The following is a 57,671-nucleotide window of genomic DNA, read 5'->3' as shown; positions in this document are numbered from 1 at the left end:
TTCTGATTACCCTACAGGTTGTGCTGTTCAGAATGAACGTAGCTAAACGCTATGATTCAGGAGTACAACAATGAGTTCATTAAGTCAGGCTGCGAGCGCCGCTGAAAAGCGCACCAATGCTCGCTATTGGATAGTGGTGATGCTGTTTATCGTCACATCCTTTAACTATGGCGACCGTGCGACGCTGTCGATCGCCGGTTCTGAAATGGCCAGGGATATCGGCCTCGATCCTGTTGGCATGGGTTACGTTTTCTCCGCGTTTTCATGGGCCTATGTGATCGGACAGATCCCCGGTGGCTGGCTGCTTGACCGCTTTGGTTCTAAACGCGTCTATTTCTGGTCCATCTTTATCTGGTCCGTGTTTACCCTGCTGCAGGGCTTCGTGGATATCTTTAGCGGTTTTGGCATTATCATCGCGCTGTTTACCCTGCGCTTCCTCGTCGGCCTTGCCGAATCGCCCTCGTTCCCGGGCAATAGCCGTATTGTGGCCGCCTGGTTCCCGGCGCAGGAGAGAGGGACGGCGGTATCGATTTTTAACTCCGCGCAGTATTTTGCTACCGTTATTTTCGCGCCGATTATGGGGTGGTTGACCCATGAAGTGGGCTGGTCGCACGTATTCTTCTTTATGGGCGGACTGGGTATTGTCATCAGCTTCGTGTGGCTGAAAGTGATCCACGATCCGAATAACCATCCAGGCGTGAACCAGAAAGAACTGGACTACATCGCCGAAGGCGGCGCGTTGATCAACATGGATCAAAAGAGCAGTGCGCAGAAGGTGCCTTTTAGCGTAAAAATGGGCCAAATCAAGCAGCTGATTGGCTCGCGAATGATGGTCGGGATCTATATCGGTCAGTACTGCATCAACGCCTTAACCTACTTCTTTATCACCTGGTTCCCGGTTTATCTGGTGCAGGCGCGCGGCATGTCGATCCTTAAAGCGGGCTTTGTCGCCTCGATTCCGGCGGTGTGCGGCTTTGTCGGCGGGGTGTTGGGCGGGATTATTTCCGACTGGTTGATGCGCCGTACCGGCTCGCTGAATATTGCGCGCAAAACGCCGATCGTGCTGGGCATGCTGTTGTCCATGACCATGCTGATGTGTAATTACGTGAATGTGGAATGGATGATCATCGGCTTTATGGCGATGGCCTTCTTTGGTAAAGGCATCGGCGCGCTGGGCTGGGCGGTAATGGCGGACACCGCGCCGAAAGAGATTAGCGGCCTGTCCGGCGGTCTGTTCAACATGTTCGGCAATATTTCCGGCATCGTAACCCCTATCGCTATCGGCTATATCGTCGGCACCACCGGCTCTTTCAACGGCGCGCTGATTTACGTCGGTATCCATGCGCTGGTGGCGGTTCTCAGCTACCTGGTGCTGGTGGGCGATATCAAACGTATCGAACTTAAACCGGTTGCGGGGCGTTAATCATGAATACCCAATCCAGCCCAATCGTTACCGAAATGAAGGTGATTCCGGTCGCCGGGCACGACAGCATGCTGATGAATATCGGCGGCGCGCATAACGCCTGGTTTACCCGCAACATCGTGGTGTTAACCGATAACGCTGGCCATACCGGCGTCGGCGAAGCGCCCGGCGGCGAAGTCATCTATCAGACGCTGGTGGAGGCGATTCCGCAGGTAGTTGGGCAGGAAGTCGCTCGCCTCAACCGCGTGGTGCAGCAGGTACATAAAGGCAACCAGGCGGCGGATTTCGACACCTTCGGCAAAGGCGCATGGACCTTCGAATTGAAAGTCAATGCGGTGGCGGCGCTGGAAGCCGCGCTGCTCGACCTGCTTGGCAAGGTGTTGAATGTCCCGGTCTGCGAACTGCTTGGGCCCGGCAAACAGCGTGATGCGGTGACCGTGCTGGGCTACCTGTTCTATATCGGCGACCGCGAAAAAACCGATCTCGGATACCTTGAGCGGACGCCAGGCAACCACGAATGGTATCGCCTGCGTCATCAGCAGGCGTTGAATAGCGACGCGGTGGTGCGACTGGCGGAGGCGGCTCAGGATCGCTACGGTTTTAAAGACTTTAAGCTAAAAGGCGGCGTATTACCTGGCGAGCAGGAGATCGACACCGCTCGCGCGCTGAAAAAACGCTTCCCTGACGCGCGCATTACCGTCGATCCGAACGGCGCCTGGCTGTTGGATGAAGCTATTATGCTGTGCAAAGGGCTGCAGGATGTCCTGACCTATGCCGAAGATCCGTGCGGCGCGGAACAGGGCTTTTCCGGCCGGGAAGTGATGGCCGAGTTCCGTCGCGCAACCGGGTTACCGGTGGCGACCAACATGATAGCCACTAACTGGCGCGAGATGGGGCATGCGGTGATGCTCAACGCCGTCGATATTCCGCTGGCTGATCCGCACTTCTGGACGCTCTCTGGCGCGGTGCGGGTGGCGCAGCTGTGCGATGACTGGGGGCTGACCTGGGGCTGCCACTCGAACAACCATTTTGATATCTCGCTGGCGATGTTTACCCACGTCGGCGCCGCGGCGCCGGGCAAGCCGACCGCTATCGATACCCATTGGATTTGGCAGGAGGGCGATTCGCGCCTGACGCAAAATCCGCTGCAAATTATCAACGGCAAAATCGCCGTGCCAGACGCGCCGGGACTCGGCGTGGAGCTGGACTGGGAACAGGTGCATAAAGCTCATGAGGCCTATAAGGCGCTGCCTGGCGGCGCGCGTAATGATGCGGGCCCGATGCAGTACCTGATTCCCGGTTGGACATTCGACCGTAAACGCCCCGTTTTCGGCCGTCATTAATTAAAAAGGATTACGTCATGACTACATCATCTTCAACGCCAATTGTGACCGCTATGCAGGTTATCCCGGTCGCCGGGCATGACAGCATGCTGATGAACCTGAGCGGCGCGCACGCGCCGTACTTCACCCGTAATATCGTTATCATCAAAGATAACTCCGGGCATACCGGCGTCGGCGAAATTCCCGGCGGCGAAAAGATCCGCCAGACGCTGGAAGACGCCGCGCCGCTGGTAGTGGGGAAAACGCTGGGTGAGTACAAAAATGTGCTGAATGCCGTGCGTAACCAGTTTGCCGACCGCGATGCCGGCGGCCGCGGCCTGCAAACCTTCGATCTGCGCACCACTATTCACGTGGTGACCGGGATTGAAGCGGCGCTGCTGGATCTGCTGGGCCAGCATCTGGGCGTGAACGTTGCTTCTCTGCTTGGCGACGGCCAACAGCGGAGTGAAGTCGAAATGCTGGGCTATCTGTTCTTCGTCGGCAACCGCCACGCGACGCCGCTGGCTTATCAAAGCCAACCGGATGAGCAGTGCGACTGGTACCGTATTCGTCATGAAGAGGCGATGACGCCGGAGGCGGTAGTTCGCCTGGCGGAGGCCGCTTACGAAAAATATGGCTTCAATGACTTTAAACTGAAGGGCGGGGTACTGGCCGGTTTTGAAGAAGCCGAAGCTATTAGCGCGCTGGCGAAGCGTTTCCCTGGCGCGCGCGTGACCCTCGACCCGAACGGCGCCTGGCTGCTGGATGAAGCCATCCAGATAGGCAAGCAGCTGAAAGGCGTACTGGCCTATGCGGAAGACCCATGCGGCGCTGAGCAAGGTTTCTCCGGCCGCGAAGTGATGGCCGAATTCCGTCGGGCGACCGGGCTGCCGACCGCAACCAACATGATTGCCACCGACTGGCGGCAGATGGGCCATACGCTGTCGTTACAATCGGTGGATATTCCGCTGGCTGACCCGCACTTCTGGACCATGCAGGGATCGGTGCGCGTGGCGCAAATGTGTCATGAATTTGGCCTGACCTGGGGGTCGCACTCTAATAACCACTTCGATGTGTCGTTGGCGATGTTTACCCATGTGGCCGCGGCGGCGCCGGGTAAAATTACCGCTATCGATACCCACTGGATCTGGCAGGAGGGCAACCAGCGTTTGACCAAACAGCCGTTTGAAATCAAAGGCGGTATGGTGCAGGTGCCGACGACGCCAGGTTTGGGGGTTGAGCTGGATATGGACCGCGTGATGCAGGCTAATGAGCTATATAAGAAACATGGCCTGGGCGCTCGTGATGACGCCATGGCGATGCAATATTTAATCCCGAACTGGACCTTTGATAACAAACGTCCTTGCATGGTTCGCTAAGATAACGCCGACCCTGTTGGGGTCGGCAACTGCCGGTCGCCGGGGTTATTCATATTAAGGACACTTATGAAGATAGTGATCGCGCCGGATTCTTACAAAGAGAGCCTGAGTGCGCTGGATGTCGCTACCGCGATAGAAACGGGGTTCCGCGAGATTTATCCCCATGCGGAGTACGTTAAAGTCCCGGTTGCCGACGGCGGAGAGGGTACCGTTGAGGCGATGGTGGCCGCGACGCAGGGACATATCGTACAGGTCAGCGTTACCGGGCCGTTAGGCGAACCGGTCGAAGCCTTTTACGGTCTGTCCGGCGATATGCGCTGCGCCTATATTGAAATGGCGGCAGCCAGCGGACTGGAAAGCGTGCCGCCGACGCGACGTAATCCGCTACTGACCACCTCCTGGGGAACCGGCGAGCTGATTCGTTACGCGTTAGATGCGGGAGTCTCGCAGATTATTATTGGGATCGGCGGCAGCGCGACCAATGACGGCGGCGCCGGCATGGCGCAGGCGCTGGGGGCGAAATTGTTGACCGCGGAGCAACAGCAAATTGCGCCGGGCGGCGGCGCGCTGGAGACGCTGGCGCGAATCGATCTCAGCGAGCTGGATCCAAGATTGGCGGATTGCCGGATTGATGTCGCCTGCGACGTCACCAACCCGTTAACCGGCCCGCAGGGGGCAAGCGCGGTGTTCGGCCCGCAAAAAGGGGCGACGACGGCGATGATTGAACGTCTTGATAGCGGCCTGCAACACTTTGCGCAGATTATCGACCGCGATTTGGATATCGACGTGCTGAGCCTGGAAGGGGGCGGCGCGGCGGGCGGTATGGGGGCTGCGTTGTATGCGTTTTGCGGCGCCAAATTGCGCCCGGGGATCGAGATAGTGACCGATGCGCTGCGGCTGGCGGATTTAGTGGCTGATGCTGATTTGGTGATTACCGGTGAAGGGCGCATCGACAGCCAGACCATTCACGGTAAGGTACCGGTGGGGGTGGCGAAGGTCGCGAAACGCTTCAACGTGCCGGTGATTGGGATTGCCGGCAGCCTGACCGCCGATGTTGGCGTCGTGCATCAGCATGGTTTGGATGCGGTCTTTAGCGTGCTGTATACCGTCTGTACCCTGGACGAAGCGCTGGCGAACGCCGCCGCCAACGTGAGAATGACGGCGCGTAACGTGGCCGCGGTATTGCAGATGGGCGGCAAGCGGTAACCCGGGCAGCGCAGTGGGATTTGTAGCCCGGATAAGGCGCGTAACACCGCGATCCGGGAACCGTCCCCGGTGGCGCTTACGCTTACCGGGGCTACCAACCGAGTACCGGATCGTAACACCGCGATCCGGGAACCGTCCCCGGTGGCGCTTACGCTTACCGGGGCTACCACCGAATACCGGACCGTAACACCGCGATCCGGGAACCGTCCCCGGTGGCGCTTACGCTTACCGGGGTTACCACCGAATACCGGATCGTAACACCGCGATCCGGGAACCGTCCCCGGTGGCGCTTACGCTTACCGGGGCTACTAACCGAGTACCGGACCGTAGGGCGTAGCCCGGATAAGGCGCGCAGCGCCGCTATCCGGGGTTTACACTCCCATCTTGCACGCTTCGCGGGCGACGTTATCCATCTCGTCTAGCAGTTCCAGCAGTTCCGGCTCCAGCTCTTCCGGCGCGATACCGGCGCGCAACTGGCTTTCAAGGGTATGGCACAGTTTTTTCAGCCGCGGTACGCCGCTATAGCTGCAGCTACCGTGCAGCTTGTGGATTAAATCCAGCAATCCTTCCGGTGTTTCGCCGACCAGCTGCTCTTCAACTTTATTGCGCACCTCCGGCATAAAGGCGAGCAACATTTGCAGCATTTCCCGCGCGAGGTCTGGCTTCATGGCTGCCTGACGCAGCGCCAGCTGCCAGTTGAGCGTGACGTTATGGTCGATAACCGGCTCAACCGGTTCGGCGATTTGCGGCGTGACGACGTGCATGCCGGGCTGATAACGCAACAGCAGGGTGCTGAGTTTATCTTCTTCAATTGGCTTCGCCAGATAATCGTTCATCCCGGCAGCCAGCAGTTTCTCGCGCTGACCCTCAAGGGCGTGAGCGGTCACGGCGATCACCGGTGTCTGCTGCTGATGAGGGAGTTGGCGGATCAATTCACAGGCGCGAATACCGTCCATATCCGGCATCTGAATATCCATCAGAATGAGATCCAACTGCGATTGTTTTGCCTGCTCTACGGCATCCTGGCCGCTATCACACAGAATGACATGCTGCACCAGATCGTCCAGCAATGCGCCGATAAGCTTGAGGTTGGCCGGGTTGTCGTCTACCGCCATGACCGTCATCGCCAGTTTATCGCTATCGATATAGGGCTGCGGCACCGGCGGCTGCGCGCGGCAAGAGGCCATCAGCACCGGGAAAAGCCGCGTGGAGGTCAACGGTTTGAGCAGGCAGGCGGCGACGCCGTTTCTTTTCAGCTCTTCGGCGCTGACCTGCGCGTGACAAGGCAATCCCAGTACCAGGGTATCGGAAAGCGAGCAGGCGCGGACCAGCTTCTCCCGCTGATTGCTGAGATCGCGCATCGACACCGGAATACCGGCCAGTAAAATATCGTAGTGGGCATCCGGCAGCGCTGACAGCGTCGGGCTGTAGACCACCTCTAATGGCGTGGTTGCCAGCAGTTCCATCGTGCTTTGCGCAGCGGTGGCATTGGCTTCAATGTAGGCCAGCTTCTTGCCCGCCAGGCAATGGGTATCGAAACCGTCCGTAACGGCGTTCGGGTTCAGGTCAAGGCTGATATGGAACCAGAAGGTGGAGCCACGGTTCGGCTGACTATGGAATGAGATATCACCGCCCATCTCTTTGACCAGGCGCTGGGTGATGACCAGACCCAGGCCGGTGCCGCCGTGGCGGCGCGAGATACTGGCGTCGGCCTGGCGGAATGCCTGGAACAGCCGCGACTGATCGCGCTCCGGAATACCGATGCCGGTATCATGGATCTGTACTTCAATTTGCACGCGGGAATTGCTCATCGCCCGCTGTTCCACCAGCACATCAATGTTGCCGTGCTCGGTGAATTTAATGGCGTTACCCACCAGGTTGGTGATGACCTGCTGCAGACGTAGCGGATCGCCAATCACATTATCCGGGACATCGCTTTTAATGTTGAGGGTGAGTTCGAGCCCTTTATCGTGCGCCGAATGGGCCAGCAGGGTCACCACTTCATCCAGGGTATTGCGCAGCAGGAAAGGAATGCTTTCCAGTATCAGCTTGCCCGCTTCCAGCTTGGAGAAATCCAGCACGTCATTAATGATGGCCAACAGATTGTTGGCAGAACGCTCAATGGTGGTGAGGTGGTCGCGCTGAGTGGCGTTCAGATCGGTTTTTAGCGTCAGTCGGGTAAAGCCAATCACGCCGTTAAGCGGGGTTCGTAGCTCATGCGACATATTGGCCAGGAACTCGGATTTGATGCGCGCGGCCTCCTGGGCGCGCTTTTTCGCCAGATCCAGCTCGACGTTCTGAATCTCCATCTGCTCCAGCGTTTCGCGCAGATCCGAAGTCGCCTGATCGACATTGTGCTGCATCTCCTCGTGGTATGCCGCAAGCGACATCGCCATCGAGTTAATGCCGTTTTTCAGCATATCCAGCTCGCCGAGCATAAAACCTTCAACGCGGCTATCCAACTGGCCGCGACGGATGCGGTCAACGGTGTTGACCATATTGCGAATCGGCCCGGTCACGTCGCGCATCAATCGCCAGCCGAAAATCAGCGCAATGCCGATACAAAACAGCATCATGACGCTTGAGATAAATATCTCTTTGTACTGCTGTAAGCGAACGGATTTGAGGTCGAGCTCCAGCGCCACATAGCCAAGCATGTTGCCCGGCATTTTAGCATCGCTTTCCGGCGACTCATCGGGCAGATAGCTTTCTGACACAATAGGCGTGCGCAGCACCATGATATCGCCGTGGCGGGTGACGCTTAGACGGCGAGGGAAGGGGGCGCCGCGCGGGAGCTGTATTTCTCGCGGATCGAGCTGGAAGTTAGAGGTAACGAAAAGCCGGTTTTTTGCATCATAGATTGAAATGGCCCGCACGATATCGGAATGGCGGCGGTGAAGCACGCTGATAAGTTGGCCGATCGCCTCGCGATTTTGCAAATTCATGCCGTATTCACTGGATACCGCCAGCGGTTCGATAATACTGGCGCCGGCATCCTCCAACTGCCTCTGCAGGTCGTTATAGCGGTGGGCGACGAAGAAAATACTGAGCAGCAAACCAATCAAAACGGTCGGCGCCAGAATAAGAATCATCATGCGAGCACGTAGGCTGTAGTTGGTCATGCGGTTCCATTATGGGAGAATATACATATCAACCTTCAGACGGCTTCTGAATCGATAGCCCGAATGATTTCATGTATAGAGTCAGTATATTTTTGAGATAATCCTCTACAATGGCGCAATTCTACTCTGCAAAACGGCGTGTGACGACGCGCCAGATCATAACCGTGACGGTAAATGACCTTGATCCTTTTGGCCAGGGCGTAGCCCGTCATCAGGGTAAGGCGCTGTTTGTCCCCGGCCTGTTGCCGCAAGAGCAGGCGGAAGTCGTGCTGGTAGAGGATAAAAAACAGTATGCCCGCGCTCAGGTTAAACGCCGCCTCAACGACAGCCCACAGCGCGTCGCGCCGCGCTGTGCGCATTTCGGCGTCTGCGGCGGATGCCAGCAGCAGCATGCTAGCATTGAACTACAGCAGCTAAGCAAGCGCGCCGCGCTCTCCCGCCTGATGAAACGTGACGTTGACGACATTATAGCCGCTGAACCCTGGGGCTATCGTCGTCGGGCGCGTTTGAGCTTGAATTATCAGCCGAAGACCCAACAACTGCAGATGGGTTTTCGTAAGGCCAACTCCAGCGAAATCATCGATGTGGTGCAGTGCCCTGTTTTGGTGCCCCAACTTGAGGCGTTGTTGCCTGCGGTGCGCGAGTGTTTAACCAGCCTGCAGTCACAGCGTCATCTTGGCCACGTTGAATTGGTGCAGGCGGACAACGGCCCGCTGATGGTTTTACGCCATACTGCCGCGCTGACGGCGGTGGATAAAGAAAAACTGGAACGTTTTTCGCAAACTCACGGTCTATCCCTGTACCTCGCGCCGCAAAGCGAGATACTTGAACATATTCGCGGCGATGAGCCATGGTACACCTCAGACGGACTACGCTTAGTGTTCAGTCCGCGCGATTTTATCCAGGTCAACGATGGCGTAAACCAGAAGATGGTAAGTACGGCGCTGGCCTGGTTAGATATTCAGCCGCAGGACCGCGTTCTGGATCTGTTTTGCGGTATGGGTAATTTCACCCTGCCGCTGGCCAAAGCGGCGGCGAGCGTGGTGGGCGTCGAAGGCGTGCCCGCGCTGGTGGCAAAGGGGCGGGAAAATGCCGCTCTCAATGGGTTGCAAAAAGTGACTTTCTTTCATGAAAACCTGGAGGAAGATGTCACCCGGCAAGCCTGGGCGAAGCACGGCTTTGATAAAATTCTACTCGATCCGGCTAGGGCCGGGGCGCCGGGCGTGATGGCGCATATTATCAAGCTGGCTCCGCGGCGAGTGGTCTATGTTTCATGTAACCCGGCGACGCTGGCGCGCGATAGCGAGGCGTTGCTTCAGGCGGGATATCGCATTCAACGTCTGGCGATGCTGGACATGTTCCCGCACACCGGGCACCTGGAATCGATAGTATTGTTTGAGCGCGAGCTTACATAAAATTGTTCAGCCCGCATCGAGGCGACAGTGAAGATGCCTGGTGGCGGTGTGGACTGAAGGATGAAGTAGATACCCTCAATAACTCGAGTTGCAGGAAAGCTAACGCACATGCAACTTGAAGAATGACGGGTATAAATATGGCTTGCTGACTTCGGTAGGCTGAGTCCCTTAAGGAGAGGACAATGGTTGCGGTAAGAAGTGCACATCTAAATAAAGCTGGTGAGTTTGACCCGAAGAAATGGATCGCGAGTCTGGGGATTTCCAGCCAGCAGTCGTGTGAGCGCTTAGCCGAGACCTGGGATTATTGTCGCGCAACAACGCAGGGGCACCCGCAGGCAGATCTCCTGTTATGGCGCGGCGTGGAGATGGTTGAAATTCTCTCCATGCTGAATATGGATATCGATACCTTGCGGGCCGCTTTGCTGTTTCCGCTGGCGGACGGCAACGTCGTCAGCGAAGAAGTCCTGCAAGAGAGCGTCGGCAAATCCGTCGTTACCCTGATTCACGGCGTGCGTGATATGGCGGCGATTCGCCAGCTCAAAGCCACGCACACCGATACCGTCTCCTCAGAACAGGTCGACAATATTCGCCGCATGCTGCTGGCGATGGTCGATGATTTCCGCTGCGTGGTTATCAAGCTTGCGGAACGTATCGCTCACCTGCGCGAGGTAAAAGATGAACCCGAAGATGAGCGCGTACTGGCCGCAAAAGAGTGTACCAATATCTATGCGCCGCTGGCGAACCGCTTAGGGATCGGTCAACTGAAGTGGGAACTGGAAGACTACTGCTTCCGTTATCTGCATCCAGCCGAATACAAGCGTATTGCCAAACTGCTGCACGAACGCCGTATCGATCGCGAACATTACATCGATGAGTTCGTCGGCCATCTGCGCTCAGAAATGAAAACCGAAGGCGTGAAGGCTGAGGTGTACGGGCGTCCGAAGCATATCTACAGCATCTGGCGCAAAATGCAGAAGAAGCATCTCGCTTTTGATGAGCTGTTTGACGTGCGCGCGGTTCGTATCGTCGCCGAACGTTTACAGGATTGCTACGCGGCGCTGGGGATCGTGCATACCCACTATCGTCATCTGCCTGACGAATTTGATGATTACGTCGCTAACCCGAAACCGAACGGCTACCAGTCTATTCATACCGTAGTGCTTGGGCCGGGCGGGAAAACGGTCGAGATCCAAATTCGCACCAAACAGATGCATGAAGACGCCGAGCTCGGCGTGGCGGCGCACTGGAAGTATAAAGAGGGCGCCAGCGCCGGGGCGAGCGGCGGCCGCGGCCATGAAGACCGTATCGCCTGGCTGCGTAAGCTGATCGCCTGGCAGGAAGAGATGGCCGACTCCGGCGAAATGCTCGATGAAGTGCGCAGCCAGGTCTTTGACGACCGGGTCTACGTGTTTACGCCGAAGGGCGACGTGGTTGACCTGCCGGCGGGCTCCACTCCGCTCGACTTTGCCTACCATATCCATAGCGATGTCGGGCACCGCTGCATCGGCGCGAAAATTGGCGGGCGCATTGTGCCGTTCACCTATCAGCTGCAGATGGGCGACCAGATTGAGATAATTACTCAGAAGCAGCCCAACCCAAGCCGCGACTGGCTGAACCCGAACCTCGGCTACGTGACCACCAGCCGCGGGCGCTCCAAAATTCACGCCTGGTTCCGTAAACAGGATCGCGACAAGAACATTCTCGCCGGGCGGCAGATCCTTGACGATGAGCTCGAGCATCTGGGGATCAGCCTGAAGGATGCCGAGAAACATCTGCTGCCGCGCTACAACTTTAATGAACTGGATGAACTGCTGGCGGCTATCGGCGGCGGCGATATTCGCCTTAACCAGATGGTCAACTTCCTGCAGGCGCAGTTCAACAAACCGAGCGCTGCGGAACAGGATGCCGCCGCGCTGAAGCAGCTGCAGCAGAAAACCTATACCCCGCAGAACCGCAGTAAAGACAATGGCCGGGTGGTGGTTGAGGGCGTCGGCAACCTGATGCATCACATCGCCCGCTGCTGCCAGCCGATTCCCGGCGACGAAATCGTCGGCTTCATCACCCAGGGGCGCGGGATCTCGGTGCACCGCGCCGACTGCGATCAGCTGGCTGAGCTGCAGTCTCACGCGCCGGAACGCATCGTTGATGCGGTATGGGGCGAGAGCTACTCGGCGGGATATTCGCTGGTGGTGCGCGTGGTTGCCAACGACCGCAGCGGCCTGCTGCGCGACATTACCACTATTCTTGCCAACGAGAAGGTGAACGTGTTGGGCGTGGCCAGCCGCAGCGATACTAAACAGCAGCTGGCGACCATCGATATGACCATTGAAATCTATAACCTGCAGGTGTTGGGCCGGGTGCTCGGCAAGCTGAACCAGGTGCCGGATGTGATCGACGCGCGTCGTCTGCACGGCGGTTAATTTCGTCGCGCCGGATGGCGGCATAAATGCCTTATCCGGCCTACGGTCCGCGGCTTTGTCTTAAAAGCGCCCGGGCGACAACCGCTGCACGGCGGTTAATTCGTCTGTAGGCCGGATAAGGCGAAGCCGCCATCCGGCAATTTCGTAACGTCGGATAAGGTGTCAATGCCTTATCCGGCCGACTATTTTTTAAATTTCCAGGATTGTCACATGACTCAAATTGACCGCCTGCTCGGCATCATGCGCCGCCTGCGCGACCCGGAAAACGGCTGCCCGTGGGATAAAGAACAGACCTTTGCCACTATCGCCCCTTACACCCTTGAAGAGACCTATGAAGTGCTGGACGCCATTGCGCGCGAAGATTTTGACGATCTGCGCGGCGAGCTTGGCGACCTGCTATTCCAGGTGGTGTTCTATGCGCAGATGGCGCAAGAAGAGGGGCGTTTTGATTTCAACGATATCTGCGCCGCCATCAGCGACAAACTGGAACGTCGCCATCCGCATATTTTCGGCGATGCTTCAGCCGGGAACAGTGCGGAAGTGCTGGCGCGCTGGGAGCAGATCAAGAGCGCGGAGCGAGCGGAAAAGGCGCAACACTCGGCGCTGGATGATATTCCGCATAGCCTGCCGGCGCTGATGCGCGCGCATAAAATTCAGCGTCGCTGCTCGGCGGTGGGCTTCGACTGGACCTCGCTTGGGCCGGTGCTCGATAAGGTGCATGAAGAGATAGATGAAGTCATGCATGAAGCGCAGCAGGCGGTGGTTGATGAAGCTAAACTGGAAGAGGAAGTGGGCGATCTGCTGTTCGCCACGGTGAATTTATCCCGCCATTTAGGAGTCAAAGCCGAGGTCGCGTTGCAGAAAGCGAACCTCAAATTTGAGCGCCGCTTCCGCGAAGTTGAGCGTATTGTTGCCGCCAGAGGTCTGGAAATGACCGGCGTTGACCTCGAAACCATGGAAGAAGTGTGGCAGGAAGTAAAACGCCAGGAAACTGATCTCTAACGAGTTTTCGTGATCAAGCGCTATTTGTGTGATTTTATAAATAACAAGCGCTTGATTTACGTCAAAAACATTTCGCCAAAAGCGGCTATTTTCTCATTCCGTTATGTTGTTGAAACACCATGTAGCCTGCCTCTTCGAGTTGTTCGAGTCGCAACGCAGGTGCGGCTGGTAGAAAGAAGAGGAGGGGAGAATGAAAGTTTGTGGCGTCACGCATGTTCGGGTATACTACTTTCCCGTCCTGGTTATTCCATCGTTTTACCCTAACTTCTCAGGTTCAGCATGACAACGAACTATATTTTTGTGACCGGCGGGGTCGTATCCTCTCTGGGTAAAGGCATTGCCGCAGCTTCCCTGGCAGCCATTCTTGAAGCCCGTGGGCTCAATGTAACTATCATGAAACTGGATCCGTACATCAACGTCGATCCGGGCACCATGAGCCCAATCCAGCACGGGGAAGTGTTCGTTACTGAAGACGGCGCTGAAACCGATCTGGACCTGGGCCACTACGAGCGTTTCATCCGCACCAAGATGACTCGCCGCAACAACTTCACCACTGGTCGTATCTACTCCGACGTTCTGCGTAAAGAGCGCCGTGGCGACTATCTGGGCGCAACCGTACAGGTTATCCCGCACATCACCAACGCCATCAAAGAGCGTGTATTGGCTGGCGGCGAAGGCCATGACGTGGTGCTGGTTGAAATCGGCGGTACCGTAGGCGATATCGAATCCCTGCCGTTCCTCGAAGCTATTCGCCAGATGGCGGTAGAAATCGGCCGTGAGCATACCCTGTTCATGCACTTGACCCTGGTGCCATACATGGCGGCGGCGGGTGAAGTCAAAACTAAACCGACTCAGCACTCTGTGAAAGAGCTGCTCTCCATCGGTATCCAGCCTGATATTCTGATTTGCCGCTCCGATCGCGCGGTTCCGGCCAACGAACGTGCAAAAATTGCATTGTTCTGTAACGTCCCGGAAAAGGCTGTGATTTCTCTGAAAGACGTCGATTCCATTTATAAAATTCCAGGCCTGTTGAAATCTCAGGGGCTGGACGATTATATTTGTAAACGATTCAGCTTAACTTGTCCGGAAGCAAACCTGGCCGAATGGGAACAGGTAATCTATGAAGAAGCTAATCCGGCAGGCGAAGTCACCATTGGTATGGTCGGTAAGTACATTGAACTGCCGGATGCCTACAAATCGGTGATTGAAGCGCTGAAACACGGTGGTCTGAAAAACCGCGTGACCGTCAACATCAAGCTTATCGATTCGCAGGATGTTGAAACGCGCGGCGTCGAAATCCTCAAAGATTTGGACGCGATCCTCATCCCGGGCGGCTTCGGCTACCGCGGCGTTGAAGGCAAGATCGCCACCGCGCGCTATGCGCGTGAGAACAATATTCCATATCTGGGCATCTGCTTGGGTATGCAGGTTGCGCTGATTGAGTTCGCGCGCAACGTAGCGGGCATGGAAAACGCCAACTCTACGGAATTTGTGCCAGACTGTAAGTACCCGGTGGTGGCGCTGATTACCGAATGGCGTGACGAAGAAGGCAACGTTGAAGTTCGTTCCGAGAAGAGCGACCTCGGCGGCACCATGCGCCTTGGCGCGCAGCAGTGCCAGCTGGGTGATGATTCTCTGGTTCGTCAGCTGTACGGCGAGCCGACAATCACCGAGCGCCATCGTCACCGCTACGAAGTCAACAACATGTTGTTGAAACCGATTGAAGCTGCCGGCCTGCGCGTTGCGGGCCGTTCCGGGGATGATCAGTTGGTCGAGATCATCGAAGTGCCGAACCATCCGTGGTTTGTGGCCTGCCAGTTCCACCCGGAGTTTACTTCGACGCCGCGTGACGGCCACCCGCTGTTTGCCGGCTTTGTGAAAGCCGCGAGCGAGTACCAGAAACGTCAGGCGAAGTAAAAGAGTTAGAACGGCAATGCACCCAATTGGGTGCATTGTTTGTCTGGAGTTTTAGTTTAACTTGTACTGAGGAAAACCTAATGTCCAAAATCGTTAAAGTCATCGGTCGTGAAATCATCGACTCCCGTGGTAACCCGACTGTTGAAGCCGAAGTACACCTGGAAGGTGGTTTCGTCGGTATGGCAGCTGCTCCGTCAGGTGCTTCTACTGGTTCCCGCGAAGCGCTGGAACTGCGCGATGGCGACAAATCCCGTTTCCTGGGTAAAGGCGTAACCAAAGCTGTTGCTGCGGTAAACGGCCCGATCGCTCAGGCAGTCCTGGGTAAAGATGCTAAAGATCAAGCTGGCATCGATAAGATCATGATCGACCTGGACGGTACTGAAAACAAATCCAACTTCGGTGCGAACGCAATCCTGGCGGTATCCCTGGCGAACGCCAAAGCAGCTGCTGCTTCTAAAGGCCAGCCGCTGTTCGAACACATTGCTGAACTGAACGGCACTCCGGGCAAATACTCTATGCCGGTTCCGATGATGAACATCATCAACGGCGGTGAGCACGCTGACAACAACGTCGACATCCAGGAATTCATGATTCAGCCGGTTGGCGCGCCGACTCTGAAAGAAGCCGTACGTATGGGTTCTGAAGTGTTCCATCACCTGGCGAAAGTTCTGAAATCCAAAGGCATGAACACTGCAGTTGGTGACGAAGGCGGCTACGCGCCGAACCTGGGTTCCAACGCTGAAGCGCTGGCTGTTATCGCTGAAGCGGTTAAAGCAGCAGGCTACGAACTGGGCAAAGACATCACTCTGGCGATGGACTGCGCAGCTTCTGAATTCTACAAAGACGGTAAATACGTTCTGGCTGGCGAAGGCAACAAAGCGTTCACCTCTGAAGAATTCACCCACTTCCTGGAAGAACTGACCAAACAGTACCCGATCGTGTCCATCGAAGATGGTCTGGACGAGTCTGACTGGGACGGTTTCGCATACCAGACCAAAGTACTGGGCGACAAAATCCAGCTGGTTGGTGACGATCTGTTCGTAACCAACACCAAGATCCTGAAAGAAGGCATCGAGAAAGGCATCGCTAACTCCATCCTGATCAAATTCAACCAGATCGGTTCTCTGACCGAAACTCTGGCTGCAATCAAGATGGCGAAAGACGCTGGTTACACCGCTGTCATCTCTCACCGTTCTGGCGAAACTGAAGACGCTACCATCGCTGACCTGGCTGTTGGTACCGCTGCAGGCCAGATCAAAACTGGTTCTATGAGCCGTTCTGACCGCGTTGCTAAATACAACCAGCTGATTCGTATCGAAGAAGCGCTGGGTGAAAAAGCGCCGTACAACGGTCGTAAAGAGATCAAAGGCCAGGCGTAATCCTGACTTTTTGTGAAATAAAAATGCCAGTCTGCGGACTGGCATTTTTTTTATCCGCTATTTGCACTTACTTGAAATCGACGGCCATTTGCTGGGGGATCGAAAGCCCGCGGGTGGTTTGTACGCAGCGGTCGATATAATCGGTGAAACGCGGCGGTTTGGGCATGCCCATGCTCAGCAGCTTATCATTGCTGAAGCGGACGTTCAGCGTCGCGAAGGCGCCATACAGGCGCATCGCTTTGAGCATCAGGCGCTCGTTGCACGGGCCGAAAATATCCTTCAACTCACGGCGCATTTTAACCAGCGTCTCATAGCTGACCTGCGCGTATCGATCGCCTACCGGAGCCTGCTCCAGCGCTGAGGCCATCGCGCGATCGATTTCCGCAAATTTCACGCTGTTTTCTTCTCCGGCGGAGATATGCACCACTTCGCCGCGCGCCAGCGGGCGCTGTAATAACATCAGCAGCGCGTCGGCGCAGTAGTCGACCGGGATAACATCAACGCGGTCTTCCAGGGAGCAGAGGAATTTTTGCAACATCAGCCCCATGCTGAACACCCAAAAAATGCTGCTGGAGGGCTGGCAACCGTGATGAGTATGACCAACGACGATAGAAGGGCGGGCGATGGCTAACGGTAACGTCGGGCACTGCTCCTGCATCAGGCGCTCAATCGTCGATTTGGAATGGGTATACTCCACCAGATGCTCGGCGTGCTCGCGGAATTCAGCGCTTTCAGCGACCAGCGAATCGGGCTCCGGGGTACAGGACATCGCGGTCCCGACGTGGAGAAAACGTTGTAGTCCAGCTACGCGGGACATCCGTTGGGCAAATTTGAACGTCCCTTCGACGTTCACTTTCCAGATGAGCGGGTTATTGCCAAATGAGGCGACGGCGGCGCTGTTGATAACGTGAGTGACCTGCTCCAGACGCGGGTCGCTCAGGAACGCCTCCGGGGATGACAAATCGCCGAGCAGGATCTGCCGGGTAGTTAATGCGGCCAGCTTCTCCTCTGCAATATTGAATTTACGCAGGTTTTCCTTCACCCGGGCCAGAGCCGCTTCATCGTTATTGGCTCGCACCAGGAGCAATAGATTAATCCCATTTTCGTTATTAAGGATATTTTCTAATACCGCTCCACCCAGAAATCCGGTAACGCCTGTAATTAATAATGTATTCATGAATGCAGTCTCTCATGGTTGGTCGACTGGATTCTAGGCGCGGAAAATTAAACGGAGATTAAATAAAAAATGCTGTAACCGTCGGTTTCTTAAGCTTATTTTAAGCTATGGAAATTAAGTGAATTGAATTGGACAGTATGCATAGATAAAAGATTCATTGTTTCATGTATCGGTTTGTACATCTTTGATTAATTGTGATTTTTTATCGATTTAGACAATCATAAATAATGCTATTACGATCATGAAAAACATTCTTTGTTACATCTTTATCCGCACGCAGATACTTCTGAGAGAGTAATCAATGAACGGGTTAATGAGTAAATGTGGCACATGCTAAAATAATACTTAATATATCGTAAATACATTTTGTGCTTATTTCATAGTTCGCTAACTAATATAAAAAGAGGGTTTACGCCCCGCTGACCATGGGCTCAGGTAAGCGCAGCTGAGGACAAGACCTGAGCGCCTGAATCTGCGATAATACCTTTTTACCACCTGAACAGAGATGACTATGCAGTACCCGATTAACGAGATGTTCCAGACCTTGCAAGGCGAGGGTTACTTTACCGGCGTGCCTGCCATTTTTATTCGTTTGCAGGGATGCCCGGTTGGTTGCGCCTGGTGCGATACCAAACATACCTGGGATAAGCTGGCCGATCGGGAAGTGTCTCTATTTAGTATCCTCGCTAAAACCAAAGAGAGCGATAAGTGGGGCCCGGCGACCAGCGACGATCTGCTGGCAATCATTGGCCGTCAGGGGTGGACCGCCCGTCACGTAGTGATTACCGGCGGCGAACCTTGTATTCACGATCTTACGCCGTTGACCGACCTGCTTGAGCAAAACGGTTTCAGCTGCCAGATTGAAACCAGCGGCACCCATGAAGTGCGCTGCAGCCACAATACCTGGGTTACGGTCTCGCCGAAGGTGAACATGCGCGGCGGCTACGATGTGCTCTCTCAGGCGTTGCAACGTGCAGATGAAATCAAGCATCCGGTTGGCCGCGTGCGTGATATCGAAGCGCTGGATGAACTGCTGGAAACGCTGGCAGATGAAAAGCCGCGGATTATTGCATTACAGCCGATTAGCCAAAAAGAAGACGCGACGCGTCTGTGCATCGAGACCTGTATCGCCCGGAACTGGCGGTTATCCATGCAGACGCACAAATACCTTAACATCGCCTGATCCCCACTCTATTTGCTGGGTAGGTGGCTCACCGCCCGGCAGCTCTCTTCTTCATATATGAATTCATCTTCGCATTTGGCTCCAGCGCTGGGGTTGAGATACGCCGTCATGACAGCAATGCTATCATTGGCGCGTTAATTCAGCCGCTCAGGCGGGCTATTGATACGTTGACTTAAGGAATGAGTTAACCATGCAGCCAATTGATCGACCTACTGCCTTCTCTATGGACTTCTTCTCGCTCAAGGGGAAAACCGCTATCGTTACCGGCGGCAATAGCGGCCTTGGTCAGGCTTTTGCCGTCGCCCTGGCGACAGCCGGCGCGAATCTGTTTATTCCCGCCCTGCGCGAAGAACATACTCAAACCCGCGAACTTATCGAACAGCAGGGCGTTGAGATGGAATTCATGCTGGCGGATATCACCGATGTCGGCATGCCGCAGCGGATTATCGCCACCTGCTGCGAGCGTTTTGGTACCGTTGATATTCTGGTGAACAATGCTGGTGTTTGTCAGTTGAATAAGGTGCTGCGCTTTGGTCGCACAGACTGGGATCCGATGATCGAAACTAACCTGACGGCGGCATTTGAGCTCAGCCACGAAGCCGCTAAAATTATGGTCCCGCGGCGAAGCGGTAAGATTATTAACATCTGCTCGGTGTTTTCTTATCTCGGCGGCAGCTGGTCGCCGGCCTATGCCGCCACCAAACATGCGTTGGCTGGATTAACCAAAGCCTACTGCGATGAGCTGGGCCCATATAATATCCAGGTCAACGGCATCGCGCCCGGCTATTACGAAACCGAAATGACCGCTATTACCCGCAGCATCCCAAAAGAGAACCGACGCGTGCTGGCGCATATACCCGCGGGCCGTTGGGGAGAAGCAGAGGATTTAATGGGTGCCGTTGTTTTCCTCGCCAGCCGGGCCTCGGACTACGTCAACGGTCATATTCTGGCGGTGGATGGCGGCTATCTGGTGCGCTGATTCACACGGCGTTGGATGAAATAGAAAACCGCCAGGGCAGCAGCCCGATGGCGGATAAGCAGGGAATTACTCGCCGCGATAGACGCAGCCTGCGGTGCAGGTCTCTTTCACCATTACCGCGCTCAGCAGAGGAACCAGCGGTTTCATTTGATCCCAAATCCATTTGGCCAACACTTCGCTGGTGGGGTTCTCCAGTCCTGGAATATCGTTCAGGTAATAGTGGTCTAAACGATCGTAAGTCGGTTTAAACGCGGCTTTCAGCTCGGCGAAATCCATGATCCACCCGGTATGGGGATCGACTTCACCGGTAATCTCCAGACGCACCATAAAAGAGTGACCATGCAGGCGACCGCATTTGTGGCCTTTCGGTACGTGCGGCAGGTGGTGGGCGGCTTCGAAGGTGAAATCTTTAAACAGCGTGGTGGACATCATTAACTCTCAACAGGACGAAAAAAACCGCCGTAGGGTACCGGAAAGTACATTTTTTAGCATTAACTAAAACGGCCCTGAACGCAAAATCACCGTTTTTGCGCTTTTTTGTTGATTCAATTTCTTTCTTTTCAATGGATTAACTAATCGGTTTTGTTGTTAATAACTATAACTAAAACAGGTTAGTCCATTTGGTTATTTGTTATTTCCATCCCTTCTTTAATTGTTAGTATGCCCGCCGTTAACCTTACAATCTCTTCTGTTTTTGTCGCGCTGACAGGGCGTGAATAACAGCTTTGCTTACTGGAACATAACGACGCATGACGACACAGGCCCCACCTTCCAATCTGCTGCCGCTTAACCCGGAGCAACTGGCGCGCCTACAGGCGGCCACGACCGACTTTACGCCAACCCAACTGGCTTGGGTATCCGGCTACTTCTGGGGCATGCTGAACCAGCAGCCCGGCGCCGCGGTAAGCGCGCCCGCTCAGGCGGTAGAAGCGCCGGCCATCACCCTGATTTCCGCTTCGCAAACCGGCAACGCGCGTCGGGTTGCTGAAGCGCTGCGCGACGATCTGCAGGCCGCGCAGCTGAATGTGAAACTGGTGAACGCTGGCGACTATAAATTCAAACAAATCGCCGGTGAAAAACTGCTGGTCGTGGTGACGTCGACCCAGGGCGAAGGTGAGCCGCCGGAAGAAGCCGTCGCATTGCATAAATTCCTGTTTTCAAAGAAAGCGCCGAAGCTTGATGGCACCGCCTTCGCGGTGTTTGGTCTCGGCGATACCTCCTATGAGTTTTTCTGCCAGTCCGGCAAAGATTTCGACAGCAAACTGGCCGAGCTGGGCGGCGAACGCCTGCTCGATCGCGTTGATGCCGACGTTGAATATCAAGCCGCGGCGGCGGAATGGCGCGCTCGCGTAGTGGATGTGCTGAAGGCGCGCGCGCCGACGGCTGCGCCGGCCCAGCTTGCTACCAGCGGCGCGGTCAATGAAATTCACACCAGCCCATATACTAAAGAAGCGCCGTTGACGGCGACGCTTGCAGTGAATCAGAAAATAACCGGTCGCGACTCGGAAAAAGACGTCCGTCATATCGAGATCGATCTGGGTGATTCCGGCCTGCGTTATCAGCCGGGAGATGCTCTTGGCGTCTGGTACCAGAACGATCCGGCGCTGGTCAAAGAGCTGGTGGAGCTGCTGTGGCTGAAGGGTGATGAACCGGTCACGGTAGAAGGCAAAACGCTGCCGCTGGCGCAAGCGCTTGAGTGGCATTTTGAGCTGACGGTCAATACCGCCAATATTGTTGAGAACTATGCCACCCTGACCCGCAGTGAAACGCTGCTGCCGCTGGTCGGCGATAAAGCGCAGTTGCAGCACTACGCTGCCACGACGCCTATCGTCGACATGGTGCGCTTCTCGCCAGCACAGCTGGACGCAGAAGCCTTAATCGGCCTGCTTCGCCCGTTGACGCCGCGCCTCTACTCTATTGCTTCCTCGCAGGCAGAAGCGGAAAACGAAGTTCACGTTACCGTTGGCGTCGTGCGTTATGACATCGAAGGCCGCGCCCGCGCCGGCGGCGCGTCCAGCTTCCTCGCCGACCGCGTGGAAGAAGATGGTGAAGTGCGCATCTTTATCGAACACAATGACAATTTCCGTCTGCCTGCTAACCCGCAAACCCCGGTTATCATGATTGGCCCTGGAACCGGGATCGCGCCGTTCCGCGCCTTTATGCAGCAGCGCGCGGCGGAAGGGGCGGAAGGGAAGAACTGGTTGTTCTTCGGCAATCCGCACTTCACGGAAGATTTCCTCTATCAGGTGGAATGGCAGAGCTACGTCAAAGAGGGCGTGCTGAGCCGTATCGACCTGGCCTGGTCCCGCGATCAACAACAAAAAGTCTATGTACAGGACAAACTGCGCGAGCAGGGGGCTGAAGTGTGGCGTTGGATTAACGACGGCGCCCATATTTATGTCTGCGGCGATGCCAATCGTATGGCGAAAGACGTCGAGCAGGCGTTACTGGAAGTGATTGCCGAATACGGCGCGATGGACGCCGAAGCGGCGGACGAATTTTTAAGTGAGCTGCGCGTTGAGCGCCGTTATCAGCGAGATGTCTACTAATGAGCGAAAAACATCCTGGCCCGCTGGTGGTCGAAGGTAAACTCTCCGACGCCGAGCGTATGAAGATCGAGAGCAACTACCTGCGCGGCACCATTGCGGAAGATTTAAATGACGGCCTGACCGGCGGTTTTAAAGGCGACAACTTCCTGCTCATCCGCTTCCACGGCATGTACCAGCAGGACGACCGCGATATTCGCGCGGAACGCGCGGCGCAGAAACTGGAGCCGCGCCACGCGATGCTGCTGCGCTGCCGTCTGCCGGGCGGCGTTATCACCACCAAACAGTGGCAGGCGATCGATAAGTTCGCCGCGGATAACACCATCTACGGCAGTATTCGTCTGACCAACCGTCAGACTTTCCAGTTCCACGGTATTCTGAAGAAGAACGTGAAGCCGGTACATCAGATGCTGCACTCCGTTGGCCTGGACGCGCTGGCGACCGCCAACGACATGAACCGCAACGTGCTGTGCACCTCGAACCCGTTTGAGTCGCAGCTGCATGCCGAAGCCTACGAGTGGGCGAAGAAGATCTCCGAGCATCTGTTACCGCGTACTCGCGCCTATGCTGAGATCTGGCTGGATCAGGAAAAGGTCGCCACCACCGATGAGGAACCGATCCTCGGCCAGACCTATCTGCCGCGTAAATTCAAAACGACGGTGGTGATCCCGCCGCAGAACGATATCGATCTGCACGCCAATGATATGAACTTCGTGGCGATTGCGGAAAACGGCAAGCTGGTTGGTTTTAACCTGCTGGTGGGCGGCGGTTTGTCTATCGAGCATGGGAATAAGAAAACCTATGCGCGAACCGCTAGCGAATTTGGCTATCTGCCGCTGGAGCACACTCTGGCGGTGGCGGAAGCGGTCGTGACCACCCAGCGCGACTGGGGCAACCGTACCGATCGTAAAAACGCGAAAACCAAATATACCCTCGAGCGCGTCGGCGTGGAGACCTTCAAGGCGGAAGTTGAGCGCCGTGCTGGGATCAAATTCGAACCGATTCGCCCTTACGAGTTTACCGGCCGCGGCGATCGCATCGGCTGGGTTAAAGGCATCGATAATAACTGGCACCTGACGCTGTTTATTGAGAATGGCCGTATTCTGGATTATCCGGGCCGCCCGCTGAAAACTGGCCTGCTGGAGATCGCGAAGATTCACAAAGGTGAATTCCGCATCACCGCTAACCAGAACCTGATCATCGCCAGCGTACCGGAAGATCAGAAAGCGCGGATCGAGAAACTGGCGCGCGATCATGGCCTGATGAATGCCGTCACGGCGCAGCGTGAGAACTCGATGGCCTGCGTGTCGTTCCCGACCTGTCCGTTAGCGATGGCTGAAGCCGAGCGTTTCCTGCCATCGTTTATCGACAAAGTGGAAGAGGTGATGAGCAAGCACGGCGTCGGTGATGAGCATATCGTAACCCGCGTCACGGGTTGCCCGAACGGCTGCGGCCGCGCGATGCTGGCGGAAGTTGGCCTGGTAGGGAAAGCGCCTGGCCGCTATAACCTGCATATCGGCGGTAACCGTAGCGGGACGCGCATCCCACGGATGTATCGTGAAAATATCACCGAGCCGGAGATCCTTGCTTCGCTCGACGAGCTGGTAGGGCGCTGGGCGAAAGAGCGCGAAGCGGGTGAAGGCTTCGGCGACTTTACGGTGCGTGCGGGCATCATTCGCCCGGTGCTCGATCCAGCGCGTGATTTCTGGGAATAACCTGAATTGCCGGATAGCGGCATGAATGCCTTATCCGGCCTACCATTCGCGTAGGCCTGATAAGCGAAGCGCCATCAGGCAAGGCACACAGTGAGGAATCTATGTCCAAACTCGATCTAAACGCGCTGAACGATCTGCCTAAAGTAGAACGCGTAATGGCGCTGGCGGAAGTTAACACTCAGCTGGAAAAACTCAGTGCCGAAGAACGCGTGGCATGGGCGCTGGAAAACCTGCCCGGCGACTATGCGCTCTCTTCAAGCTTTGGTATTCAGGCGGCGGTCAGCCTGCATCTGGTGAATCAGCTGCGCCCGGACATTCCGGTGATCCTGACCGATACCGGCTATCTGTTCCCGGAAACCTATCAGTTCATTGATGAATTAACCGAGAAGCTCAGCCTGAACCTCAAAGTCTACCGGGCGACGGAAAGCGCCGCCTGGCAGGAAGCGCGTTATGGCAAACTGTGGGAGCAGGGCGTTGAAGGCATTGAGAAGTACAATGAAATCAACAAAGTTGAGCCGATGAACCGGGCGCTGAAGGAGCTTAATACCCGCACCTGGTTCGCTGGCCTGCGCCGCGAGCAGTCCGGCAGCCGGGCGCATTTGCCGGTGCTGGCTATCCAGCGCGGCGTCTTTAAGCTGCTGCCGATTATCGACTGGGATAACCGGACGGTTTATCAGTATCTGCAAAAGCACGGCCTGAAATACCACCCGCTATGGGAGCAGGGGTATTTGTCCGTCGGCGACACTCACACCACCCGTAAATGGGAACCCGGTATGGCGGAAGAAGAGACCCGCTTCTTTGGTCTCAAGCGCGAGTGCGGATTGCACGAAGGCTAAGCGATGCGCTATGCCGGAGAGTGTTATTCCAAAGCGGACACGCGGGCTATACCGCGGGTTCGCTTTGCGCAAATCAGTTTTTCTTCTCAACTTTCGCCAGCTCTTTCACCAGCGGCAGCATCACTTTGACGACATCGCGCCCGCGATGCTCGATCCTTCCCGGCAGCGCTTTGTCGATATACTGTTGGTTATCCAGTTGTACGTCATGCCAGCTGGTACCCTGCGGGAAGCTGCGGGTTTCACTGCGCTGCTGATATCCATCCTTTTTACCCAATGACCAGTTAGTCGCTTCCACGGAGAGTACCGGGATCCCGGCGCTGTCAAAAACGCTGGCGTCGTTACAGCAGCCAGTACCTTTCGGGAACTCCGGATTCAGCCCTGGATTGGTGAACGCGGCGATGCCGTGGCTCCGGGCAATCGCCAACGCGCGATCGCGGGTCAGCTTACGTACCGATGCCGGCGTGCTGCGCCCGCTGTTGAAATAGAGCTTATCGCCGACCACCAGGTTATCGAGATTTATCACCAGCAGCGTGTTTTTCTTTTCCGCCTCGCTCATGCGTTTCAGCAAATTTTGCGCGCCCAGGCGGCCTTCTTCCTCGCCGCTGGTGGCGATAAAGCGAATGCCGTAACGGGTGGGGACGTTCTTTAAATGTTCCGCGAGCTCCAGCAATACGCCGAGCCCCATCGCATTGTCGTCGATCCCCTGCAGGGTCAGGCCGCCGAGGTTGTTCTCTACGTCTTTATCGCTCTGCGGGGCATAGGTATCGAGGTGCGCCATAATGATAATTTGCTGGCGAGACTGGCCCTCATGCGCGGCGATTACCGTACTGCCGGTGGCGTTGTGCCAGTTCTTACGTTGGTTGCTGTCGGTATAGATGTAGCGGGTATTGAAACTGCGCACGTCGCTCTGATAACCCATCTGGGCAAATTGTTGACGAAGATAATCGGCTGACAGCATCTCGGCCGGCGTACCGGTCATTCTTCCAGGAAAGACGGTAGCAATATGGCGGGCCTGCGTATTTGCGGTGTCGCCCAGGGCGCTGAATGCCGGAGCGGCGGAGAAGACAAAACCTGTGCCAAGCGCCAGCGGAAGCAGACGGCGGCACATCGCGGAAAACATAGTGGGTCCTTACACGAGCAAAACATTTCGACGGCGTTAGTATGAAACTGTGACGCCGCTTAAACAATTTCATTTGCTCTTAAATAGCGGAAAATGCGCGCGTTAAGCACTTTTTGATATTTAGATTTCCAGCTCGTTATTCTTTTGCGTCACAACTCATTCCATTTCGTAATTTCATTTGCTCAAAGCAGCCCCCTATAGTCCCTCTATTGCTGAATGTAAGAGAGTTGTTGCGCCGTGGATTACTTGCCCCTGTTTGCCGAGTTGAAAGAAAGACCCGTGCTGGTTATCGGCGGCGGTGAAATTGCCGTCCGCAAGATTAAATTCTTGCTGCGGGCGCAGGCGAAGGTACAGGTGGTCGCCGCCGTTCTGTCGCCGGAGCTCGCTGAACAGGTGGAACGTCAGCAAATTAGCTGGCGAGCGACCGCCTTTGATGAACAGCAGGTAGACGACGTATTTCTGGTGATTGCCGCAACCGACGATCGTGAGCTCAACCAGCGGGTGTTTGCCGCGGCTAACGCCCGCTACCGTCTGGTGAACGTGGTGGATGACCAGCCGCTGTGCTCATTCGTCTTTCCTTCTATTGTTGACAGGTCGCCATTGCTGGTGGCGATCTCCTCCAGCGGCAAGGCGCCGGTGCTGTCGCGCATTCTGCGAGAAAAAATCGAAGCGCTACTGCCCACCAATCTGGGGCGGCTGGCCGAAACGGCGAGCTACTGGCGCCATCATCTGAAAACCCGTCTGACCACCACCGAAGCGCGTCGTCGCTTCTGGGAGCGCGTATTCACCGGGCGTTTTGCCAGCCTGATGGTGGCCGGTAACCACGCGGCTGCGGAACGGGCGCTGCAGGATGAACTCGACAGACCGGAACGCAGCGTGGGTGAAATTATTCTGGTTGGAGCCGGGCCGGGAGATGCCGGGCTGCTGACGCTACGCGGACTGCAGGCGATTCAACAGGCGGACGTGGTGTTTTATGACCACCTGGTGACCGAGAGCGTGCGCGAGCTGGTGCGCCGTGATGCCGAAATGATCTGCGTTGGTAAGCGCGCGGGCGAGCACTCCGTACCGCAGCACGAAACGAATCAAATGCTGGTGGATGCCGCCAAAGCCGGGAAAACGGTGGTGCGCCTGAAGGGCGGCGATCCGTTTATTTTCGGGCGCGGCGCGGAAGAGCTGCAGGCGGCGGCCGCCGCCGGGATCCCCTTCCAGGTGGTGCCAGGCGTTACCGCCGCGGCGGGCGCGACGGCCTATGCCGGCATTCCGCTGACCCATCGCGATTATGCGCAAAGCGCAGTTTTCGTCACCGGTCACTATAAATCTGACAGCGCGCCGTTTGACTGGGCGCTGCTGGCGAAGAGCCAACAAACGCTGGCGATTTACATGGGCACCATGAAAGCGGCGGACATCAGCGCTCAGCTGATCGCCCATGGCCGCGACGCGAATACCCCGGTGGCGGTGATTTCCCGCGGCACCCGCGAGGATCAGCAGACGCTGACCGGCACGTTACAACAGCTCGAACATCTGGCGAAAGATGCCCCAATGCCCGCGCTACTGGTGGTGGGCGAAGTGGTACAGCTGCATCAGCAGCTCGCCTGGTTTCAACACACAACATCTAGCGAGGGGTTTAACTCTTCGGTGGTAAATCTGGCTTAAGGAACGGTTATGGACCAAAAACGACTCACTCACCTGCGGCAACTGGAGGCGGAAAGCATCCATATCATTCGTGAGGTGGCCGCCGAATTCTCTAACCCGGTGATGATGTACTCCATCGGTAAAGATTCCAGCGTAATGCTGCATCTGGCGCGCAAAGCGTTTTATCCGGGAACCCTGCCGTTCCCGCTGCTGCACGTCGATACCGGCTGGAAATTCCGTGAGATGTACGAGTTCCGTGACCGTACCGCCAAAGCCTACGGCTGTGAACTGCTCGTGCATAAAAACCCGGAAGGGGTGGCGATGGGCATCAACCCGTTCGTTCACGGCAGCGCCAAGCACACCGATATCATGAAAACCGAAGGCCTGAAGCAGGCGCTGAACAAATATGGCTTTGATGCCGCATTCGGCGGCGCGCGTCGCGATGAAGAGAAATCCCGCGCTAAAGAGCGAATTTACTCCTTCCGCGATCGTTTCCACCGCTGGGACCCGAAAAATCAGCGTCCGGAGCTGTGGCACAACTACAACGGTCAGATTAACAAAGGCGAAAGCATTCGCGTCTTCCCGCTCTCTAACTGGACCGAGTTGGATATCTGGCAGTACATCTACCTGGAAAATATTGAAATCGTCCCGCTGTACCTGGCGGCAGAACGCCCGGTACTGGAGCGCGACGGCATGCTGATGATGATCGATGACGACCGTATCGATCTGCAGCCGGGCGAGATGATCAAAAAGCAGATGGTACGCTTCCGTACCCTCGGCTGCTGGCCGCTGACCGGCGCGGTAGAGTCCAACGCGCAAACGCTGCCGGAAATTATTGAAGAGATGCTGGTATCCACCACCAGCGAACGTCAGGGGCGCGTCATTGACCGCGACCAGGCAGGCTCCATGGAGCTGAAAAAACGTCAGGGTTATTTCTAAGGAGCCGCCATGAACACTACGATTGCACAACAAATTGCTAATGAAGGCGGCGTAGAAGCTTACCTGCACGCGCAACAGCACAAAAGCCTGCTGCGTTTTCTGACCTGCGGCAGCGTCGATGACGGCAAAAGCACCTTGATCGGCCGTCTGCTGCACGATACGCGCCAGATTTATGAAGATCAGCTCTCTTCTCTGCACAATGACAGCAAGCGTCACGGTACTCAGGGCGAGAAACTGGATCTGGCGCTGCTGGTGGATGGTCTGCAGGCCGAGCGCGAGCAGGGCATCACCATTGATGTCGCCTATCGCTACTTCTCGACCGAAAAACGCAAATTTATTATTGCCGACACCCCGGGCCACGAGCAGTACACCCGTAATATGGCGACCGGCGCGTCCACCTGCGATCTGGCGATCCTGCTGATCGACGCCCGCAAAGGCGTGCTCGACCAGACTCGCCGCCACAGCTTTATCTCCACGTTATTAGGGATTAAGCACCTGGTGGTCGCGGTGAACAAAATGGATCTCGTCGAGTTCAGCGAAGCGCGCTTCAATGAAATTCGTGAAGATTATCTGACCTTCGCCGAACAACTGCCGGGCAAGCTTGATATCCGTTTCGTGCCGCTGTCGGCGCTGGAAGGGGATAACGTCGCCACACAGAGCGACAAAATGCCGTGGTACAGCGGCCCGACGTTGCTGGAAGTGCTGGAAACCGTTGACATCCAGCGCGATGTCGAAAGCCAGCCGCTGCGCTTCCCGGTGCAATACGTGAACCGTCCGAACCTGGATTTCCGCGGCTTCTCCGGTACCGTCGCTTCCGGTACGGTCACCGTTGGCCAGCGTCTGAAGGTGCTGCCGTCGGGCGTGGAGTCGAACGTGGCGCGTATTGTCACCTTTGACGGCGACCTGCCGCAGGCCGGGGCGGGGGAAGCGATCACTATCGTCCTGAAAGATGAAATCGACATCAGCCGCGGCGATTTGCTGGTTGACGCTGAAGCCTCGCTGCCCGCGGTACAAAGCGCCAGCATCGACGTCGTGTGGATGGCGGAACAGGCGCTGTCGCCGGGTCAGAGCTATGACATTAAAGTGGCTGGCAAGAAAACCCGCGCCCGCGTTGACGCTATCCGCTATCAGGTCGACATCAATAATCTGACCCAGCGTGAAGTCGAAGCGCTGCCGCTGAACGGCATCGGGCTGGTGGAGCTGACCTTTGACGAGCCGCTGGTGCTCGATCCGTATCAGGACAACCCGGTGACCGGCGGGCTTATCTTTATCGACCGCCTGAGCAATGTGACGGTTGGCGCGGGAATGGTCAACGAACCGCACCTGCAGGCGCAGGCTCCGACGTCGCAGTACAGCGCGTTTGAGCTGGAGCTGAATCAGCTGATTCGTAAACACTTCCCGCACTGGGACGCACGCGATCTGCTGGGAGGCAAGTAATGGCCCGGCATGACGAAAACGTCGTCTGGCATGCGCATCCGGTGACCCGCGAGCAGCGCGAGCAGCATCACGGCCATCGCGGCGTGGTGCTGTGGTTTACCGGCCTCTCGGGGTCGGGTAAATCCACCGTCGCCGGGGCGTTGGAGGAGGCGCTGCACGAGCTTGGCGTTAGCACCTACTTGCTTGACGGCGATAATGTGCGTCACGGGCTGTGTAGCGATCTGGGATTCAGTGACGACGATCGCAAAGAGAACATTCGCCGCGTTGGTGAAGTAGCTAAGCTGATGGTCGATGCCGGGCTGGTTGTATTGACCGCGTTTATATCTCCGCATCGTGCGGAACGGCAGATGGTGCGCGAGCGTTTGGGGGAAGGACGCTTTATCGAAGTGTTTGTCGATACCCCGCTGGCCACTTGTGAGACGCGGGATCCGAAAGGATTGTACAAGAAGGCGCGGGCAGGGGAGTTGCGTAATTTTACCGGTATCGATTCGGTCTATGAATCCCCGGAGAATGCTGAAATTCATCTGGATGGTGAACAATTGGTAACAAATTTGGTGCACCAACTATTAGACCTGCTTCGACAGAGCGATATTATCAGATCCTGAAAAGGCAACGGCATCGAGGGGTGCCGGTCGCCCGGTCAACAGGATTCAATATGCGCAATACCCAGAACCTCAGTATTATTCGTTCAGAACCGCCTCCGGCGGCCGGCGACGAGACCACCTGGTCTTTGTCAGGCGCCGCCGTGGGCTTTATTTCATGGCTGCTGGCGCTGGGTATTCCCTTCCTCATGTATGGCGGTAATACGCTCTTTTTCTTCCTCTATACCTGGCCTTTCTTCCTTGCCATTATGCCGGTCGCCGTGGTGGTCGGTATTGCGCTACATTCATTACTGGACGGCAAACTGATCTACAGCGTTTGCGCGACGATTTTAACCGTCGGGCTAATGTTTGGTCTGCTGTTCCTCTGGCTGTTGGGATAGCCTTTTTGGGATGAATCAAGCCTGGGTATCCATCGCAAAAATGTGGTACAGTCCCCGCGTTACGCGGCATCGTCCGCGCGCCAGGGTAGAGTACTCCGGCGAGTTATGGGATGATGATGCCGTTTTTCAGGGGGCAGGATGGGTAAATTAACGCTGCTATTATTAGCTTTGCTGGTCTGGCTACAGTACTCGCTGTGGTTTGGCAAAAATGGTTTGCACGACTATAGCCGGGTTAATGACGATGTCTCCGCTCAGCAGGCCACTAACGCCAAATTAAAAGCGCGCAACGATCAGCTTTTCGCCGAAATTGACGATCTCAACGGCGGTCAGGAAGCGATCGAAGAACGCGCGCGCAATGAACTCAGCATGACCCGCCCGGGCGAAACGTTCTATCGTCTGGTGCCGGATGCCTCAAAACGCAATCAGGGTTCTGCGCAGAATAATCGATAAACAAGCCCAGGATGACAATATGGCAGCCACTTTTCCGGGCGTTTGCGCCGTGGTGCCGGCAGCCGGTTTTGGCCGCCGTATGCAAACGGAGTGCCCGAAACAATATCTCTCAATCGGTAACAAAACGATTCTCGAACATTCGGTTGCCGCGCTGCTTGCGAACGAACGCGTTCAGCGGGTGGTGATCGCCGTCAGCCCTGGCGACATCCGCTTTAGTCAACTTCCCTTAGCCCACCATCCGCAGGTCACCGTCGTTGACGGTGGCGCTGAGCGCGCCGATTCGGTTCTGGCGGGGCTGAAAGCCTTAGCGGATGCGCAATGGGTGCTGGTTCATGATGCAGCGCGTCCGTGCCTGCATCAGGATGATCTCTCGCGGCTGCTGGCGCTAAGCGCGACCAGCCGCGTCGGCGGCATACTGGCGGCGCCGGTGCGCGATACCATGAAGCGTGCCGAACCGGGCAAAACCGCGATCGCCCATACCGTCGAACGCAATGATTTATGGCATGCGCTGACGCCGCAATTTTTCCCTCGAGAACTGCTATTTGACTGCCTGACGCGCGCGCTGGATGAAGGCGCGACCATCACCGATGAAGCGTCGGCGCTGGAGTACTGTGGCTTCCATCCCGAATTGGTCGCCGGACGAGCTGATAATATTAAAGTAACGCGCCCGGAAGATCTGGCGCTGGCCGAATTTTACCTTACCCGTTCCCGACACCAGGAGAAGGCTTAATGCGAATTGGACACGGTTTTGACGTACACGCTTTTGGCGGTGAAGGGCCAATTATTATTGGCGGGGTACGTATTCCTTATGAGAAAGGGCTGCTCGCCCATTCCGATGGCGACGTCGCGCTGCATGCGCTGACCGACGCGCTGCTGGGCGCCGCGGCGCTGGGCGATATCGGCAAACTGTTCCCGGATACCGATCCGGCCTTTAAAGGCGCGGATAGCCGCGAGCTGCTGCGTGAAGCGTGGCGGCGGATTCAGGCGAAGGGATATACCCTTGGCAACGTTGACGTCACCATCATTGCCCAGGCGCCAAAAATGCTGCCGCATATCCCGCAGATGCGCGTATTTATCGCCGAAGATCTCGGTTGCCATATGGACGACGTCAATGTGAAAGCGACCACCACCGAGAAGCTTGGCTTCACCGGCCGTGGCGAAGGCATCGCCTGTGAAGCGGTGGCGCTGCTGCGTAAGGTTACGCAATGATCGCCTTTGATGACTTAACATACCTGCACGGCAAGCCGCTCAGCCAGGGGCGGCTGAAGGCCAATCCGGAAGACTTTCTGGTGGTCGAAGACCTCGGTTTCGCCCCCGATGGCGAAGGCGAACATGTGCTGGTGCGGATTCTGAAAAATGGCTGCAACACCCGTTTCGTTGCCGACGCGCTGGCGAAATTCCTTAAAATCCATGCGCGCGAAGTGAGCTTTGCCGGGCAAAAGGATAAGCACGCGGTCACCGAACAGTGGCTGTGCGCCCGCGTGCCGGGTAAAGAGATGCCGGATCTGAGCAAATTTCAGCTCGAAGGCTGCCAGGTGCTGGAGTATGCCCGCCATAAGCGTAAGCTGCGTTTAGGCGCGCTGAAGGGCAACCAGTTCACGCTGATCCTGCGGGAAATCAGCGATCGCGACGATGTCGAAAAGCGTTTGCAGGCGATTGCCGCCGGCGGGGTGCCGAACTACTTCGGCGCGCAGCGCTTTGGTATCGGCGGTAGCAACCTGCAGGGCGCATTGCGCTGGGCCGAGAGCGGCGAGCCGGTGCGCGATCGCAATAAACGCAGTTTTTGGTTGTCGGCGGCACGCAGCGCGTTGTTTAATCAGCAAGTTGCAATTAGATTAAAAAAAACGGAATTTAATCAGGTTGTTGATGGCGATGCGCTACAATTAGCGGGGCGCGGAAGCTGGTTTGTGGCAACCACCGAAGAGTTGGCGGAATTACAGGCGCGGGTCGATAACCGCGAGCTGATGATTACCGCTGCGCTGCCGGGCAGCGGCGACTGGGGCAGCCAACGCGACGCGCTGGCCGCCGAGCAAGCCGCGATAGCCGAAGAAACGTCGCTACAGGCGCTGCTGGCGCGCGAAAAAGTTGAAGCCGCGCGCCGGGCGATGCTGCTGTATCCGCAGCAATTGTGCTGGAACTGGTGGGATGATGTCACTGTTGAACTGCGCTTCTGGCTGCCAGCGGGAAGTTTTGCCACCAGCGTGGTAAGGGAACTTATCAATACAACGGGTGACTATGCGAATATTGCTGAGTAACGATGACGGTATCCACGCGCCGGGGATCCAAACCCTGGCGAAGGCCTTACGCGAATTTGCCGAGGTCCAGGTTGTTGCACCCGATCGTAATCGCAGCGGCGCCTCAAACTCGCTCACGCTGGAATCTTCTCTACGCACGTTCACCTTTGAAAATGGCGATATCGCCGTCCAGATGGGCACGCCGACCGACTGCGTGTATCTCGGCGTTAACGCGCTGATGCGTCCGCGTCCGGATATCGTGGTCTCAGGAATCAACGCGGGCCCCAATCTTGGCGATGATGTTATCTATTCCGGTACCGTCGCGGCCGCGATGGAAGGCCGCCATCTTGGTTTTCCCGCCCTTGCCGTTTCGCTGAACGGCTATCAACATTACGACACCGCGGCGGCAGTGACGTGCACCATTCTGCGCGCGTTAAGCCGCGAGCCGCTGCGTACCGGGCGGATCCTCAACATCAACGTGCCGGATCTTCCCCTCGAGCAAATCAAAGGTATTCGCGTTACCCGTTGCGGCAACCGCCATCCGGCCGACCAGGTCATTCCGCAAAAAGATCCGCGCGGTAATACGCTGTACTGGATCGGCCCGCCGGGTGATAAGCGCGATGCCGGGCCGGGGACCGATTTTGCGGCGGTGGATGAAGGCTATGTTTCCGTAACGCCATTGCATGTCGATTTAACCGCTCATCAGGCACATGAGGTGGTGACCGATTGGTTAGAACGCGTCGGGGTTGATACGCAATGGTAAGTAAACGTGTTGAAAGTTTGTTGAATCAGCTACGCACTCAGGGCATCGTCGATGAGCGAGTCCTCGAGGCAATCGCGCAGGTTCCGCGCGAAAAATTCGTTGATGAAGCTTTTGAACATAAGGCGTGGGAAAACACCGCGCTGCCGATTGGCCAGGGGCAAACTATCTCGCAGCCCTATATGGTGGCGCGGATGACGGAGCTTCTGGAATTGACGCCGGACTCAAGGGTGCTGGAAATCGGCACCGGCTCCGGCTATCAGACGGCGATCCTGGCGCACCTCGTGCACCACGTCTGCTCGGTCGAGCGGATTAAGAGCCTGCAGTGGCAGGCGCGTCGGCGTCTTAAACAACTTGATTTACATAATGTTTCAACCCGTCATGGCGATGGATGGCAGGGTTGGCAGGCTCGCGCGCCTTTTGACGCGATTATCGTCACCGCCGCGCCGCCGGAAATTCCGGCCGCGCTGATGGCGCAGCTTGATGAAGGCGGCGTGCTGGTTTTGCCGGTCGGTGAAGAACATCAGTATCTGAAGCGGATCCGTCGCCGCGGCGGCGAGTTTTTCATCGATACCGTCGAAGCCGTTCGCTTTGTTCCGCTCGTCAGAGGGGAGCTGGCCTGAACCCGGATTATTCCAGGTTTTTTTTGCCTAAGTTTAGGCGTAGGGTGGACACATTTTTCAGTGTCCTGGCCGGGCGCTGCCCGGTAAGCAAGATATTGGCAGTTAACATATTCCTGGGGGATAAATGAGCGCGGGAAGCCCAAAATTTACCGTAAGCCGTATTGCGGCGTTGTCACTGGTTTCACTCTGGCTGGCCGGGTGTACAAATACCAATAATCCGCCTGCGCCGGTGAATTCGGCAAGCGGCGCTGCGTCCTCCAGCACCAATTCCGGGATGCTGATTACACCGCCATCTTCCGGCGGGCAGCAAGTTCCTCCGGCTCAGCCGATTCAACCGATGCAGACCCAGCCAATTCAGACTCAGCCGACCCAGGTTCAGCCGATGGCACAGCAGCCGGTGCAGACGGTGAACGGTAAGATTGTTTACAACCGTAAATATGGCGATATTCCGAAAGGTAGCTACACCGGCGGCAGTACCTATACCGTTAAGCGCGGCGATACCCTGTTCTATATCGCGTGGGTCACCGGCAACGATTTCCGCGACCTTGCGGAACGCAACAACGTCCCGGCGCCGTACGCGCTGAACGTGGGTCAGGTGCTGCAGGTCGGCAACTCCGCAGGCCAGCCGATCACCGGCGAAAATCCGGTATCTCAGGCTAGCGCGCAGGCAAGCGGCGGTGCGACGGCCACCACAACTTCTGCACAAAAATCCACCGCAGTGGTTGCGTCACAACCGACTATTACGTATTCTGAATCTTCAGGTGAACAGAGTGCTACTAAGATGTTGCCGAATAATAAACCAGCAACGACCACGACGACGGTCGCTCCGGTTACGGCGCCATCAACCGTTAGCACAACCCAACCGACTGCAAGCAGTACGTCTACCAGTTCGCCGATCTCATCATGGCGCTGGCCGACTGATGGCAAGGTTATCGAGAACTTTAGCGGCGCGGAAGGCGGCAATAAAGGTATCGACATTGCAGGCAGTAAAGGACAGGCTATTGTTGCGACCGCCGATGGGCGCGTCGTCTATGCCGGTAACGCACTGCGCGGTTACGGTAATCTTATTATCATCAAACACAACGATGATTACCTGAGTGCCTACGCTCATAACGATACCATGCTGGTTCGGGAGCAACAGGAAGTCAAAGCGGGGCAGAAAATCGCTACCATGGGTAGCACCGGAACCAGCTCAACAAGATTACATTTTGAAATTCGTTACAAGGGGAAATCCGTCAACCCGCTGCAGTACTTACCGCAGCGATAATTTGGCAAAGTACGGATAAGCGTAACACCATGAAAGGCGCCAGGGCGGTCGTGATATGCCTCCTTCAGTGGAGGCATAAAGAGGATAACTCCGGCGTCGTTTAGTGATGGGTCGCGGAAGGTGCTTTGCTCAGGGATCACGGGTAGGAGCCACCTTTATGAGTCAGAATACGCTGAAAGTTCATGATTTAAATGAAGACGCGGAATTTGATGAGAACGGAATGGAGGTTTTCGACGAGAAAGCCTTAGTAGAAGAGGAACCCAGTGATAGCGATCTGGCTGAGGAAGAGCTGCTGTCGCAAGGCGCCACCCAGCGCGTTCTCGATGCGACACAGCTGTATCTTGGTGAGATTGGTTATTCCCCGCTGCTGACGGCCGAAGAAGAAGTCTATTTCGCCCGTCGCGCACTACGTGGAGATGTTGCTTCACGCCGTCGCATGATTGAAAGTAACCTGCGTCTGGTGGTGAAGATCGCTCGTCGTTACAGCAATCGTGGTCTGGCGCTGCTGGATCTGATTGAAGAAGGTAACCTCGGCCTGATCCGCGCAGTTGAGAAGTTTGACCCGGAACGTGGGTTCCGTTTTTCAACCTACGCTACCTGGTGGATCCGTCAAACGATTGAACGGGCGATTATGAACCAAACCCGTACCATTCGTTTGCCTATCCATATTGTGAAAGAGCTGAACGTTTATCTGCGTACCGCGCGCGAGTTGTCGCATAAGCTGGACCACGAGCCAAGCGCTGAAGAGATAGCCGAACAGCTGGATAAACCGGTTGATGACGTTAGTCGTATGCTGCGTCTGAACGAGCGCATTACCTCAGTGGATACCCCGCTGGGCGGTGACTCAGAAAAAGCGCTGCTGGATATTCTGGCCGATGAAAAAGACAACGGCCCGGAAGACACCACGCAGGACGATGATATGAAACAAAGCATCGTCAAATGGTTGTTCGAACTGAACGCCAAACAGCGCGAAGTACTGGCTCGTCGTTTTGGGCTGCTGGGTTATGAATCCGCAACGCTTGAAGATGTGGGTCGTGAAATCGGCCTGACCCGCGAACGCGTGCGTCAGATTCAGGTTGAAGGCCTGCGCCGCCTGCGGGAGATCCTGCAGGGACAGGGGCTAAACATCGAAGCGCTATTCCGCGAATAAATCGTTTTCTCTCAAAAAGGCCCAATCCTGCGATTGGGCCTTTTCCTTTGTATTAACCGATGCGGGTTTCCTGCAGGTGACGCCAGAAGATTTTCCCCTCAATGCGCTGAAATATCGCCGTCGACCAGCGCACGATCTCGCCTTGTTCCGGCAGGGTCTGGCTTTCGCGGTACAGCACCGCGCCGCCGTCATGCCATTCGCTTAATACCTGCGCATTATCAACCACGATGCTTAATCCCGGGCGGCTGCCGCCCGCGCTATGGAAAAAGCCGCTTACCGTCGGGTAATCCATCTTAGCGCCGCTGATAGGAACCATTGTAAATTCTTGCGCAAAGCGGCTCATCAGCGCTTGCGCGCTACCTTCTTTCCGGCCCAGCCATTGTTCAATGATTACGTGGGCGTCGATAACTTCTTGGATCCATGGGTTCATGTTTTCTCCGGGTTAAGCTGCAGGCGATTGCAGATGAGTACTGTAAACCGCGCGTCAGGGGCGGATAAATGCGCTTTTCAGGGATATACTGTATAAAATTTTTTGACAATAAGCGTCATTCAAATGCTAAACCTGCAGCGCGTTACCATGTTTGTCGCCGTTGTTGATGCCGGGAGCTTTACCGCGGCGGCGGCGGCGCTTGGGCAAACCAAAGCGGTGGTTAGTTTTAACGTTCGTCAGCTAGAGAGTGAACTGGGAGTGACGTTGCTTCTACGTTCGACGCGCCGGTTAACGCTCACCGAAGCCGGGGCGGTGTTTTACCAGCGCGGCGTCGGACTGCTGAAAGCCGCGGAGAATTTACAGGACGAGGTGCGCGCCAGCCATGCTGGGTTAAGCGGCGAACTGCGGATCACCACCACCCCGGAATATGGCGCGCAGGTGATCATCCCGGCGCTGGCGGAATTCGCTCGTCGACATCCGGCGTTGCGGGTGCGCCACGTCTCATCGTCGTATCATGCGGATTTGATCTCGGAACGGTTTGATGTCGCGATACGTCTCGGAACCCTGGCCGATTCGCGCTATCACGCGGCTCGTATTTCGCGTTTCGCCATCGTGCCCGTGGCCTCGCCGGTTTGGCTGGATAAACATCCGCTGCGCACGCTTGCCGACCTGGCGCAGGCGGCATGGATTGTTAACGAGCGCCTGGCGACGCCGCTACGCTGGCAGCTCCTGACCGCCGAAGGGCAATCGATCGCTTTTGAAATTACGCAACCGCCGCGGATCTCAGCCGATAGCGCACAAGCGTTAATGGGCTTTGCGCTGGCGGGAAGCGGGGTGGCGCTACTCCCGGAGTGGCTGGTGGCCGAAGCCATCGCGCGGCAGGAGCTGGTGCGGGTATTGCCGGAGTATATTTTTCCCTCCCAGGGTGTATTCGCCGTCTACCCGGACGCGCAGCATGTGCCAACCAAGGTCCGGGCATTTATCGATTTTCTGCGTGAACGAACCGCTTAATCCGCGTTTTTATTTTCCATCATTTTCAGGACCAGCCTGGAAAACTGCGCGCGCTCCTCTTCGTTAAGGCGGCTCAAAAACTCTTCATCGACACGGTTGCCCTGCGGCATGGAATTTGCGAGCAGCGCCTGCCCCTCATCCGTCAGATAGACAAAACGGCGACGTTTATCGGTCGGATCGTGTTCGCGGCGCACCAGCCCGCGTTTTTCCATCCGGCTTAGCATCTCCGCCAGCGTCGCTTTCGTGCTGACGGCCGCTTCGATAAGCGTCACCTGCTCGATTCCAGGATGTTCGGCTACCGAGCGCATCACTGCATATTGCGGCTTGGTCAGTTCCGGTAATTCATGTTGCCAGCGCGCGGTATGCTGTTGAAAAAGCTGGCGCAGAAGGTGGAACGCTTCGTTACGTAACTCCATGAACACTCCGTCACAAAAATATCACCTTTATGATAGCCGCATTTACGGCTTCTTTTCACATCTCATTTTTTTGATTATTGATGCGGATCGTATGCGAACGATATTGAGATCCCGTAAAAATGAGCGTAGTTTTAATACAAAGGTTCGTATACGAACAATGTGTGAGGTAGTGAATGAAACTGATTATTGGGATGACCGGGGCGACCGGCGCGCCGTTGGGCGTCGCGCTGTTGCAAGCGCTGAACGAAATGCCGGATGTGGAAACGCACCTGGTGATGTCGAAATGGGCAAAAACCACCATTGAGCTGGAAACGCCCTATAGCGCTCGTGAAGTCGCCGCGCTGGCGGATTTCTGCCATAGCCCGGCGGATCAGGCCGCGACCATCTCATCAGGATCGTTTCGTACCGACGGCATGATTGTTATCCCCTGCAGCATGAAAACGCTGGCGGGTATCCGCGCTGGCTATGCGGAAGGGTTAGTCGGCCGCGCGGCGGACGTCGTGCTGAAAGAGGGGCGCAAGCTGGTTCTGGTGCCGCGAGAAATGCCGCTGAGCACCATTCATCTGGAGAACATGCTGGCGCTGTCGCGCATGGGCGTGGCGATGGTGCCGCCGATGCCTGCCTACTACAACCATCCGGAAACGGTCGAGGATATCACCAACCATATCGTGACCCGGGTGCTGGATCAGTTTGGTCTCGAATATCACAAAGCGCGCCGCTGGAACGGCCTGCGCGCGGTCGAGAATTTATCACAGGAGAATTAATCATGGCTTTTGATGATTTACGCAGCTTTTTGCAGGCGCTTGATGAGCAGGGGCAACTGCTAAAAATTAGCGAAGAGGGGAATGCCGAGCCGGATCTCGCCGCTGCCGCTAACGCCACAGGGCGCATCGGTGACGGCGCGCCAGCGCTATGGTTCGATAACATTCGCGGCTTTACCGATGCCCGTGTCGCCATGAACACCATCGGTTCCTGGCAAAACCACGCGATTTCGCTGGGGCTGCCGCCAAACACGCCGGTGAAAAAACAGATTGATGAATTTATTCGCCGCTGGGATAAATTCCCGATAACGCCGGAGCGTCGCGCTAATCCAGCGTGGGCGGAAAACACCGTTGATGGCGACGATATCAACCTGTTCGATATTCTGCCGCTGTTCCGCCTGAACGATGGCGACGGTGGTTTCTATCTCGACAAAGCCTGTGTGGTTTCTCGCGATCCGCTTGACCCGGACAACTTCGGTAAACAGAACGTCGGTATTTACCGGATGGAAGTGAAAGGCAAGCGCAAGCTGGGCCTGCAGCCGGTACCGATGCACGATATTGCGCTGCATCTGCATAAAGCGGAAGAGCGCGGTGAGGATCTGCCCATTGCCATCACCCTGGGTAACGACCCGATTATCACCCTGATGGGCGCGACGCCGCTGAAATATGACCAGTCAGAATATGAGATGGCGGGCGCGCTGCGCGAAAGCCCGTATCCGATCGCCACCGCGCCGTTGACCGGCTTTGACGTACCGTGGGGCTCGGAAGTGATCCTTGAAGGGGTGATTGAAGGGCGCAAGCGTGAAATCGAAGGGCCGTTCGGCGAGTTCACTGGCCACTACTCAGGCGGCCGCAATATGACGGTGGTGCGTATCGATAAAGTCTCTTATCGCACAAAACCGATTTTTGAATCGTTGTATCTCGGTATGCCGTGGACCGAAATCGACTATCTGATGGGCCCGGCGACCTGCGTGCCGCTGTACCAGCAGCTGAAGGCGGAGTTCCCGGAGGTGCAGGCGGTCAACGCCATGTACACCCATGGCCTGCTGGCGATTATCTCCACCAAAAAACGCTACGGTGGTTTTGCCCGCGCGGTGGGATTACGCGCGATGACTACCCCGCACGGACTCGGCTACGTGAAAATGGTCATTATGGTCGATGAAGATGTCGATCCGTTCAACCTGCCGCAGGTGATGTGGGCGCTCTCCTCGAAGGTCAACCCGGCGGGCGACCTGGTGCAGTTGCCGAACATGTCGGTACTGGAGCTCGATCCTGGTTCAAGCCCGGCGGGGATCACCGACAAATTGATTATCGACGCCACCACTCCGGTTGCGCCGGACCTTCGCGGTCACTACAGCCAGCCGGTGCAGGATTTACCGGAAACCAAAGCCTGGGCTGAAAAACTGACCGCCATGTTGGCCAACCGTAAATAAGGAGAAAAAGATGATTTGTCCACGTTGCGCTGATGAAAAGATTGAAGTGATGGCGACGTCGCCGGTAAAAGGGGTATGGATTGTTTATCAGTGCCAGCACTGCCTCTATACCTGGCGTAATACCGAACCGCTGCGTCGTACCAGCCGCGAACATTATCCGGAAGCGTTCCGCATGACGCAGAAAGATATTGATGAGGCGCCGCAGGTGCCGCACGTACCGCCGCTATTACCGGAAGATAAGCGTTAATAAAACGGGCCCGCTAAGACGGGCCTTTTTTATATTTAGCACAATTATGGAAGCTTAAATCAAGAATTCACATTAATGGAGCTACACCAGGCTTTTCAGGCGGTAGATCCACTCCAGCGCCTGACGCGGGCTCAGTGAATCCGGGTCAAGATTATCCAGCGCTTCCAGCGCCGGTGAGGTCTCTTCCGGCGCGGAGAGCAGCGACATCTGCGTACCATCAACCTGCGTGGCTGCGGCATTTGGCGAAATGCTCTCCAGCTCGCGCAGTTTCTGCCGCGCGCGTTTGATCACCTCTTTCGGCACTCCCGCCAGCGCGGCGACCGCCAGGCCATAGCTCTTGCTGGCCGCGCCGTCCTGCACGCTGTGCATAAAGGCGATGGTATCGCCGTGCTCCAGGGCATCGAGGTGCACGTTAGCCACGCCTTCCATTTTCTCCGGCAACTGGGTGAGCTCGAAGTAGTGGGTGGCGAACAGGGTCAACGCTTTGATCTTATTCGCCAGATTCTCCGCGCAGGCCCACGCCAGCGACAGACCATCGTAGGTGGACGTGCCGCGACCAATCTCGTCCATCAGCACCAGGCTGTGTTCGGTGGCGTTGTGCAGAATATTGGCGGTTTCGGTCATCTCCACCATGAAGGTGGAACGGCCGCTCGCCAGGTCATCCGCCGCGCCGACGCGGGTAAAGATGCGGTCGATAGGGCCAATTTCTACCTTCTGCGCCGGTACGTAGCTGCCGATATAGGCCAGCAGCGCAATCAGCGCGGTCTGGCGCATATAGGTACTTTTACCGCCCATGTTGGGCCCGGTGATGATCAGCATGCGGCGCTGCGGCGCCAGCTGCAGCGGGTTGGCGATAAATGGCTCTTTCAGTACCTGCTCCACCACCGGGTGACGGCCTTCGGTAATGCGAATACCGGGTTTATCGATAAAGGTCGGGCAGCAGTAGTTCAGGGTTTCCGCGCGTTCCGCGAGGTTCACCAGTACGTCCAGCTCGGCCAGCGCGCTGGCGCTGGTTTGTAAGTCGGCCAGATGCGGCAGCAGTTTTTCGAACAGGTCGTCATAGAGCTGTTTTTCCAGCGCCAGCGCCTTGCCTTTAGACGTCAGTACCTTATCTTCGTATTCCTTGAGTTCCGGAATAATGTAGCGCTCGGCGTTTTTCAGCGTCTGGCGGCGCACGTAGTGGATCGGCGCATGCTGGCTCTGGCCGCGGCTGATCTGGATGTAGTAACCGTGAACGGCATTGTAGCCGACCTTCAGGGTATCAAGGCCCAGGCGCTCGCGTTCGCGGATTTCCAGTTTGTCGAGATAATCGGTCGCGCCATCGGCCAGCGCCCGCCACTCATCCAGCTCTTCATTATAACCCGGAGCGATAACGCCGCCGTCACGCACCAGTACCGGCGGCGCGTCGATGATCGCGCGTTCCAGCAATTCGCGTAGCTCGGCGAACTCGCCCATTTTCTCGCGCAGCTGTTGCACCGGCTGACAGTCAACGTCGGCCAGCAGCTCGCGCAGCAGCGGCAGCTGCTGGAAGGCATGACGCATACGGGCTAAATCGCGCGGGCGGGCGGTACGCAGCGCCAGACGCGCCAGAATACGCTCAAGGTCGCCGACCTGACGCAGTACCGGCTGCAGCTCGGTATAGCGTTCCTGTAAGGCGCCAATCGTTTGTTGGCGTTCAACCAGCACCGCGGTATCGCGTACCGGCATATGCAGCCAGCGTTTGAGCATGCGGCTGCCCATCGGCGTGACCGTGCAGTCGAGTACCGAGGCAAGGGTGTTATCAACGCCGCCGGCGAGATTCTGGGTGATCTCCAGATTGCGACGGGTGGCGGCATCCATAATGATGCTGTCCTGCTGGCGTTCCATGGTGATGGAGCGGATGTGCGGCAGCGAGGTGCGCTGGGTATCTTTGACGTACTGTAACAGGCAGCCGGCGGCGCACAGCCCGCGCGGGGCGTTTTCGACGCCGAAGCCCACCAGATCGCGGGTGCCGAACTGCAGGTTGAGTTGCTGGCGTGCGGTGTCGATTTCGAACTCCCATAGCGGGCGACGGCGCAGGCCGCGGCGGCCTTCAATCAGGGAAGATTCGGCAAAATCTTCCGCATACAGCAGTTCCGCCGGATTGGTACGTTGTAGTTCCGCCGCCATGGTCTCGCGGTCGGCCGGTTCGCTCAGGCGAAAGCGACCGGAGCTGATATCCAGCGTCGCGTAGCCGAAGCCTTTACTGTCCTGCCAGATGGCGGCCAGCAGGTTATCCTGGCGCTCCTGCAGCAGCGCTTCATCGCTGATGGTGCCCGGCGTAACGATGCGTACCACTTTGCGTTCTACCGGCCCTTTGGTGGTGGCCGGATCGCCAATCTGTTCGCAAATCGCAACCGACTCGCCCTGGTTTACCAGTTTCGCGAGATAGTTTTCCACCGCGTGGTGGGGGATGCCGGCCATGGGAATCGGTTCGCCCGCGGAAGCGCCGCGTTTGGTCAGCGAGATATCGAGCAGCTGCGAGGCGCGTTTGGCGTCGTCATAAAACAGCTCGTAAAAGTCGCCCATCCGGTAAAACAGCAGGATCTCCGGATGCTGAGCCTTCAGCTTCAGGTACTGCTGCATCATGGGGGTATGGGCGTCTAAATTGTCGATTGTGCTCATAGGGTGTTATCCAGGTCCCTGATTTTTAATGGAGTGCGATTTTATTATTGTCGTCGTTATCGCATGAGGAAGACATGATAACGGAGATAGGCATTTGAGGGAAAGTGACGAAGTGGACGCAGCGATCCTGATTCCACTTCTCGAACGCGCGGCCATCGCTAAGCTGACCGCGCGTGACGTTCAGGGCGCCAGATAAACCTGCGGAATCGCTTTTTCCGGGTGCTGGCCGAGGCGCACATCCGCGCCGTACCAGCGGCTAATGATTTCCTGCTGGATAACCTGATGCGGGAAGAGTACCGGCTGATGGCTGAAAAACCGGAACACTCAAAAAGTGCATGGAACTGAAGCTGGGATGCTTACATATCCACCTCTGATTAATATGTTATATTTATATCAGTCATAAAGCCACTTTCCAGCTTTCGCTGATTCCGAAAACATTCTGATTGTTAAAGGTTTGCGATTTCGTTCTACATCTTCCCGTTTTAATTTAAACCACCGTGTTAGCAGTGGAGTATTTTCCCAAGGGAAATAATACGACCATTTAATTTCTGATAAATCTATATTAAATTTTTTTTCAAATTTATTCAAAGCTTCATGCAGGTCATCACCGGGAGCTTCAAATAAATCAGAATCAAGTTCTAAAGGGATTTCTTTCCAATTGCTGTCTAAATATCCGGGGATCTCTTCACGGAAAAGTGCTAATACCTCTTGTTGAATTGTATCCATCAAAAGGATGTCCATTGTATACGATCTTTAGGGCGTGCTATGAGGTTGTATTTGGCCTGAGTTTTCCTTGATACTTGGTAAATTGAATTCACAAGACCAACCCAGCCTAACCACGGAACATATCGTGCTATGACTGCGGCAAGATTATTTGTTTTTCGCATTCTTACACCAACTGGTGTTGGAACTCTAATACCAAAAGGAGTTCGTGCATTTCGTAAAAGCATTCTCCCATACCTGGAAATAACACTTGTCCCTTTGATTGCTTCTCCCGGTTTCGTTCTGGTTTTTAACCACGGTTGCCCAGCGAGGATAGCAGCACCTGATTCAATGCCAATTCCAAGTTCATCACAAAATTGCTCAAGGAAAATCACATCAAATAGTTCACCTGCTGACAGGTTCGATTGTCCGTGGTAGAAGTAGGTTCCGTTTAGTTCTTCTGTCGTATCCATTCAATCACCTGTTAGGCTGTTTGTCGTTCATTCCAGGCATCTGTGAAAATTATGTTTCCATCACAATGTTTCCAGGTGATTTTCTCGTATCTTAGCTCCACAGATTCAAGATGGTTGTTGTTCTTGTCCTCTGGGGAAGCCATCGTAGGGGAGATTGATACGATTCGAACTCCTTCAAGTAGCATATTGAAGTATTCCACTTCCTGACCAGAATCGTTGATTTTGTACCATTTAATTTCGGCAGATTTCAGGTTTTGACCAGTAGCAACTGCTTTGTATAGGTATGGGCTGGAATAGTCGAATTCTTTAACGATGATCATTGGAGAATGCTGACGAGTGCCAGTAGGTTTGCCAGTGGAATTATCAGTGGGAATGGAGAGATTATGGTGAAACCCTTTAAACTCTATACTGAACTCCCTGTCTGCAACATCACAGCCACCTTTGATTAGTGCTCCGCCATCGTCATAGAGCCACATATTACCGGGAATAGCCATGTCCTTATTTCCTTATGTTTTTATAAATCCCTGTAAATAGTTTATCTATTGAGTGAAGGTGAGTAAATAACCAATGTGTGGTTTTTTTGTTCCTCAGTTTCAACAATTTAATCACTGAAAAATGGTACTGCTGCATCATGGGGGTATGGGCGTCTAAATTGTCGATTGTGCTTATAGGGTGTTATCCAGGTCCCTGATTTTTAATGGAGTGCGATTTTGTTATTGTCGTCGTTATCGCATGAGGAAGACATGATAACGGAGATAGGCATTTGAGGGAAAGTGACGAAGTGGACGCAGCGATCCTGATTCCACTTCTCAGACGCGCGGCCCTCGCTAAGCTGGCCGCGCGTGACGTTCAGGGCGCCAGATAAACCTGCGGAATCGCTTTTTCCGGGTGCTGGCCGAGGCGCACGTCCGCGCCGTACCAGCGGCTAATGATTTCCTGCTGGATAACCTGATGCGGCGTGCCCTGCGCGACCACCTGTCCCTGGTGTAGAAGCAGAATCTGGTCGGCCCACAGGGCTGCGAGGTTGAGATCGTGCAGCACCACGCAGACATGCAGCTGGCCGGAAGCTGTCAGACGCTTGAGCAGGCGTAACAGATGTTGCTGGTAATAGAGATCCAGCGCCGAGGTGGGTTCATCCAGAAACAGCCAGCCCTGCGGCGCGCCGTTTTGCCACAGTTGGGCGAGGCAGCGGGCCAGCTGTACCCGCTGCTGCTCGCCGCCGGAAAGCGACGGATAGCGCCTGCCGCGCAAATGATCGCAGCCGGTTTCCGCCATAATATCGCGCAGAGTCTGCGGACTGGCGGTCGCTTCCCACGGCGAGCGCCCCATGGCGATAACCGTTTCCACCGTCCAGTCGGCCTGGAGTGGAGTGCGCTGCAACATCACCGCCCGGCGGCGCGAGAGCGCCTGCGGCGACCAGCGCTCCAGCGTTTTGCCGTCCATTATGCGCTCGCCGCTGTCCGGGGTAAGGAAGCCGGTTAGCAGCCGCAGCAGGGTGGATTTGCCCGCGCCGTTCGGGCCGATCAGCGCGGTCATCTCGCCGCCGCGCAGCGTCAGCGAAACCTGGTCAATCACCTGTCGTTGGCCGAGCCGCAGCGACAGACCTTGCGCCCGATAGTCTTTATCCATGGATTGGTTTCTCCCGACGAAATATCAGCCACAGGAACCACGGCGCGCCCAACAGGCTGGTTAGCAGCCCCACTGGCATCTCCGCCGGCGCGGCGACGGTGCGTGCCAGGGTATCGGCAATCAGCAGCAGAATCGCGCCCGCCAGCAGCGAGCCGGGGATGAGACCCCGGTGGTCCGCCCCCAGCCACATTCGCATCAGATGCGGCACCACCAGGCCGATAAAGCCGATGACGCCGCTTATCGCTACCGCCGCGGCGACCAGTACCGCGCTGCATAGCAACAGCAGCCGCTGCAGCGCCCGCACGTTAACGCCGAGATAGTGCGCCTCTTCATCGCCGAGTTGCAGCAGATTAAGTCGTGTTGCCATCCGCCACACCGCTATTGACGCCGGAATAATCAAGCTGGCCGCCACCAACAGCGTCGGCCATTCGGCCTGGCCCAGGCTACCCATCCCCCACAGCGACAGCTGGCGTAGCTGAGCATCGTTGCTTAGCCACGCCAGCACGCCGACCAGCGCCCCGCATAAGGCGTTGATGGCGATCCCCACCAGCAGCAGCCGCGACAGCGAACCGTCGCCTGCGCGGCTGAGGATAAAAATCACCACCATCACCGCCAGGCTGCCGATAAACGCCGCCAGCATCGGCATATACAGGGCTAACAGCGCCGGCACGCTGAGCGGCAGCACCAGCCAGCAGGCCACCGCCAGCGCCGCGCCGCTGCTGATACCCAGCAGACCTGGATCGGCGAGCGGGTTGCGAAACAGCCCCTGCATCACGCAGCCGGACAGGGCCAGCGCGGCGCCGACCAGCAGCGCCAGCAGCACTCGCGGCAGACGGATCGTCAGCCAGATATGGCGCAGGATTTCATCGCCGGAGGGTAGCAGGTTGATCAATGGCAATTGCATTGCGCCGAGGGTGGTCGCGTAGAGCGTCAATACGACCAGCAGCAGCGTCATCAACAGCAGATGGCGAACGATGGCAGGGCGCATCAGGGTGACTGCTCCGCTTTTTGCCGCAGTTCGAGGATCGCCTGCGGCGTACGCGGGCCGAAGCCGAGCAGGGCCATATCGTCGATCGCCAGTAGCTGTTTATGGCGGCCTGCCGGCGTTTGCGCCAGACCGGGCAATTTCCATAGCCCGCTTTCGCCGCCCATCCCTTTGAGGCCATCGGCGGAAATCACCACCAGATCCGCCTGGCTTGCGGCCACCCCTTCCTGCGACATCGCGCGATAATGGTCAAAACCCTGCATCGCATTTTGCAGCCCGGCGGCGCGAATCGCGCCATCGGCGGCGGTGTGCTGCCCGGCCACCATGGTATTCATCCCGCCGTGGCTGAGGATAAACAGTACCCGTTTGGCGATAGGGCGTGTGGGAAGGGCGACTATCTGCTGCCGGACCTGCTGGCGCAGCACGTCGCCAGCCGGAGTCTTACCTAACGCTTCGGCGATAACGGCGATTTTGTTATCGATAGCGGCAAGGTTATCGCCGCCCGGCACGTTGACGACCGTCACCTTATTGTCCTGCACTTTCTGCAGCACCAGCGACGGCTGCGCCTGCGCGCTGGCCAGTACCAGCTGCGGGCGTAAGGAGAGGATCCCCTCGGCGCTTAATTGCCGTAGATAACCGACGTCCGGTAGCTTTTGCGCGGCGGCAGGCCAGGTGCTGGTGCTGTCCTTCGCCACCAGCTGCTGCCCAGCGTTCAGCGCGTAGACAATTTCGGTAACGTCGCCGCCGAGGGAAATCACCCGTTCGGTGGCCGCGCTGGCGAACAGCGGCAGTGCGGCAAGCAGTATTCCCCAACGTTTCATGCCGGCTGCCCTTCCGCGCACAGACGCGCCACCTGCGTGCGCCACTGTTCTTGCTCCGGGTGACCTTCGCTGCGCTGGCCGTACAGCTGGGCGATTTGCGTACCGTCTTTGGCAAACAGTTCGACGCTGGTGACGTGACCATCGGAGGTCGGTTTACGGGTGACCCAGATTTCATCCACGCTGTCTTCGCGCAGATGTAGGGTGAAGGCGCTGTTGAAGATGTTGATCCAGCCGCGCATCGGCGCCAGCTTTTCCAGCGCGCCGGTGAAGATCTGCACGCAGCCGCGGTTGCCGACGAAGATCATGATTTCATTGCCGTCCTGGCGCACCGTTTCCAGCAGTCCCGGCAGGGCGTTATTGTCAATGCGGCAGGCCAGATCGTCGCTCACCAGGCGGAAGGCCTGCTGACGGGAAAGATTGTGTTTACGCAGCAGACCGAAGAACTGGTGCACATCGGTCATCGCGCGCCACTCGTTTTCCAGCGCCGCGGCGTCGGCGGCGTCGGCGTACTTCACGCGGTCGGCCGGGCGAATCGTCAGCGCGCCGGGCGCCGTCTCGCTGAATTTGTCTACCAGCGTTTGCCATGCCGCCATATCGGTTTGCCCGGTGGCATAGACCTTAAGCAGGGCGTCGCCGTGCGGGTCGAAGAACTGGATGCTCTGGCGGCCGTTATCGTTGAGGTGGAACACGCTCGACCACTGGCTGAGGAACAGGCGCAGGTCGAGGGCGCGGGGATTGAGCACCAGCCCGGCGTGACCGCTCAGGTGTTGATGGGTAAATTCGCCGACCTGCTCGTGTACCGCGTATTCGTTGCGGCAGATGCATTTGGTTTCGCCGACGCTCTCCAGGGCGGCGATAATCGCCCGTACGTCGTCGTGCAGACGCACGGCATCGTGACCAACGCGTGCGGCGGTTAATTCGGCTTCGCTAATTCCCATCTCTGCGGCGATGTCGCGGGCATATTTGGCGGTGGAGCGGGCTTTGGTGGCCTGGTAGCGCTGCCACAGGTCGTCGTGTGCGTTTTGCATAATCCACATCCTTCTCTACGATGAATATCCCCGGCCCGCGGGCCGGGGTGCAGGTTTGTTATTATTCGGGCGATCAGAAATCGATATTCACGCCCAGTTGCCAGGTCCTTCCGGGCATCACAGCCAGCGCTTTATCGTTGGCATCCTGATTAGTACTGGTCTCGATGTTGCGGCTGCTCAGGTAATCCCAGTATTTACGGTCGGTAATGTTGTAAACCCCGCCGTTGAGACGAACGTTCTTCGCCACCTGCCAGTAAGCGGTCCAGTCCAGCATGCCGTAGCCCGGCACGCGCATATATTCGGTGCTGGAATCGGCGATGGCGGAGCCGGTGTTGTTGTAGCTCTCGCGGCTGGTGGCGGTGGCCTGTTTGCCCTTAACAAAGGTGGCGGTCAGCGCCGTACCGTAGCGCTTAGCCGGATCGTCCCACGCCACGCCGACGATCGCTTTCATCGGCGCGACGCTGTCGAGGTCGACGTATTTATCGCCGTAGTAGCTGGATTTCGATTTCCCTTCGCTATAGCCCCAGGCGAGGGTGGCGCTCAGGCCATCCACCTGCTCAAACCAGGTGCCGAAGTTAAATTTAGTGCTGATCTCGCCGCCGTAGATATAGGCTTTATCGCGGTTTTCCGCTTGATAAATGGTGTAAATGTTCGACGGGACGTTAGTGAATTTGCCCGGATTGTTGGCGCGCGAATAACGCGTATAGGCGATAAAGTTCTTATAGCTGTTGTAGAACAGCGCGGTACGTACGGTGATGCCTTCGGTGACTTCGCCCTTGATACCCCATTCGATATTGTCGCTGGTCTCGGTTTTCAGATCGTTGTTGCCAATTAACGCGTACTGCTGGCTGCCGGCATAGCTGGAGCCCAGGTTCCACGAACCATACAGCTGGCTGGCATTCGGGAACTGCGCGCCGCGCTGGTACTGCAGATAGGTCATCAGCCGCGGCGTAATGTCGTACTGGAACGTCAGTGACGGCAGCACCTGGGTGTCGCTGTTTTTACCATACAGATTCGCCACCGACGATTCGGTGAGCACGCTGCTGTTGGCGCTAAGATCGGACAGATCTTCCGGTTTAGTGGACTGATGCGTCACGCGTACGCCGGGAATAATCGCGAAGTTGTGGCTATCGAGATCGAAGTTGATCTGATCCTGCACGTAACCGCCGAGAGTGTAGCTACGGCTGTCCGCTTCCGGCTGCATAATTTCGCTGTAGACGCTGGGGATCGGCGACTGGCTGAATGGCCGCTGGGTTTTGGTCGTGCTGGCGTTAAAACCGGCGCTCAGGTCGTGGCGGCCGATGCTTTTCGCGAGCGCGGTCTGCAGGCCCCAGGTATCGGTATCGTAGTCGGAATTGACCGTCTGCATTTTGCGGGTGACGCTATCTGGCATCCAGGTCCAGTCGTGAGCTTCGGTATGCTGGTAGTAAACCTTGGTCGAGACGCTGTCGATGTAATCGTTCATCGGCGTCCAGTCGTCTTTCAGGCTCAGCCCCCAGCGCCGCGTCTGGTTGGTTTGGTTGGCGGTGCCGATCACGCTGTTACCGCTGGAGTCCCACGAATCGAAGTGGCTGTGGTTGGTCTTGTGATAGTAGTCGAAGGTGCTGGTGAACTTATGTTCATCGTTCGGCTGCCAGATGCCGGAGGCCATAAACGCGTCAGAGTGCCAGTTTGCCGGGTAAGCGTCGACGCTGCCGCTGTTGTTCTCGGTTTCCTGGCCATCGCGGCGGCTGTAGACGAAAATGCCGCGCAGCGTTTCATCGCCGCCGGCGACGGTGACGCCGTTATGCCAGCTGCGGTCGGAAGAGTCGTAGCCGCTCTGATAGCCAAAGGCGCTGGTTTTGCCCGGGCGCAGATAGTCATCCGCCGATTTCGGGCGGAAGGAGACGTTGCCGCCGATTGAGCTGTTAGCGGTCTCGGTTGAGGTGGCGCCCGACTGAATATCCACGCTGCCGTACATATAGGGGTCGATATAATCGCGGCCAATGCCAAAGGTGTTGAGGCCGGAACGGCCAACGTAGCCGCGGCCGGTGGCGTTTGGCTGGGCAATGCCGTCAACATCGATGCCGACGCGGTTGCTTTCGAGGCCGCGGATGTTGTAGCCGGTATAGCCGCCGCGATCGAAACCGCTTTTACCGTTGCCGGAACCGCCGCTGGCGCCGGTGGCGCTGATGAGGGGTTCATAACGCATGATTGAGCCGAAGTCGTTGGCGCCTTTGTCCTGCAGTTCCTGCGCGCTCACCGAGTGCTCGTTGCCGGCTTTCAGCTGTGGGGCCGGGGCGGTCACCACCATCTGTTCCGCGCTATCCGTCGTGTTATCCTGGGTCACGGCCGCGATAGCGGCATTCTGCGCGATTGCTGCGAGCAGAGAAGTCGCCAGCAGGCTTTTCTTACACCATGCTGCTGATTGAGTCGATTTGTACATTTGTAGCCACGCCTTGATGATTATTAGTATCGGCTCACGCGTTACTTCCAGAGTGCAGGTTGGTCCGTGTTTTCCCTGGCGGACAGTGGTATTCCTGATTTAGTAATTGCGAATGGTAATGATAGGTATTATCGTTTGCAACAAAATAATCATCTATTCTGAATTTTGTTTACATTCGTGCGGAGGGGAGCAAGCCAACATGAGCCATAAAGCGATGATTACCATTCACTACTGTTCCCAATGCAACTGGATGCTGCGCGCCAGCTGGATGGCCCAGGAGCTGCTGCATACCTTTAGTACCGATATCGCTTCGGTCACGCTGGTGCCCGGTACCGGCGGCATTTTTACGGTGAGCGTCGATGAGGCGCTCATCTGGGAGCGCAAACGGGACGGCGGTTTCCCGGACGCTGCCGAGCTGAAACGGCGGGTGAGGGACGTCTGCTTCCCGGAAAAAGCGCTGGGGCACGTGGATAATGCCGGGAAGCAGGTCTAAAACGGCTGGCTGTGATTAACGTCCTAGTTCAACGTTGACCAGTACGCTTTGTCGGCGAGTGCGAATAATAGCGACTGCCTCTTCCAGTACCCCGGGGAGATCTTCCGCCAACGAAACCGTCAGCGCAGCCGCGCGGCTGGAGGCGGCGAGGGCGGCGAAATCTGGCGACGACGAAAACGCGGTGGCCGGAATAGCTTCCATTTTGGCGGCATAGCCGTCGGGATAGAGCGCTTTGGTGCCGCCCGCTACCGCTCCCCAGCCGCCATTGTTGCCAACCACCACCAGTACGGGAAGCTTCATCACTTCCGCGATGTGGTGGCACACCGCCGGATTGGCAAAGAGATAGGAGCCGTCGCCCACGGCGGCGATGATAAGCTCACCCCGCCGGGCGAGCTGCAGCCCTAAGGCGATGGGCAACGCTTCACCCAGACCGCCCGCCAGCGCTTCCTGGTAATAACTGTCCGCCTGAATCAGGCCGGCAAACTGCGGCATTGTTGTCAGTTCGGAGACGATCTTCCCCTGATGTTGGTTGGCAAGCTGACCCAGGCAATAGCTCAGCCAGGGTTTGCCAATCGCTCCTTTTTGGCCGGCGTGGAGGAGGGCTTCACGTTGGTCCTTCGCGTGTTGTATCAGGCTAAGCACATGCTTTTCACGTTCAGCCACCTGCTGTTGCTTCGCCGCCACAAGCGGCTGGAGCGCCTCTTGTAAAAGTTCGAATACCTCGTCGGTTTCTCCGGCCAGATTGATATCGGCGCGATAGCCGCGGACGGGGTAGCGGGAAAAAAGCGGATCGGGGCCGATCTGGATCACCTTACAGCTTTCGTTGCAGCGGCTTTCTTCGATGATCCACGGGGCCTGTGAGTCGATAATGATGATGACGTCGGCGGCGGAAAGCCAGCCTTTGGGATCGCTGCCGGCCAGCATAGGATTGTCGCTGCTAAGGGTGACTTCAGTACCCCAATATTCCACCACCGGAATAGCCCACTCCTTAACCAGGGTATTGAGCCGCGCAAAGCCACCAGACGTTCTTGCGCCGCGCTGGGCGAAGATGACCGGCTGTCTGGCATTGGCTATCGCATCGGCGGCGCTGGCAATATCCGCCCGCGTTGGCGCATAGCGGACCGGCTGCTGGGTGGGGGAGGCATAAAGCGCTTGTTCATCGATGGTGAACGTTTCGCATAGCGGCTCGCGGGGCAGGCTCAAATACACCGGCCCCTTTGGCAATGAACGGGCTATCGCCCATGCTCTGTCAACATGCTCGCCGACCTGATCGGCAATGCGTAATTCGAAGTCCCATTTCACCGACTCACGAATGAGCGCCGCCTGATCGCGCATCTCCTGGCCGTAGCCAATCGGCGTGTTGCGACAACCAAAGTGTGAATGCTCGCTAATCGGCGTGCGTCCGCCAAAAATCAGCACCGGAATATTGCTGTTGGCCAGATTGATGACGCCGCAGGCGGCATTGGCCAGGCCTACGTTGGTGTGAACCATGACGGCCTGCACTTTCCCGCTCCCGAGATAATAGCCGTGGGCCATGCCGATGGCGGCGTTCTCGTGGGGACATATCACCAGCTCCGGTACCTGTTGTCCCGTGGCGCGCATTTTGGCCCACGCTTCAATAACCGGGGGATAATCGGTACCCGAATTAATAAAAATATAGGCCACGTCGAGGGCCTGAAGCCGGTGCAGTAATAATTCAGCGGCCGATACAGTGATAGAAGTCATATTCTCTCCGGATTAACGCGATGTTATCGCCGTGATTAAAAGGTCAGGAAAATAAATGCGCCCATCGTAATGATGGAAGTAATAATACTTAGCGCCATGGTCGAGGCCATTTCTTGCTCGCCGGACTTATATTGCATGGCGATAATAATGGCGATCGAACCCACAGGAATCGCCATCGTTAATACCACTTGTTTTATTTGCTCCATGCTGAAACCCATTTTTAACAAAATGAGGTAGCAGGCGCCGGGCACCAGAATATTACGAGCGATGACGGTAATAATGGTGGCTGAGGTGATGACAATGCTGCGAGTATAAAGCACGATGCCTGCGGCAAACAGCGCCAGTCCGCCGGAGGCCTTACCCAGCAGCCCTAGCGACATTGATACGGTTTCAGGAATATGAATATCCATTAATACTAATATCAGCGCGACAACCGGCGACCATACCACCGGCTGCTTGATGGCGTTGATCACCCGCGTGGTAAAAGAGATATTCTGGCTTTTATCCCCCGTTGCAACGGACATCAGAATCATCACCAGCGGAAGCTGGAAGACATTTTGCGTAATACTGGAAACAGTAATTAATGAGGCGCTGACGGTGCCGAATAAAAAAGCCAGTACCGAGGTGCCAATGAAGGGAACGGCCGGCGAGCCGATGGCCAGAGCCTGTAAAGTACTGAGCGCCAGGGAGCGTTTGCCGATATAACGGGCAATAACTAAAGGAATAACAAAACTCAGAATTAGCGCAAGGATAATGGCGATGGCGACAGGGCCCATGCTCATCACGATATGCCGCGGCGTCATGACCATATTACTGAAAATACTCAGTGGTAAAGCATACAGCATTACAATTTTATTAATATCACCAGCCTGTTGCCAATTGAAGTCTTTACGTTTACCGCTGATATAGCCAATGAGAACGGTAATGATAACGGGTAATATAGCGCCAAGAATTAATAGAATTTTGTTCTGTGTCATAGTGATGTATTCTCATTATAAATTATTGTTAGAGACAGAGTGTTGAACTATAAATGTTGAGAATGATTCCCCCCTGGAAATTCGCCGCTGTTGCAATATTGATTTTCCTTGATTACTGCATTTTTGACGCAAAAAGAAGCGAGGGGGAAATGTAAAAACAATCCGTTCAATGAGTAATTGTCATGGCTATGAAAATTAAACAGATACAAGCCTTTCTGACCGTCGCCAGCGAAGGGAATATGACCCTGGCAGCGGAGAAAATGGGGATTACGCAATCCGGACTCAGCCGATTGTTGCTGTCCCTGGAAGAGGATCTGAATGCCACCTTATTTGAACGGCACAAGCATGGAATGGCGTTAAGCGAGTATGGCAGCGCGTTTTTACCCTATGCCATGACAATGTTGAACACGGAGAACAAGGCCAGAGAGGAGATGGCGCTGATCCGCGGAGCGGGCAAGGGGATTTTGAGAATCGGCTGCGTATCCAGCCTGTTAACCAGCCACTTTATTGATAAATTAGCCGCCTTTCATAAAAGCCATCCCCGGATACATATCAAAATCTTCGACCGCATTGACTCAGAGTTATTTAAACTGCTGCTGATGCATGAAATAGATATCGCCCTTTGCGGGCCCTTGCCCCACGACGATAAAATCGTGGTTCGCGGAAAAATTAACTGGCAGGACCGTATTTGTATCATTTCAAGGCCAGACCATCCGCTGCAAAAAGACAAGCGCCTGTCGCTTGCGGCGATGCTCGACTATCCGTGGATCATGCCGCCGCCGTTAAGCACGCCGATGCTTATCCTCGAAGATATTTTTCGCTCGCATCAGCTGCCCTGTCCGGTTCCGATTATCGAGTGCGCTTCATCCGCAGCGATAAAATCCTTTATCGCTGAGAGCGATCTTTTAACGTCAATGCCCGCCCCCGTCTATCGACTGGAAGAGAAGCTTGGATTGTTGCGCCCGCTGGAAGCGGAAGGCAGCGTGTTTGTCAGAGATTTCTATGCCTGGAGCCATTTTGGCGTGTTATCCGGAGCCGCGCTGCAGCTAATTCAGCATCTGAAGCAGTGAGATGCCCTGATAGATACAAAGGTGTATAATGCATGCATCTTATTGGCTTGAGGCTGTGGCATGGGTAAGCGCATCGAACGTGAAAAAAAGACTATCAGCTGTATGATTCGGCTGTATCAACGCCGCTGCCCGGACGCCCGTGACGAGGATGAACATTACCAGGCGCTCAATACCTACGCCGACAAGCGCCTGGATAAGTGCGTATTTGGCGAAGAGAAGCCGGCCTGTAAACAGTGTCCGGTACACTGCTATCAACCGGCGAAGCGGGAAGAGATGAAGCAGATCATGCGCTGGGCCGGGCCGCGGATGCTCTGGCGGCATCCGATTCTGACCATTCGTCACCTGATTGACGACAGGCGGCCGGTGCCGGAGCTGCCGGAAAAATACCGGCCGAAAAAATAGCGGCCTTTCCCCGGCTTGCGCTGCGCTTCACCGCTACCGGGGATCGCGGTTGAAGGAGCGTAGATACTGTTATCGGTTGGCAACTTTTTTAAGGGGTTTTCCCGGACGCGGCGCGTTGCGCCTTCTCCGGGCTACCAAATCGCACAGCGCTGTAGCCCCGGTAAGCGTCAGCGCCACCGGGGGTTTTGAGATCGCCAACACCGGCAGTTTCAGCCAGCATGGTGAATAAATTAAAGGCAGGCCGCACGGACCGTAGATACTGTTATCGGTTGGCAACTTTTTTAAGGGGATTTCCCGGACGCGGCGCGTTGCGCCTTCTCCGGGCTACCAAATCGCACAGCGCTGTAGCCCCGGTAAGCGGCAGCGCCACCGGGGGTTTTGAGAT

The 57,671-nt window shown here is 56.3% G+C and carries 51 protein-coding genes and 1 pseudogene; 34 read left to right on the top strand and 18 right to left on the bottom strand.

Annotated elements, in window-relative coordinates; genetic code table 11:
- The first annotated feature begins 70 nt into the window (after positions 1-70).
- The 4 genes from PGS10_RS06130 (at position 71) to PGS10_RS06115 (ending at position 5,330) form a co-directional block, all read left to right on the top strand.
- On the top strand, positions 71-1,423 hold the full coding sequence (locus PGS10_RS06130) for an MFS transporter (protein WP_045397599.1): 1,353 nt from the start codon (positions 71-73) through the stop codon (positions 1,421-1,423).
- A gap of 2 nt (positions 1,424-1,425) precedes the next feature.
- Positions 1,426-2,766 carry an enolase C-terminal domain-like protein gene (locus PGS10_RS06125; RefSeq protein ID WP_213293098.1) on the top strand — a complete coding sequence of 447 codons (1,341 nt, stop codon included), beginning with the start codon at positions 1,426-1,428 and terminating at the stop codon, positions 2,764-2,766.
- A gap of 17 nt (positions 2,767-2,783) precedes the next feature.
- Positions 2,784-4,124 (top strand): glucarate dehydratase, encoded by a 1,341-nt coding sequence (gene gudD, locus PGS10_RS06120; protein ID WP_045397593.1) that lies wholly within the window; start codon positions 2,784-2,786, stop codon positions 4,122-4,124.
- A 66-nt stretch (positions 4,125-4,190) separates the two neighbouring features.
- Positions 4,191-5,330 (top strand): glycerate kinase, encoded by a 1,140-nt coding sequence (locus PGS10_RS06115; RefSeq protein ID WP_047078978.1) that lies wholly within the window; start codon positions 4,191-4,193, stop codon positions 5,328-5,330.
- Between the two features lie 371 nt (positions 5,331-5,701).
- Here the strand turns inward: PGS10_RS06115 and barA are convergent, their stop codons facing one another.
- Positions 5,702-8,452, bottom strand: a complete 2,751-nt coding sequence (gene barA, locus PGS10_RS06110; protein ID WP_045397587.1) for a two-component sensor histidine kinase BarA — start codon at positions 8,450-8,452, stop codon at positions 5,702-5,704.
- A 110-nt stretch (positions 8,453-8,562) separates the two neighbouring features.
- Between barA and rlmD the strand changes: the two genes are divergently transcribed.
- From rlmD to eno, 5 genes are all read left to right on the top strand, one after another.
- Complete coding sequence (rlmD, locus tag PGS10_RS06105) at positions 8,563-9,867, top strand: 23S rRNA (uracil(1939)-C(5))-methyltransferase RlmD (protein WP_316422578.1); 1,305 nt, start codon at positions 8,563-8,565, stop codon at positions 9,865-9,867.
- 182 nt (positions 9,868-10,049) lie between these two features.
- Positions 10,050-12,287, top strand: a complete 2,238-nt coding sequence (gene relA / locus PGS10_RS06100; RefSeq protein WP_045397579.1) for a GTP diphosphokinase — start codon at positions 10,050-10,052, stop codon at positions 12,285-12,287.
- 210 nt (positions 12,288-12,497) lie between these two features.
- Positions 12,498-13,289 carry a nucleoside triphosphate pyrophosphohydrolase gene (gene mazG / locus PGS10_RS06095; RefSeq protein WP_015703306.1) on the top strand — a complete coding sequence of 264 codons (792 nt, stop codon included), beginning with the start codon at positions 12,498-12,500 and terminating at the stop codon, positions 13,287-13,289.
- A gap of 279 nt (positions 13,290-13,568) precedes the next feature.
- Entirely contained in the window at positions 13,569-15,206 is a 1,638-nt protein-coding gene (gene pyrG, locus PGS10_RS06090) for a glutamine hydrolyzing CTP synthase (protein ID WP_015703305.1), read from the top strand.
- A gap of 80 nt (positions 15,207-15,286) precedes the next feature.
- Positions 15,287-16,585 carry a phosphopyruvate hydratase gene (gene eno, locus PGS10_RS06085; protein ID WP_015369968.1) on the top strand — a complete coding sequence of 433 codons (1,299 nt, stop codon included), beginning with the start codon at positions 15,287-15,289 and terminating at the stop codon, positions 16,583-16,585.
- Positions 16,586-16,652: 67 nt separating this feature from the next.
- On the opposite strand, the gene PGS10_RS06080 is transcribed toward eno, so the two are convergent.
- Entirely contained in the window at positions 16,653-17,762 is a 1,110-nt protein-coding gene (locus PGS10_RS06080; RefSeq protein ID WP_045395337.1) for an SDR family oxidoreductase, read from the bottom strand.
- A gap of 511 nt (positions 17,763-18,273) precedes the next feature.
- On the opposite strand from PGS10_RS06080, the gene queE reads away from it, so the two are divergent.
- Positions 18,274-18,945 carry a 7-carboxy-7-deazaguanine synthase QueE gene (queE, locus tag PGS10_RS06075; RefSeq protein WP_047044321.1) on the top strand — a complete coding sequence of 224 codons (672 nt, stop codon included), beginning with the start codon at positions 18,274-18,276 and terminating at the stop codon, positions 18,943-18,945.
- A 190-nt stretch (positions 18,946-19,135) separates the two neighbouring features.
- A complete protein-coding gene (locus PGS10_RS06070) occupies positions 19,136-19,924 on the top strand; it encodes an SDR family oxidoreductase (RefSeq protein WP_074165430.1) in 789 nt (262 codons plus the stop codon).
- Positions 19,925-19,990: 66 nt separating this feature from the next.
- Here the strand turns inward: PGS10_RS06070 and queD are convergent, their stop codons facing one another.
- Positions 19,991-20,356 carry a 6-carboxytetrahydropterin synthase QueD gene (gene queD / locus PGS10_RS06065; protein WP_015369973.1) on the bottom strand — a complete coding sequence of 122 codons (366 nt, stop codon included), beginning with the start codon at positions 20,354-20,356 and terminating at the stop codon, positions 19,991-19,993.
- 317 nt (positions 20,357-20,673) lie between these two features.
- On the opposite strand from queD, the gene cysJ reads away from it, so the two are divergent.
- The 3 genes from cysJ (at position 20,674) to cysH (ending at position 25,021) form a co-directional block, all read left to right on the top strand.
- On the top strand, positions 20,674-22,473 hold the full coding sequence (gene cysJ / locus PGS10_RS06060) for an NADPH-dependent assimilatory sulfite reductase flavoprotein subunit (RefSeq protein WP_047078982.1): 1,800 nt from the start codon (positions 20,674-20,676) through the stop codon (positions 22,471-22,473).
- On the top strand, positions 22,473-24,185 hold the full coding sequence (gene cysI / locus PGS10_RS06055) for an assimilatory sulfite reductase (NADPH) hemoprotein subunit (protein ID WP_015369975.1): 1,713 nt from the start codon (positions 22,473-22,475) through the stop codon (positions 24,183-24,185). The genes cysJ and cysI overlap by 1 nt, the downstream gene beginning before the upstream one ends.
- Before the next feature lie 101 nt (positions 24,186-24,286).
- The gene (cysH, locus tag PGS10_RS06050; protein ID WP_316422577.1) at positions 24,287-25,021 is read left to right on the top strand and encodes a phosphoadenosine phosphosulfate reductase; all 735 of its coding nucleotides are present in this window, start codon (positions 24,287-24,289) and stop codon (positions 25,019-25,021) included.
- 73 nt (positions 25,022-25,094) lie between these two features.
- On the opposite strand, the gene PGS10_RS06045 is transcribed toward cysH, so the two are convergent.
- Positions 25,095-26,141 (bottom strand): aminopeptidase, encoded by a 1,047-nt coding sequence (locus tag PGS10_RS06045; protein ID WP_316422576.1) that lies wholly within the window; start codon positions 26,139-26,141, stop codon positions 25,095-25,097.
- A 246-nt stretch (positions 26,142-26,387) separates the two neighbouring features.
- On the opposite strand from PGS10_RS06045, the gene cysG reads away from it, so the two are divergent.
- The 13 genes from cysG to rpoS all read left to right on the top strand — a co-directional run bounded on the left by cysG (position 26,388) and on the right by rpoS (position 37,615).
- Complete coding sequence (gene cysG, locus PGS10_RS06040) at positions 26,388-27,794, top strand: siroheme synthase CysG (RefSeq protein WP_161801932.1); 1,407 nt, start codon at positions 26,388-26,390, stop codon at positions 27,792-27,794.
- 9 nt (positions 27,795-27,803) lie between these two features.
- A complete protein-coding gene (gene cysD, locus PGS10_RS06035; protein ID WP_015369979.1) occupies positions 27,804-28,712 on the top strand; it encodes a sulfate adenylyltransferase subunit CysD in 909 nt (302 codons plus the stop codon).
- 9 nt (positions 28,713-28,721) lie between these two features.
- Positions 28,722-30,149 (top strand): sulfate adenylyltransferase subunit CysN, encoded by a 1,428-nt coding sequence (gene cysN, locus PGS10_RS06030; RefSeq protein ID WP_047044277.1) that lies wholly within the window; start codon positions 28,722-28,724, stop codon positions 30,147-30,149.
- The gene (gene cysC, locus PGS10_RS06025) at positions 30,149-30,754 is read left to right on the top strand and encodes an adenylyl-sulfate kinase (RefSeq protein ID WP_047044279.1); all 606 of its coding nucleotides are present in this window, start codon (positions 30,149-30,151) and stop codon (positions 30,752-30,754) included. Before cysN ends, cysC begins: the two co-directional genes overlap by 1 nt.
- A gap of 50 nt (positions 30,755-30,804) precedes the next feature.
- Positions 30,805-31,131, top strand: coding sequence for a DUF3561 family protein (locus PGS10_RS06020; protein ID WP_047044281.1), 327 nt, complete (start codon positions 30,805-30,807; stop codon positions 31,129-31,131).
- Positions 31,132-31,269: 138 nt separating this feature from the next.
- Positions 31,270-31,581, top strand: a complete 312-nt coding sequence (gene ftsB / locus PGS10_RS06015) for a cell division protein FtsB (protein WP_015369983.1) — start codon at positions 31,270-31,272, stop codon at positions 31,579-31,581.
- A 19-nt stretch (positions 31,582-31,600) separates the two neighbouring features.
- Positions 31,601-32,311 (top strand): 2-C-methyl-D-erythritol 4-phosphate cytidylyltransferase, encoded by a 711-nt coding sequence (gene ispD / locus PGS10_RS06010; protein WP_047039060.1) that lies wholly within the window; start codon positions 31,601-31,603, stop codon positions 32,309-32,311.
- Entirely contained in the window at positions 32,311-32,790 is a 480-nt protein-coding gene (ispF, locus tag PGS10_RS06005; RefSeq protein WP_047044283.1) for a 2-C-methyl-D-erythritol 2,4-cyclodiphosphate synthase, read from the top strand. The genes ispD and ispF overlap by 1 nt, the downstream gene beginning before the upstream one ends.
- Positions 32,787-33,836 carry a tRNA pseudouridine(13) synthase TruD gene (gene truD, locus PGS10_RS06000; RefSeq protein ID WP_047044285.1) on the top strand — a complete coding sequence of 350 codons (1,050 nt, stop codon included), beginning with the start codon at positions 32,787-32,789 and terminating at the stop codon, positions 33,834-33,836. The genes ispF and truD overlap by 4 nt, the downstream gene beginning before the upstream one ends.
- Positions 33,817-34,578, top strand: coding sequence for a 5'/3'-nucleotidase SurE (surE, locus tag PGS10_RS05995; RefSeq protein ID WP_015369987.1), 762 nt, complete (start codon positions 33,817-33,819; stop codon positions 34,576-34,578). The genes truD and surE overlap by 20 nt, the downstream gene beginning before the upstream one ends.
- Complete coding sequence (locus PGS10_RS05990; RefSeq protein ID WP_015369988.1) at positions 34,572-35,198, top strand: protein-L-isoaspartate(D-aspartate) O-methyltransferase; 627 nt, start codon at positions 34,572-34,574, stop codon at positions 35,196-35,198. The genes surE and PGS10_RS05990 overlap by 7 nt, the downstream gene beginning before the upstream one ends.
- A 124-nt stretch (positions 35,199-35,322) precedes the next feature.
- Positions 35,323-36,465: a murein hydrolase activator NlpD gene (gene nlpD, locus PGS10_RS05985; RefSeq protein ID WP_047044288.1), complete on the top strand. Its 1,143-nt coding sequence runs from the start codon at positions 35,323-35,325 to the stop codon at positions 36,463-36,465.
- Between the two features lie 157 nt (positions 36,466-36,622).
- Positions 36,623-37,615 (top strand): RNA polymerase sigma factor RpoS, encoded by a 993-nt coding sequence (gene rpoS / locus PGS10_RS05980; protein ID WP_015369990.1) that lies wholly within the window; start codon positions 36,623-36,625, stop codon positions 37,613-37,615.
- A 52-nt stretch (positions 37,616-37,667) separates the two neighbouring features.
- Here the strand turns inward: rpoS and PGS10_RS05975 are convergent, their stop codons facing one another.
- Positions 37,668-38,045 (bottom strand): DUF4440 domain-containing protein, encoded by a 378-nt coding sequence (locus PGS10_RS05975; protein WP_015369991.1) that lies wholly within the window; start codon positions 38,043-38,045, stop codon positions 37,668-37,670.
- Positions 38,046-38,168: 123 nt separating this feature from the next.
- Here PGS10_RS05975 and PGS10_RS05970 point away from each other — a divergent pair, with 123 nt between their 5' ends.
- Positions 38,169-39,056: a LysR family transcriptional regulator gene (locus PGS10_RS05970; protein ID WP_316422572.1), complete on the top strand. Its 888-nt coding sequence runs from the start codon at positions 38,169-38,171 to the stop codon at positions 39,054-39,056.
- On the opposite strand, the gene PGS10_RS05965 is transcribed toward PGS10_RS05970, so the two are convergent.
- A complete protein-coding gene (locus tag PGS10_RS05965) occupies positions 39,053-39,472 on the bottom strand; it encodes a MarR family winged helix-turn-helix transcriptional regulator (protein WP_047044293.1) in 420 nt (139 codons plus the stop codon). The genes PGS10_RS05970 and PGS10_RS05965 overlap by 4 nt on opposite strands.
- Before the next feature lie 173 nt (positions 39,473-39,645).
- On the opposite strand from PGS10_RS05965, the gene PGS10_RS05960 reads away from it, so the two are divergent.
- The 3 genes from PGS10_RS05960 to PGS10_RS05950 are packed head-to-tail and all read left to right on the top strand — an operon-like array spanning position 39,646 to position 41,913.
- On the top strand, positions 39,646-40,236 hold the full coding sequence (locus PGS10_RS05960; protein WP_047041933.1) for a non-oxidative hydroxyarylic acid decarboxylases subunit B: 591 nt from the start codon (positions 39,646-39,648) through the stop codon (positions 40,234-40,236).
- A 2-nt stretch (positions 40,237-40,238) separates the two neighbouring features.
- Positions 40,239-41,666 (top strand): non-oxidative hydroxyarylic acid decarboxylases subunit C, encoded by a 1,428-nt coding sequence (locus tag PGS10_RS05955; protein WP_316422571.1) that lies wholly within the window; start codon positions 40,239-40,241, stop codon positions 41,664-41,666.
- A gap of 10 nt (positions 41,667-41,676) precedes the next feature.
- On the top strand, positions 41,677-41,913 hold the full coding sequence (locus PGS10_RS05950) for a non-oxidative hydroxyarylic acid decarboxylases subunit D (protein WP_047078988.1): 237 nt from the start codon (positions 41,677-41,679) through the stop codon (positions 41,911-41,913).
- Between the two features lie 81 nt (positions 41,914-41,994).
- On the opposite strand, the gene mutS is transcribed toward PGS10_RS05950, so the two are convergent.
- The 10 genes and pseudogenes from mutS to PGS10_RS05900 all read right to left on the bottom strand — a co-directional run bounded on the left by mutS (position 41,995) and on the right by PGS10_RS05900 (position 52,619).
- Entirely contained in the window at positions 41,995-44,556 is a 2,562-nt protein-coding gene (gene mutS, locus PGS10_RS05945) for a DNA mismatch repair protein MutS (RefSeq protein ID WP_289578216.1), read from the bottom strand.
- A 180-nt stretch (positions 44,557-44,736) separates the two neighbouring features.
- Positions 44,737-44,844: pseudogene (hmuV, locus tag PGS10_RS05940) on the bottom strand (heme ABC transporter ATP-binding protein); the annotation flags it as partial.
- A gap of 105 nt (positions 44,845-44,949) precedes the next feature.
- Positions 44,950-45,297, bottom strand: a complete 348-nt coding sequence (locus PGS10_RS05935) for a DUF1493 family protein (RefSeq protein ID WP_088389772.1) — start codon at positions 45,295-45,297, stop codon at positions 44,950-44,952.
- The gene (locus PGS10_RS05930) at positions 45,282-45,731 is read right to left on the bottom strand and encodes an STM2901 family protein (RefSeq protein ID WP_072056492.1); all 450 of its coding nucleotides are present in this window, start codon (positions 45,729-45,731) and stop codon (positions 45,282-45,284) included. Before PGS10_RS05930 ends, PGS10_RS05935 begins: the two co-directional genes overlap by 16 nt.
- Before the next feature lie 11 nt (positions 45,732-45,742).
- Complete coding sequence (locus tag PGS10_RS05925) at positions 45,743-46,225, bottom strand: Hcp family type VI secretion system effector (protein ID WP_047044296.1); 483 nt, start codon at positions 46,223-46,225, stop codon at positions 45,743-45,745.
- Between the two features lie 355 nt (positions 46,226-46,580).
- Positions 46,581-47,360 (bottom strand): heme ABC transporter ATP-binding protein, encoded by a 780-nt coding sequence (locus tag PGS10_RS05920; protein ID WP_047078990.1) that lies wholly within the window; start codon positions 47,358-47,360, stop codon positions 46,581-46,583.
- Entirely contained in the window at positions 47,353-48,348 is a 996-nt protein-coding gene (locus PGS10_RS05915) for a FecCD family ABC transporter permease (protein ID WP_047044300.1), read from the bottom strand. Before PGS10_RS05915 ends, PGS10_RS05920 begins: the two co-directional genes overlap by 8 nt.
- The gene (locus PGS10_RS05910; protein WP_063416289.1) at positions 48,348-49,166 is read right to left on the bottom strand and encodes a heme/hemin ABC transporter substrate-binding protein; all 819 of its coding nucleotides are present in this window, start codon (positions 49,164-49,166) and stop codon (positions 48,348-48,350) included. Before PGS10_RS05910 ends, PGS10_RS05915 begins: the two co-directional genes overlap by 1 nt.
- Positions 49,163-50,194 carry a hemin-degrading factor gene (locus PGS10_RS05905; protein ID WP_315711304.1) on the bottom strand — a complete coding sequence of 344 codons (1,032 nt, stop codon included), beginning with the start codon at positions 50,192-50,194 and terminating at the stop codon, positions 49,163-49,165. Before PGS10_RS05905 ends, PGS10_RS05910 begins: the two co-directional genes overlap by 4 nt.
- A 73-nt stretch (positions 50,195-50,267) precedes the next feature.
- Entirely contained in the window at positions 50,268-52,619 is a 2,352-nt protein-coding gene (locus PGS10_RS05900; RefSeq protein ID WP_045388911.1) for a TonB-dependent receptor domain-containing protein, read from the bottom strand.
- 199 nt (positions 52,620-52,818) lie between these two features.
- Between PGS10_RS05900 and PGS10_RS05895 the strand changes: the two genes are divergently transcribed.
- On the top strand, positions 52,819-53,112 hold the full coding sequence (locus PGS10_RS05895; protein ID WP_015370009.1) for a SelT/SelW/SelH family protein: 294 nt from the start codon (positions 52,819-52,821) through the stop codon (positions 53,110-53,112).
- 15 nt (positions 53,113-53,127) lie between these two features.
- Here PGS10_RS05895 and PGS10_RS05890 read toward each other — a convergent pair whose 3' ends face one another.
- Positions 53,128-54,837 (bottom strand): thiamine pyrophosphate-requiring protein, encoded by a 1,710-nt coding sequence (locus PGS10_RS05890; RefSeq protein WP_316422568.1) that lies wholly within the window; start codon positions 54,835-54,837, stop codon positions 53,128-53,130.
- A gap of 35 nt (positions 54,838-54,872) precedes the next feature.
- Positions 54,873-55,814, bottom strand: a complete 942-nt coding sequence (locus tag PGS10_RS05885; protein ID WP_316422567.1) for an AEC family transporter — start codon at positions 55,812-55,814, stop codon at positions 54,873-54,875.
- A 182-nt stretch (positions 55,815-55,996) separates the two neighbouring features.
- On the opposite strand from PGS10_RS05885, the gene PGS10_RS05880 reads away from it, so the two are divergent.
- Both PGS10_RS05880 and PGS10_RS05875 read left to right on the top strand, forming a co-directional pair.
- Entirely contained in the window at positions 55,997-56,884 is an 888-nt protein-coding gene (locus PGS10_RS05880) for a LysR family transcriptional regulator (RefSeq protein ID WP_045395366.1), read from the top strand.
- Between the two features lie 60 nt (positions 56,885-56,944).
- On the top strand, positions 56,945-57,286 hold the full coding sequence (locus tag PGS10_RS05875; RefSeq protein ID WP_063416281.1) for a nitrous oxide-stimulated promoter family protein: 342 nt from the start codon (positions 56,945-56,947) through the stop codon (positions 57,284-57,286).
- The last annotated feature ends 385 nt before the right edge of the window (positions 57,287-57,671 follow it).

It is taken from the genome of Klebsiella sp. 141153 (assembly GCF_032601995.1).
GTDB lineage: Bacteria > Pseudomonadota > Gammaproteobacteria > Enterobacterales > Enterobacteriaceae > Klebsiella > Klebsiella aerogenes.
This window is presented reverse-complemented; position numbering and strand designations above follow the sequence as displayed.

Excerpts from the sequence above, each read along its gene's own strand:
- PGS10_RS06130 (WP_045397599.1), top strand. The coding sequence starts at position 71 with ATGAGTTCATTAAGTCAGGCTGCGAGCGCCGCTGAAAAGCGCACCAAT.
- PGS10_RS06125 (WP_213293098.1), top strand. The coding sequence starts at position 1,426 with ATGAATACCCAATCCAGCCCAATCGTTACCGAAATGAAGGTGATTCCG.
- gudD (WP_045397593.1), top strand. The coding sequence starts at position 2,784 with ATGACTACATCATCTTCAACGCCAATTGTGACCGCTATGCAGGTTATC.
- PGS10_RS06115 (WP_047078978.1), top strand. The coding sequence starts at position 4,191 with ATGAAGATAGTGATCGCGCCGGATTCTTACAAAGAGAGCCTGAGTGCG.
- barA (WP_045397587.1), bottom strand. The coding sequence starts at position 8,452 with ATGACCAACTACAGCCTACGTGCTCGCATGATGATTCTTATTCTGGCG.
- rlmD (WP_316422578.1), top strand. The coding sequence starts at position 8,563 with ATGGCGCAATTCTACTCTGCAAAACGGCGTGTGACGACGCGCCAGATC.
- relA (WP_045397579.1), top strand. The coding sequence starts at position 10,050 with ATGGTTGCGGTAAGAAGTGCACATCTAAATAAAGCTGGTGAGTTTGAC.
- mazG (WP_015703306.1), top strand. The coding sequence starts at position 12,498 with ATGACTCAAATTGACCGCCTGCTCGGCATCATGCGCCGCCTGCGCGAC.
- pyrG (WP_015703305.1), top strand. The coding sequence starts at position 13,569 with ATGACAACGAACTATATTTTTGTGACCGGCGGGGTCGTATCCTCTCTG.
- eno (WP_015369968.1), top strand. The coding sequence starts at position 15,287 with ATGTCCAAAATCGTTAAAGTCATCGGTCGTGAAATCATCGACTCCCGT.
- PGS10_RS06080 (WP_045395337.1), bottom strand. The coding sequence starts at position 17,762 with ATGAATACATTATTAATTACAGGCGTTACCGGATTTCTGGGTGGAGCG.
- queE (WP_047044321.1), top strand. The coding sequence starts at position 18,274 with ATGCAGTACCCGATTAACGAGATGTTCCAGACCTTGCAAGGCGAGGGT.
- PGS10_RS06070 (WP_074165430.1), top strand. The coding sequence starts at position 19,136 with ATGCAGCCAATTGATCGACCTACTGCCTTCTCTATGGACTTCTTCTCG.
- queD (WP_015369973.1), bottom strand. The coding sequence starts at position 20,356 with ATGATGTCCACCACGCTGTTTAAAGATTTCACCTTCGAAGCCGCCCAC.
- cysJ (WP_047078982.1), top strand. The coding sequence starts at position 20,674 with ATGACGACACAGGCCCCACCTTCCAATCTGCTGCCGCTTAACCCGGAG.
- cysI (WP_015369975.1), top strand. The coding sequence starts at position 22,473 with ATGAGCGAAAAACATCCTGGCCCGCTGGTGGTCGAAGGTAAACTCTCC.
- cysH (WP_316422577.1), top strand. The coding sequence starts at position 24,287 with ATGTCCAAACTCGATCTAAACGCGCTGAACGATCTGCCTAAAGTAGAA.
- PGS10_RS06045 (WP_316422576.1), bottom strand. The coding sequence starts at position 26,141 with ATGTTTTCCGCGATGTGCCGCCGTCTGCTTCCGCTGGCGCTTGGCACA.
- cysD (WP_015369979.1), top strand. The coding sequence starts at position 27,804 with ATGGACCAAAAACGACTCACTCACCTGCGGCAACTGGAGGCGGAAAGC.
- cysN (WP_047044277.1), top strand. The coding sequence starts at position 28,722 with ATGAACACTACGATTGCACAACAAATTGCTAATGAAGGCGGCGTAGAA.
- cysC (WP_047044279.1), top strand. The coding sequence starts at position 30,149 with ATGGCCCGGCATGACGAAAACGTCGTCTGGCATGCGCATCCGGTGACC.
- PGS10_RS06020 (WP_047044281.1), top strand. The coding sequence starts at position 30,805 with ATGCGCAATACCCAGAACCTCAGTATTATTCGTTCAGAACCGCCTCCG.
- ftsB (WP_015369983.1), top strand. The coding sequence starts at position 31,270 with ATGGGTAAATTAACGCTGCTATTATTAGCTTTGCTGGTCTGGCTACAG.
- ispD (WP_047039060.1), top strand. The coding sequence starts at position 31,601 with ATGGCAGCCACTTTTCCGGGCGTTTGCGCCGTGGTGCCGGCAGCCGGT.
- ispF (WP_047044283.1), top strand. The coding sequence starts at position 32,311 with ATGCGAATTGGACACGGTTTTGACGTACACGCTTTTGGCGGTGAAGGG.
- truD (WP_047044285.1), top strand. The coding sequence starts at position 32,787 with ATGATCGCCTTTGATGACTTAACATACCTGCACGGCAAGCCGCTCAGC.
- surE (WP_015369987.1), top strand. The coding sequence starts at position 33,817 with ATGCGAATATTGCTGAGTAACGATGACGGTATCCACGCGCCGGGGATC.
- PGS10_RS05990 (WP_015369988.1), top strand. The coding sequence starts at position 34,572 with ATGGTAAGTAAACGTGTTGAAAGTTTGTTGAATCAGCTACGCACTCAG.
- nlpD (WP_047044288.1), top strand. The coding sequence starts at position 35,323 with ATGAGCGCGGGAAGCCCAAAATTTACCGTAAGCCGTATTGCGGCGTTG.
- rpoS (WP_015369990.1), top strand. The coding sequence starts at position 36,623 with ATGAGTCAGAATACGCTGAAAGTTCATGATTTAAATGAAGACGCGGAA.
- PGS10_RS05975 (WP_015369991.1), bottom strand. The coding sequence starts at position 38,045 with ATGAACCCATGGATCCAAGAAGTTATCGACGCCCACGTAATCATTGAA.
- PGS10_RS05970 (WP_316422572.1), top strand. The coding sequence starts at position 38,169 with ATGCTAAACCTGCAGCGCGTTACCATGTTTGTCGCCGTTGTTGATGCC.
- PGS10_RS05965 (WP_047044293.1), bottom strand. The coding sequence starts at position 39,472 with ATGGAGTTACGTAACGAAGCGTTCCACCTTCTGCGCCAGCTTTTTCAA.
- PGS10_RS05960 (WP_047041933.1), top strand. The coding sequence starts at position 39,646 with ATGAAACTGATTATTGGGATGACCGGGGCGACCGGCGCGCCGTTGGGC.
- PGS10_RS05955 (WP_316422571.1), top strand. The coding sequence starts at position 40,239 with ATGGCTTTTGATGATTTACGCAGCTTTTTGCAGGCGCTTGATGAGCAG.
- PGS10_RS05950 (WP_047078988.1), top strand. The coding sequence starts at position 41,677 with ATGATTTGTCCACGTTGCGCTGATGAAAAGATTGAAGTGATGGCGACG.
- mutS (WP_289578216.1), bottom strand. The coding sequence starts at position 44,556 with ATGAGCACAATCGACAATTTAGACGCCCATACCCCCATGATGCAGCAG.
- PGS10_RS05935 (WP_088389772.1), bottom strand. The coding sequence starts at position 45,297 with ATGGACATCCTTTTGATGGATACAATTCAACAAGAGGTATTAGCACTT.
- PGS10_RS05930 (WP_072056492.1), bottom strand. The coding sequence starts at position 45,731 with ATGGATACGACAGAAGAACTAAACGGAACCTACTTCTACCACGGACAA.
- PGS10_RS05925 (WP_047044296.1), bottom strand. The coding sequence starts at position 46,225 with ATGGCTATTCCCGGTAATATGTGGCTCTATGACGATGGCGGAGCACTA.
- PGS10_RS05920 (WP_047078990.1), bottom strand. The coding sequence starts at position 47,360 with ATGGATAAAGACTATCGGGCGCAAGGTCTGTCGCTGCGGCTCGGCCAA.
- PGS10_RS05915 (WP_047044300.1), bottom strand. The coding sequence starts at position 48,348 with ATGCGCCCTGCCATCGTTCGCCATCTGCTGTTGATGACGCTGCTGCTG.
- PGS10_RS05910 (WP_063416289.1), bottom strand. The coding sequence starts at position 49,166 with ATGAAACGTTGGGGAATACTGCTTGCCGCACTGCCGCTGTTCGCCAGC.
- PGS10_RS05905 (WP_315711304.1), bottom strand. The coding sequence starts at position 50,194 with ATGCAAAACGCACACGACGACCTGTGGCAGCGCTACCAGGCCACCAAA.
- PGS10_RS05900 (WP_045388911.1), bottom strand. The coding sequence starts at position 52,619 with ATGTACAAATCGACTCAATCAGCAGCATGGTGTAAGAAAAGCCTGCTG.
- PGS10_RS05895 (WP_015370009.1), top strand. The coding sequence starts at position 52,819 with ATGAGCCATAAAGCGATGATTACCATTCACTACTGTTCCCAATGCAAC.
- PGS10_RS05890 (WP_316422568.1), bottom strand. The coding sequence starts at position 54,837 with ATGACTTCTATCACTGTATCGGCCGCTGAATTATTACTGCACCGGCTT.
- PGS10_RS05885 (WP_316422567.1), bottom strand. The coding sequence starts at position 55,814 with ATGACACAGAACAAAATTCTATTAATTCTTGGCGCTATATTACCCGTT.
- PGS10_RS05880 (WP_045395366.1), top strand. The coding sequence starts at position 55,997 with ATGGCTATGAAAATTAAACAGATACAAGCCTTTCTGACCGTCGCCAGC.
- PGS10_RS05875 (WP_063416281.1), top strand. The coding sequence starts at position 56,945 with ATGGGTAAGCGCATCGAACGTGAAAAAAAGACTATCAGCTGTATGATT.